Genomic DNA, 57,671 nt, shown 5'->3' on the forward strand with positions numbered 1-57,671 from the left:
CTTTTACCAGTTAAAAATTTGGTAGTGTTGTTACTGTATTATTATACATGAAAGTTATAAGAAAAAGGGGGAATCAACCTCAATAGAGGATATTGAAATTTAATTCAATGGCATTTTGTATAATGAAATTGAAGAGTAAGAGAAATATTAATATTAGATTGATTTTGTGAAAAACATTTTAATAAACGAAAAAAAATATATATAAGTAATAAAGATAAGATAATATATTTTTTGGTATTTTTATTTTAATGTTAAAATATAATAATTTAAAGAAAATAGGAGATAAAAAGAGAAAATGCTAATAATTATCCTGAAAAAAAACAAAAAAGGTGTAATATTAGGTTTTTCTTTCAAGATTTTCTCCTATATAATGATTTATGAATACGACATTAAAGGCTAATAATATTTGATATAATTTGCCTTTCCCTAACTTGGGTATACACTCTTTTCAACCTCCGTGTCAGTGATAATACATATTGAAAAGAGTGTATACATTTTTTTATTTGGGAGAGTAATTTTGAACTCCTTTTTTATAATGACAAATGAGATTTAAAATGGGATAATGATAGTATAACTTCAGGTGGTATGACCAATCTTGTTTAAGGAGAGAAGTGTATGCTAGATATTCAACAAATTAAAGAAATAATTCCTCATCGCTATCCATTTCTACTAGTGGATAAAGTTTTAGAAGTAGAAGAAGGAAAGCGTGCTATTGGGATAAAGAATGTTACAGCTAATGAAGAATTTTTTAATGGGCATTTTCCAGATTATCCTGTAATGCCGGGCGTTTTAATTGTAGAGGCTTTAGCACAGGTTGGTGCCGTTGCTATGTTGAAGAAAGAAGAGAATCGTGGTCGTTTAGCATTCTTCGCAGGCATCGATAATTGCCGTTTTAAACGACAAGTCCGTCCAGGTGACCAACTTCGTTTAGAAGTTGAGATGACGCGTGTACGTGGAGCAATCGGAAAAGGAAAAGCAATTGCTACTGTAGATGGTGAAATTGCTTGTGAGACAGAAATAACGTTCGCTCTTGGAGAGAAAAAAGAATAGTAAACGTAAAATGTTTTTTTATACAGATAGGTGGATACCAGGCTATGTTTACAGCCTTGTGTCCACCTATTTTATTTGTGTAGTAATATGTGATTTGTTTAGCAAAGAAGTTTAATAATAGGACTACTTTAGAGTGCTAGCAAGAGTTTTGATTAAATAATTCGGAGGGGATTTTGGGGTAATGAGCAGGGAATTCATATGAATTTGAAGGTATTTCTAGCATAATGAAAGAATAAAGTAAAGGTAGGAAATTTATACATTAAATTGTTAAGTATATAGAGGGCGGAACTTTTAAAAGATGATAAAAGTTCACGGCAATTTCATAAGAAAAACACAACTTTTTAGTGCAAGAAATATAAAATGAGTTTATCAAAATAGAGAAAAGAGATGATAAATGTGAAGCTATACGAGGTTTTACATGATTATGAGAATGGAAAGTTTAAAGATGGCGATATGTTTTTATATCAAAATAATCCAAGGATGATTGCAATTTTTAAATCAGGTAATTTTGTTTGGAGCGATGACAATGTAGCTGTTAATTGCAAAGATATTTCAAAAGATATTTGGTATATCAGAGAAAAGTAGTGAAGGGTTAAAAGTACCATGCATATAAGGGTTTATTCATAATAATTATCTGAATGTTAAGTTATTTTCGTTTGATATGTGTGGAACAAGGAATTTCTATAAATATAGAAGAAATCCATCTTAATGCGAGAAGATGGCCAAACTCAAAAATCATTAGAAATAAGAAGTGTAAATCGTATTGTTTTATGGGGAAATTACACTTATATGAATATAGAAGATAATAAAAAACTTCATCATTTAATTGATGGAGTTTTTCTTGTTTTGATGGCAAATACTAATTGCTCTTTTTAATTTATCTTTTATTTTTAATCAAGAATAATGTAATATAGTGAGGAGTATAAAAATAGATGTATTGTTTTAAAATTTTGATAAAGAGGGTAAAGGTATGAAAAAGAAAATTTTATTTTGGGTACTCGGTATCCTTGGGGTACTAATCATAGGTGGAGGAATTTATGCTTATAATGTATATTCTTCTGTATCTAATACATTAAAGGAAGTTCATCAACCTTTAAAACGTGATCAAAACAACAGTAATGTTGGAGAAAAAGTTAGTAAGAGTGAACCAGTGTCAATTTTATTACTAGGAGCAGATGAGCGCGGTGATGATAAAGGGCGTTCAGATTCTTTAATGGTGATTACATTAAATCCTAAAAATAACTCTATGAAAACAGTAAGTATTCCTCGTGATACGTATACAGAAATTGTTGGAAAAGGTAAAAGCGATAAAATCAATCATGCTTATGCATTCGGCGGAGTAGATATGTCTGTAGCGACAGTAGAAAATTTCTTGAACGTTCCTATTAATTACTATATTGAAGTGAACATGGAAGGCTTTAAAGATATTGTTGATGCAGTCGGTGGAGTAGATGTAAAGAATGATTTAGAATTTACGCAGGATGGACATCATTTTGCGAAAGGAAATATTCATTTAACAGGTGATCAAGCTTTAGCATTCACACGTATGCGTAAACAAGATCCACGTGGTGACTTTGGTCGTCAGATGCGCCAACGTCAAGTGATGCAAGGCGTTATCAAAAAAGGCGCAAGCTTCTCTTCTTTAACAGGTTATGGAGATGTATTAGCAGCAATTCAAAAGAATGTGAAGACAAACTTAACGCAAGATCAAATGTTTGATATGCAAAAAAACTATAAAGATTGCTTGAAAAATAGTGAGGATATCCAAATCCCAGGTGACGGTCATAAGGCTGCTGATGGCATTTGGTATTATTATGTTCCAGATGCAGCAAAACAAGATTTAACGAATAAATTAAGAACGCATCTTGAAGTGACTAAGTAATGATTCAACTTCTTTAGACAAAGTGCTAAAGGCCACGAAGTTTGGGCACAATATGTAACGGATTATTTCGTTGCTAAGTAATAAAGGTACACAAAAGGTATACGAGCAATCGTATACCTTTTATAATAAGAGAGTGAATAAGAAATCCTAATATATGTAGGAGGAAGACAATGAATTCAATTCTAATCTGCGGCGGAGCTGGTTATATCGGTTCTCACGCTGTGAAAAAATTAGTAGACGAAGGTTTATCTGTAGTAGTAGTAGATAACTTACAAACGGGTCATGAGGATGCAATTACGGAAGGTGCGAAGTTTTATAATGGCGACCTTCGTGATAAAGCATTTTTAAGAGATGTGTTTACACAAGAAAATATTGAGGCGGTTATGCATTTCGCGGCTGATTCTTTAGTTGGAGTTAGTATGGAGAAGCCTCTTCAATATTATAATAACAATGTGTATGGTGCACTTTGCTTATTAGAGGTAATGGATGAGTTTAAGGTAGATAAGTTTATTTTCTCTTCTACTGCAGCGACGTATGGTGAGGTAGATGTAGACCTTATTACTGAGGAAACGATGACAAATCCAACGAATACGTATGGAGAAACGAAGTTAGCAATCGAGAAGATGCTTCATTGGTATAGCCAAGCTTCTAATTTACGTTATAAGATTTTCAGATACTTTAACGTGGCTGGTGCAACTCCAAATGGTATTATTGGGGAAGATCACCGTCCAGAGACGCATTTAATTCCTCTTGTATTGCAAGTGGCGTTAGGTCAACGTGAGAAGATTATGATGTTTGGTGATGATTATAATACACCAGATGGTACTTGTATCCGTGATTATATTCATGTTGAAGATTTAGTAGCGGCTCACTTCTTAGGTCTTAAAGATCTACAGAACGGCGGAGAGAGTGATTTCTATAACTTAGGAAATGGTAATGGTTTCAGCGTAAAAGAAATCGTTGATGCAGTTCGTGAAGTTACAAATCATGAAATTCCTGCTGAAATAGCACCGCGCCGTGCGGGAGATCCAGCACGTTTAGTTGCTTCTTCTCAGAAAGCGAAAGAGAAGTTAGGTTGGGATCCTCAGTATGTAAATGTGAAGACAATCATAGAGCATGCTTGGAATTGGCATCAGAAGAAACCTAATGGGTATGAGAAATAAAATATAATAAGTGAAAGAGGGGTATTGTCGTTCAATATATGTTCGACAATACCCTCTCTTTTTTTATAAGATTTTTGCTATACTAAACTGTACTATAATACGGGATGGAAGGAGGAGAATAATGAAAATACTTGTAGTGGATGATGAGTCGAGTATTCGCAATTTGATTCGGATGCAGCTTGAGATGGAAGGATATGAAGTGCTCACGGCGGCTGATGGGAGAGAAGCTTTAGAGAGATGGAATGAAGGACCGGATGTTTTGATTTTGGATGTTATGCTTCCAGATACAGATGGGTATGAGTTGCTTCGTTTGTTCAGGGAGAAGGATAGAGATATTCCAGTACTCATGTTAACTGCGAAGAGTCAGATGAATGATAAATTGCTTGGTTTGCAGCTGGGCGCTGATGATTACGTGACAAAGCCATTTAATTATGCGGAGCTTATTCTTCGGGTCAAGAATATGACGCGGCGTGTGAAGAAGAAAGAGGTAACGGTAAGTCATGAAGTAATCGAGGCAGGAGAGATAACGATCTGTCCTAAGGAAAGAAAAGTGCATGTCAGTGGGCAAGAGATTCAGTTAACGTACAGAGAGTTTAATTTATGTCAGTTGTTTGTTTCTAATCCACAGCGTGTATTTATGAGAGATGAGTTACTTGAGAAAGTATGGGGATTTGAGTATATCGGAAATACGAGAGCGGTTGATATTATGGTGCAAAGATTGCGGAAGAAGCTAGGGAATAGCGGGGAATATATTAAGACCATTTATGGCGTTGGCTATAAACTAGATTGTTAAGTGGTGATGGTATGTCTTTAAAAAGAAATATGGTGTTTGGAATTGTTGGACTGTTAATCCCGATATTCGTTCTTTTGTACGCAGTTGTTTATATTACGTTAGAAAAGAATATGTATCATAATGCAGCAAATTCTTTAGAAAAGTTAAGTGTAGAAGCACAAATTTACACGATGAATTATTTAGAGAAGGAAGCAGAGGTAGAGACGCTCGGTCCGAATTCACTTTTAATTGCTTCGTATTTAGCGAAACGCATGGATGTCCGTGTACAGATGATTGGGAAGAATGGAGATGTTGTTGCGGATACGCAAAAGGGAGCACTTCTTCATCGGAATATTGATATTGAGAGTTCTTTGAAAGGGAAGAAATCTTATGTTTTTGAAGAGGGAGATCCAGCTCCAATCCTTCTGTTTTCAAGCCCAGTATATTATGGAAACGATGTCATTGGAAGTGTTCGTTTTATAAATGAGTTAACGGGTGAGAAGGAAGTTTTAACAAATGTCGGTTGGACGTTCTTAATGACGTCTCTTTGTCTCGTAGCTGCGGGTATTTTCTTTGCAATTCGTTTGGCAAAATCTCTCCATAAGCCGATTGATCAGTTAAGACAAATGGCGCACCGGCTTGCGAATGGTGATTATAAAAGTAAGATTGAGCTAAATGAATATGTGGAAATTGCTCAGCTTTCCGCATCTTTTAATGCAATGGCCGATGGAATTGAACTGCATATTAAGCAATTGAAAGAGGAGAAAGAGAAGCAGAAAGATTTCCTAGACCGCATTACGCATGAGCTGAAAACACCGCTAACGGCGATTATTGGCTATGTGGATTTAATTCCGAAGTTAAAAGCGAAGGAAGATGTAAAGGAGAGCTTGCGTTATGTGGCTGTAGAAAGTGAGCGTTTATTGTCACTTGTAGAGGAATTACTTAAGTCTTCAAAGTACGGAACGAGTACGTTTGAAATATCACCTACAGTTGTGAATATAAAGGAATTAGCCGAAGAAGCAGTTTCAATTGTGAAACCTCGCCTGCAAAAATTTGAGATTGAAGTTATCAATGAGTTAACAGATGTACATGTTGTTGCAGATTTCGATAAGACGAAACAGATCTTCTTAAATGTGCTTGATAATGCGATAAAATATAGCGATGCTACGCAAATTCGTATGAATGTCATTGTAAATGAACGTGAGGCAAAGGTTTTTGTTCATGATGATGGCATCGGTATCGATGAAGGTGTGCTGGCAGAGTGGAATGAATCGCCAGAAGGGAAGATTCTTCCTTCTAGTTACGGGAATGGTTACGGTTTGTATATTTGTCAGGAGATTATGGATAAGCAGGGCGGAAGTATGCGGATTGAGAGTAGTGAAGAAATAGGCACTACCATATTTATTACATTCTTGCTTCCGAGACGAATGGAAGATATAAAAAATCTGAAAGCGGTTAAATGATACATTTATGAAACAATTATGCGGTATTTTCGAAACAACGTTTTTTTATCTTGGAGGTAGGCAGAAATGAAAAGGCTATCATTTCAAATTCTTATGTTTGTCCTTTGTATAATTGTTTCTCTTATTTTATTTTATGTGATGGAGAAGCAAATATATAATCGGATCACAATCGTGAATGACAAACAAACTGTTTTACAAAGAGTGAATGAATCCCTGCCTACTGAAATGAAGGTTAGGCATGAAAAGTGGGGAGAAATTGTTATAACGGATGAAGTTCGTTTGCATACGATTGTTTCATTCTTTGACCAAATTCAAATCAATCCGAGTGAAGCTAAGAATCAAGAACAAGTATTTACTGGAGAAGTAACGTACTTGAATGGACAGAAACGTACTTTTGCAGTAGGTGACTTGTTCCAGTACGGGGCTGATATGTACGGAAAGAATGGTACGGATCCAATGATTTCAGCATTTCAAACGTATTTGTTAAGCCTGTATTACACACCAGAACGTATTGGTGATTTTTTTGCGTCAGCACAAGATGTCATAGTACGCCAAGGTGATGTAGAACGTGCGATGAATCTTACGCACATACTTGATTCGATTCGGTATGCAAAGCAAATTACAGATTACGGAGAAATCCAGAAATTATTACAATCACAGAATGAACCGATCGCTTATATTACCGCTTATAAAACAGGTAAGCGTATAAAGAATGAGCGTGAAGACATTCTTACTATTTCTGTGTATCCATCGTATTTTGTTGTGCAATATCTCGGTGATAATAATGGGAATGTCATGTATATGAAAAGCTCCCTCGCAAATTTATTTGTAAAGGAGAATGTGTCATGAGAAAGATAGCCTTTTTCTTCTTTTTGCTAGTAATTGGAGGAGCGATGTCTAGTTGCTCTCGAGATACGACCTCTATTAAATATAATAAAAGTGGTCTCCCTATTTTGGATGATCGTCATCTTGTTGCGTATGTAGCGGCTCGCGAGGAAGTGGGGGAAGCGTTGCTTTCATCATTTTGTAAACCACGCGGCTGTACGTATGAGTTTATTCGTCTTTCGACAGAAGAGCTTCTTCGGAGGGTAGAAGAGGAAGCTGGAAATCCGAAAGCGGATATTATTATTGGCGGTACGGTAGATGCGCATCAAATGATGAAGCAAAAAAACCTATCTATTCCTGTTACGAGCCAGCATGCGAACCGTATTTCAAAAACTGTTAAAGATAAAGATGGTTATTGGTACGGTTATGAAGTAGAGAAGCTGGCAATTGCGATCAATAAAGAGCGGTGGAACGAAGAAATAGCACCGCTCGGACTTCCTTATCCATCAAGGTGGCAAGATTTATTAAATCCAGTATATAAGGAAAAGATTGTCATGCCAGATCCAAATGTTTCAGGAACAGCATATACGTTTTTTCAATCACTTATTGATACTGTAGGTGAAGAGGAAGCGAAAGAATATGTTAAGAGTTTTGCAGGGCAAGTTGGTGAAGTAACGGTAAATGGTTACATGCCTGTAGAGCTTGTTGCGAGCGGTGAGTATATGATCGGCATCAATTTCATGGGAGATCAAAGAATGCTTCAAAAACAAGGCTTTCCAGTTGTAAGTATCGTACCTGAGCAAACAGGGTTATCTGTTAATGCGATTTCGAAACTAAAACGTGCGCCCAATGGTATTATTGCGGATTTATTTATTGATTATTGTTTATCAGAAGAAGCGGGTCACATTTTAGAAAAGGTTTCGTTTGGCGTGCCAACGATGTTTGCGAAGAACGAGAAAGAAATAGAAGGACAGCCGGTTAGAAGAACAAACCAAAATATATCAAATAGCGGAATAATCGAGATATGGAATAGACAACGTCTCTCTCAGAAGTGAGAAAAGGAGACGAAAGAATATGTTTAAATGGCTCAAGCCAGCACCTGCAATTGAACGTTTACCAGCGGATATGATCGACCGTGTGTATCGATTACTACGTATTCGCGTGTTAATCGGAATTTCAGTTGGATATGCTGCTTATTATTTAGTTCGTAGTAACTTTACGTTATCAAGTACGTACTTAGTACAAGAATATGGTTTTAGTACAGCTGAAATTGGTCTACTAGGTTCAGTAATGGCAATTGTTTATGGTTTTAGTAAGTTCTTTATGGGGAATTTATCAGATAAAGCTTTCGCCCAGCGCTTTATCGCAGTCGGTTTATTTTTATCAGGGCTTGTTAATATTTGCTTCGGTTTTGCATCTTCATTTGGGATGATTGTTACATTACTTGTTGTTAACGGTATTGTACAAGGTATGGGAGCACCACCTTGTAGTATTGTTATGACGAAATGGTTCTCGAAGAAAGAGCGCGGTACGAAAACAGGTATTTGGAATATTTCACATAACGTTGGTGGAATGCTTGTGCCACCACTTGTTGGGATTGGTGTAGGTATTTTTGGTGAAAATCATTGGCAAGGCGGCGTGTTTATTTTCCCGGCGATTATCGCAATGATAATTTCAGTCCTTGTTTGGATTAATGCGAAGGATACACCGGAATCAGAAGGTCTTCCTCCAATTGATGAGTATCGTAATGACTATGAAAACCTTGAAAAAGCAGATCATGCTAACAAGATGTCACCAAAAGAAATTTTAATGAAGTATGTAGTGAAAAATAAATTTGTATGGTTCTTATGTATTGCAAATGCATTTGTTTATTTAATTCGCTTCGGTGTTATTAACTGGGTTCCACTTTATTTAACGACAGTTAAAGGGTTCTCAAAAAATGAAGCACACGCGGCGTACGCAATCTTTGAAGGTATGGCAATTCCAAGTTCATTAATCGTTGGTCTTTTAAGTGATAAATTATTTAAAGGAAAACGTATGCCATTATGTATCATTAGTATGGTCGGAGTTGTTATTGGTACGTTTGTATATTGGCAAGCAACTAGCATACTTGTTGTAAGTATTGCAGTTTCTATTATCGGTTGTTTAATTTATGTACCACAGTTCTTAATCGGTTTAAGTGCGATGGAATTAGTACCGAAATTTGCAGTAGGTACGACAGTTGGTATGTGTGGTCTGTTCGGTTATGTAGGCGGAAGTCTTGTAGCAAACGCAGCAATCGGTGTTATTGTTGATCGTTCTGGCTGGGATGGTTGTTTCATCTTACTATTAACAGGTGCCATTTTATCAACAATCTTCTTGTTCATCGTTCAACGTGGACATGAGAGCAAAGCTCCTAAAGCGGCGTAATATTTTGTTTGAAAAGCTATCCAATTATCATTTTGGATGGCTTTTCTTATATTACTATAATCTTTCCTTAAATCTATCTTAAAAGACATAATGTCATATTTCTAATCATTGGAATTTTTGTTACAATATAAATGGATGTGTAAAACTTTGTAAAAAGAATGTAATAATATGTAATTCGTTTTCTGAAAGTTTTATACAATTGAATGTCTGTTAAACTACTAATTTATAAAAGGAGAGTTAAATAGTAGAAGACTAAATAATTAATGTGCCTGTTAAAGCATTGAAAGGTTGGGACAATCAAGTTGTTTTAGATATCTACAGAAATCAAAAGGGAAAATAAAAACATTATCTCCACAAAGAAGAACTTGTTCAAATTTTGATATCTATCATTCATGTAGTTGCAGGATATATGGAATGAGAAAGTAACAAAAGAAAAAGTCGGAGGTTAAAGAGGTATGAGAAGAGCCTATTTGATAGAGATAAAACCGACAAAAGAACAAATAGCCAAGATAAATCAAACGATTGGGGTATGTAGATATGTTTACAATCTTTATATCTTTAAAAACAAAGAGATGTATGAATCCAAGGGAAAGTTTCTAAGTGGCTATGATTTTTCTAAATGGCTAAACAATGTCTATACAAAAGAATGTGATCAATGGATTAAAGAGGTATCTAGTAAGGCAGTAAAACAGGCAATTATGAATGGAGATAAGGCTTTTAAAAGATTTTTTCAAGGTTTATCTGGATTTCCACGTTATAAGAAAAAGAAGAAGCAAGATGTCAAATGCTATTTTCCTAAAAATAACAAAACAGATTGGGCAGTAGAAAGACATAGAGTAAAAGTCCCAACGATTGGTTGGATGAGGTTAAAAGAATATGGGTATATCCCTCAAGATGTGATTGTAAAAAGTGGAACGATAGGTAAAAGAGCAGGAAGATATTTTTTATCTGTGCTTTGCGAATTGGAAGAAATAGAAACGAAGCTAACTCTCAAGCAAACGGGTTTAGGTATTGATTTAGGGGTGAAGGATTTCGTAATACGTAGCGACGGCATCATTCATGAAAACATCAACAAAACAATGCAAGTAAAAAAGTTAGAAAAACGGTTAAAACGTGAGCAACGTTCTTTATCGCGTAAATTTGAAAATATAAAAAAGAGAGGTGAACAATCTGTTACTAAAAAAAGAGCGAATATAGATAAAAATGTTCTTAGAGTGCAAAAGTTATGTGCTCGATTAACGAATATTCGACTAGAGTATGTAAAGTCTATTGTAATCAATGTGGTGAAAACCAAGCCGACATTTATTACAGTGGAAGATTTGAATGTGAAAGGTATGATGAAGAATAAACATCTATCTAAAACAATTGCAGCACAATGTTTCTATACATTTAAAACATGGTTATTGCTTAAATGCGAGGAGTATGGGATTGAACTACGTCAAGTAGGTCGGTTTTATCCTTCGTCAAAGTTATGCTCATGTTGTGGTCACAAGAAAGTAGACTTGAGGCTGTGCAACCGAGTATATGAATGTGACTGTGGAAATGTAATGGATAGGGATTTGAACGCGTCAATCAACCTGTTACAAGCAAAAGAATATACAATACTAACGTAAATAGATTGTATATATGTACGGTGGGCTACATCGGAATTTACGCCTGTGGAGTGTTGTATCAAACTGTAGTAGCGAGTTAATGGCGAGACAGGACACATAGAAGCAGGAATACTCTAAGAATGTATATTTTTCTATATTTTTAGTAGCAGAGAGAATATGGTACCAAATACGGTTCGTACTCCAAACAAGAAGAAGAAATGGATTATTATCGGAGTTATTGCACTAATTGTTATTGTAGCAGCAGTTAATATTTTTGTAATGCAAGGGAAGAAGAAGGGTGCATCAACATCTGCTGAAGCTGTAAGTTTTGAGAAGGTAACGGAGCGAAAGCTGAATAATACGAAGTTAATTTCTGGTCAGGTAAAGCCTGGGAATATCGAAAGTTTCTATGCGGATCCGACTAAAGGAAAAGTGAAAGATATTGAAGTAAAAGAAGGACAAGAGGTAGAGAAAGGTACAAAGTTATTCTCTTATGATAATGAAGAGATTAATCTTCAAATGAAGCAAGCTGATCTTGATCAGAAGATGGCTGATATGCGTTATGATCAGGGGAAGAAGAAGATTGATTCGTTGAAGAAAGAAATTAAGAAGGCAAAAGATAGCGGAGCTGGGAAAGAAGTAACAGATCCGATGGAAGAGCAAGTAAGCGAGTTGGAGATAGCGCAAAAGACAACGGATCTTGAGAAAGAAAAAGGGAAGTTGCAGAAAGAAGAGTTAAGTAAAAAGCAGAAAGAGCTTACGATTTATAGTAATTTTGCTGGTGTTGTTCAAAAGTTAGATAAAGATGCGGCGCAAAGTTCATCTCAAGCGTTAGGTGGTCAAGGGAAAGCCTTTTTACAAGTGGCTTCTAAAGATCCATTCCAAATTCAAGGAACGTTAACTGAGCTTCAAAAGTCACAAATTCAAAAGGATCAAACATTTACTGTAACTGCGAAAGCAAATAATAAGAAGAAGTGGACAGGTAAGATTACAGAAGTAAGTGAATTCCCAACGAGTGCAGAGATGGCGCAAGCCGGCGGTATGGGTGAAGCGACTCAAAATATGTCTCAATATACATATAAAGCAAGCCTTGATAGTCAAGATGGTTTATCTCCAGGTTATCACGTTTCTCTGCAAGTAAATTTAGAGAATAAGACGATGGTTGCTGTTCCGACTAAGAGCATTGTAGAAAAAGACGGTGATACATTTGTTTATGTTGAGGATAAAGGAAAGCTTCGTAAACAAAATGTGAAAAAAGGTTCTACTGATGGAGACTGGACAGAGATTACTGAAGGCGTAACAGTGGGGCAAAAGGTGGTTAAAAATCCTTCCGACGATGTGTATGACGGAATGGAAGTGAAAGAGAAATGATTACGCTAAATCATATTGCTAAAACGTATTATCAAGGAAAATTGGCAGTGCCGATTTTGCACGGTATTAGTTTAACGATTCAGAGCGGCGAGTTCGTTTCGATTATGGGACCGTCTGGTTCTGGTAAATCAACGCTTATGAATATTATCGGTTGTTTAGATCGTCCAACAGAAGGCGAATATATGCTGAACGATGTGAATATCTTAACAGCAGACGAGTCAAAGCTTGCTTTAATTCGTAATGAATATATCGGTTTTGTGTTTCAGCACTTTAATTTGCTTCCTCGTCTTTCGGCAGTCGAAAATGTTGAGCTTCCGCTCGTATATGGCGGCATAAAGAAGGCAGAGCGTCGCAAGCGTGCTTTAGAGGCGCTTGGTAAAGTCGGATTAGCAGACCGCGTGCATCATTTACCGAACGAATTGTCAGGTGGACAGAAGCAGCGTGTCGCAATTGCAAGAGCGATTGCGAATAATCCAACGTTCATTATGGCCGATGAGCCGACTGGTGCGCTTGATACGAAGTCTGGTGAGCAAGTTATGGATATTTTCACGAAGTTAAATGCAGAAGGCACGACGATTGTTATGGTTACGCATGAAGAGGAAGTAGCAGCGTATTCTTCCCGCCGCATCGTACTGCGAGACGGGAAAATTACAGAAGATAGAAGGTGTGCGGTATGAGTTTACTAGATAGTATAAAAATTGCCCTCTCTTCTATTTTAGCTCATAAACTGCGTTCAGCTCTTACGATGCTCGGTATTATTATCGGCGTTGGTTCGATTATTACTGTCGTTGCAATTGGGCAAGGCGGGGAAGCGATGCTGAAGTCAAAAATCGCAGGTTCTGGTAATAATCTTATGCCAATTCAGTTTAAACCAGATATGAATGATGAGTTTGCTATAGGTGGATTTGAAATACCGAAGTTAACGGAAGAAGATATTATGGAAGTAAAACAAGTGAAAGATGTTTCACATGTTATTACGACAAACCAGACGACAGAGGTGCTTGATGTAAATGATAAAAAAGCAAATCTGAATGTTATTGGTCTTGATAATGAATATTTTGCAGTTAATAAAGTAAAGGTCGTAAAGGGACGTACTTTAAACGAATCAGATATTTCTCATGCAAATAACGTTGTGATGATTAGTACAAAGACAGAGGAAACGTTATTTAAGGACGTGAATCCAGTCGGACAAATTATTGAGATGAAAGGACAACCGATGCAAATTATCGGTGTGTATACATCTGATAATGAGTTTATGGGATTTGAAATGGAAGAAGGGTTAATTCCGATTACGTTATGGCCTGTTTTATACGGAACAGATGAAATTCAAAGTATCGCAATTCAATCTAAAAATGTAGACGATTTAGAATCAGCAGGGAAACAAGCTGTTGATGTACTAAATAGTCGTAAGCCAAGTGAAATTCCAGGTAAATATGAATTAGTAAACTTGAAAGAATTCCAAGAAGGAGTTTCTAAAGTTACTAACATTATGACGATGATCATTGGTGGTATCGCGGGTATTTCATTAGTCGTTGGTGGTATTGGTGTTATGAACATTATGCTCGTATCTGTAACGGAGCGTACGCGCGAAATTGGGATACGTAAAGCACTTGGAGCAACGCGTAGTAAAATTTTATTACAGTTTTTAATTGAAGCAGTTATGTTAACGCTTCTAGGTGGTTTGATCGGAATTGGTCTTGGATATGGCGGAGCATATATCGTTTCCACATTCGCAAAATGGCCACCACTCGTTTCATGGGAAGTTGTCGTTGGAGGCGTACTGTTCTCTATGACACTCGGTATTATCTTTGGATTAATTCCAGCAAACAAAGCTGCGAAATTAGATCCAATTGAAGCACTTCGTTATGAGTAAGTAATCGTGTAGTAGAACTACACACTACCGTTCTAGTGGGCGGTTCGTAGCCTCTATATGAGGAAGTGAACCGCCCGTTAGAACGGGTTATATAAATGGAAGGAGGCGTTATAATGGAGGCAAATGTAAATACACAAAAAGCTGGCGGCGAGAAGCCATCATTGTTTGGAATGATTACTTCCCCTGGTTTACAGTTTGAGAGAATGAAGACGAGCGAGAAAGTTTGGGGTATGTTCTTCTTAATGGCGCTATTACAAGGGCTTTTAAGTGGTCTTACTACGTACGTTACGAATACGTCACCTGAGATGGTTAAAATGAAAAAAGAATTAGGTGAATTTGCAGTACAGAGTTCACTGACATCCGACGTTATTTCTGGTATGGTGTCGGGTGCTGTAGGTGGTATGTTTGCAATCATTGTTGTAGCAGCTATCTATAAAGTATTTATGATGTTCTATGGGAATGATACCTCTTATAAAAAACTAGTAACGATTATTGTATATGCGAACATTGTTGCTATTATTGGTGGATTTATTAATGGAATTATAGCTTTAATTTTAGGTGAAGCACCAAATGCATATACAAGTTTAGGACCACTATTTGAGCAAGGTTCACTAGCTTATGGAATCGGTAATACAATTGAAGTGTTCTATTTATGGAATATCGTTTTAATTTGGTTAGGACTGCAAATTACAGCAGGAGTAAGTAAAGTGAAAGCAGCAATTCCAATTATCGTTTTATTCATCCTTAAAGCGTTATTCTTAGCGGCGATTGTTATGTTAATTGCGGCATTTTTACCAAATATGCCAGTATAAATAAGGAGGCGTTATAATGGAAGCAAATATTAATACGCAAGATGCAGGTGGAAAGAAGCCGTCATTGTTTGGGATGATTACTTCTCCAGGTGAACAGTTTGAGAGAATGAAGACGAAAAGTCCGGTCTGGGGCGCATTTGTCTTATTTATTTTATTGGGAACGATTATGGCAACAGGTGCAGCATACTTAACATTAATTAATACGCCAGAATTGGCAAAAGAATTGAATGGTGAAGCAGGGGCAATGGTAAAAGGATTTACCCTTGGTGGAGGAGCACTTGTTGGTGTGTTAGGTACGCCTATAGGTCTATTTATTGCAGCTGGTTTTTATAAAATTATTATGATGTTTATGAGCAATGATACTCCGTACATGAAGATATTATCTATTTACTTATATGCTAACCTTGTTTATTATCTCGGCGGATTGTTAAATGTAGCATTAGGTTTTGTATTTGATGGAAATGGTGTTGATGTTTATACAAGTTTAGCTCCTTTATTTGAAAAAGGAACAGTGTTACATGGAATTGGCTCTTCAATTGAAATTTTCAATATTTGGAGTTTAGTTCTAACGGGACTAGGGTTACATATTGTAGCTGGCTTAAGTAAGAAACAAGCTACAACATTAATTGTAATCTTCTTCGTTCTAACAGTTGCATTAGGTGTTGTAAAAGGTTTAGCTGGCATTGGTGCATAATATATTTGTTAAAAAAGGTGGCTCTTCGGAGTCACCTTTTTTATTTTTACCCCTATTTCAAATATCACTAACAGAATTTCAAATTCTACTTCATGTAATTTGAAATTCAGTCGGTAGCATTTGAAATTACCCACAGTGAAATCCTTTCTTTATTTTTATATTGTGAAGGTACCGCGGAATACTAGAAAGGTATACCTTTTAGAAACGGGTACTGTGTGAACCCAGCGACTTTTACAGAGGCAGTTGTGTTGTATGAAGGTATGATTGTGAATCAAATAAAGAAGTTAGGGATTTATCAAGATTATGAAGAGTATTATCAATGTGGGTTAATCGGTCTTTGGCATGCGTATGAAAGATATGATGCGAAGAAGGGAAGTTTTCCTGCATATGCAGTTGTAACGGTACGTGGTTATATATTAGAAAGATTGAAAAAAGAGTTTGCAGTGCAAGAAAAGTGTGTATGTGTAGGAGAGTATAAGAATCACTTTTATTTTGAAGATATTGAAATGAAAGTGAAGGATTTTATGAGTGTATTAGATGAGAAGGAGAAGTATATTATTTTTGAACGTTTTTTTGTAGGAAAGACGATGGGGGAAATCGCTTTAGAGACAGAGATGACCTATTATCAAGTGAGGTGGATATATCGGCAAGCGCTTGAGAAAATGCGAAATAGCTTAAGAGGATAAATAGTATCATAAGAATGGAAGGCAAAGGATATTGCTTTCCATTCTACTTATTTTGTTAAGGTAGTAAATGTAATAAGAGGTTTTTAAATTGTAGTGAATCTTGCATGTTCATACGTGATAATACATATCCAGCTTTTAATAATTGTTGTTTTAACTTATGGGGACTGATATGTATAGTTGTAGTTGTGCCATTTGAAAAATGAATGGTAGCTTTTTTACTTTTTTTGAAAAACTCTATGTCATCTATATGGTTATAAAATAGCCATATACAGTTTGGAGAAGAAGGAGACTCTGTTGGGAAAGCACAAATATATTCTCTATGATTAATTGGAATCGGGACATTTTGTTTGAAATGAAAGTTTGTTTGAACTGCTTTCCGTCTGCCTTGATAAGTAGAGTGAACATTGGTTAAACAAGATTTTTTTATGAGCTGGAGAGCGGTTTGACAGGAGTAAAGATGGTTCCCACTACTGTCGATCATTTTTGTGCAATAAGAAGGGTGCTTGTAAGGCTCTAACATCATTGTAGAATTAGAAATAATAATAGCATTTTCGTCATTCATAAATTTAATTCCCCCTTTATAAATGATAATAATTCTCAATATAATTATATACGAATTAAGTAAATTAATTGTTAATCTTTTATTTCATATTGTAAATTTTAGCTATTCGTTTACAATCAATAGATGTTAGTCTTTCTAATTTGCATCGCTTGTACATATATATGAAAATAGAAAAGAGTAGGCGGTGAGATAGTATGAAGAAAAGGTATATTATTATGGCTCTAGTTGTTGTTCTTTTAGTATATTTAGCAAATAGTAATCCAAGTAAAGGTGAATATACGGATTGGGCAGCGAAGCAGTTTATGAAACGTAATGATGTAAGTAAGAAGCTAGACGAAGTGCAAAAGGAAAATGAAGAGGGGCTCCTTGGTGATTTAGCATCGGCTGGTAAGAAGTTGGCGAAAAAATATGTTGAGCCGCAAGTTGGATTGTTAATCGATCATTATACGAAGCGAGATGATTATATATTCTTCTCAACATATAAGACGGAATTTGATATCGGCGGAGAACATTATAAATATGTATGCGTCGGTTTTTCAAAAATCTTTATTCCAATTGAAATGCCGAAGAAAAAAGACGAATCTGCAAAATGATGCAGATTCGTCTTCTTGTTTATAAAGTAATGGGAACTTCAGATACATTTCTTTCTACGAGACGAGCTCCCTTTTTTCGGGTATTTTCGTTAATTGATGAAAATACAGATGAGGCAAGGATCGTATCCATTACTTGATTTACGACTTGTGCATCGACGGGTGTGATTGGTTTCTCGATAGAAAAAACAACCGTTTTCCCGTCTTCTTTCGCGAAAATCAATTCTAGTACTTGCATATGTTATTTCCTCCTTTTTATTGGTCGAGCTGTGAGTGTTGATTAAAGTTTCACCTTATAGGCTAGAAAGATCTGATGTGCTAACAAGTTGTACAGCGTGAAGTGGTGATGCTTGTAAAGAAGCTAGAGCACGAGCTACGGTTTGTACTTGCTCTAAGTTTGCGTTTGTTTTTACGCGCTTAAATTGTTTGTTCTTAAAAACTGTTTTTCCGTTCTTATCTAATCCATTGTTTAAGACAAGACGTAAAGTTAAATCCATTACGATTGTTTCGACTGCCATGTTTATCACCCCCTTTCATTATATAAATAGGGCGTGAATGTCATGTTTTGGCGTGAAATTTATTCTTTTTTTTGGTACTCTTAAAAGAATAAGAGAGGGGTTTCGGAAGAATGAATCGTAAATGGTTATTTTGGATTCCTGTTTTACTATGGATGGGGCTGATTTTTTATTCCTCGGCACAACCATATAAAAAGCAGGATATGCGTTCAGATATTGAACAATATGTAAATGTTGAGTTTGTGAAAGAGCATTTTTCATGGGTATCTATCGATTACGGCGGTGGTACACCTGTTAGCATTGCAAATAAAGGTGTAGGCGGATTTATTGAGTTTTTCCTTCGTAAAGGTGCTCATTTTATGGTGTTCTTTATGCTCGGTTCATTGACGTATTATGCTTTTCATCGATCGGGTTATTCGAGAAAAAGGTGTTTCCTATACGCTCTTCTTTTCGTTGCAGGATATGCAACATTTGATGAAATTCATCAATGGACTACGGGAGATCGTACACCGATGTGGCAAGATTCATTACTGGATACGTGCGGCGGATTAACAGGAATTATAATAAGTAATTGGTTTTGGAATAGAAAAAGGAGCTAATCTTTTGAGATTAGCTCCTTTTGTTTATACACCGAGCAATTCTTTTAGTTCATCTGTAGATAGTTCGGTCATCCAACTATCGCTTGTAATGACGGCGTTGTTTAATGATTGTTTTCTTTCTAACATTTCATCGATTTTCTCTTCAAGTGTCCCGGTTGTAATAAGTTTATGAACGTGAACGAAGCGTTTTTGACCAATACGATATGCGCGGTCTGTTGCTTGGTTTTCTACAGCTGGATTCCACCAACGATCGTAGTGAATGACATGGTTGGCAGCTGTTAAGTTTAAGCCAGTTCCACCTGCTTTTAAAGATAAGATAAAAATGTCATACGTTCCGTTTTGGAATTGCTCGATCATTTTGTCACGTTCTTTCTTCGGTACACTACCGTTTAAGAAGAGGACGCGCTGACCGAAATGTTCTTCTAACACATTTTTTAGCATGTTCCCCATACCAATATATTGTGTGAAGATTAAGCAACTTTCATTTTGATCTTTTATATTTTCAATGAGTTCCATTAGCGTGCTCGTTTTCATGGAGCGTTCTATAATATCTTTTGGTTCTGTTTCTTTTAAGTAAAGAGCAGGGTGATTACAAATTTGCTTGAGCTTGTTCAGCATGAGTAATATAAACCCGCGTCTTTCAATTCCGCTTAATCCTTCTACATTTTGCAATGTATCTTGAACAAGTTGTTCATATAAGGAAGCTTGTTCACCAGTAAGTGGACAGTAAGCTTTTTGTTCTTGTTTATCTGGTAAGTTTAATGCGACTGTTTGATCTTTCTTCGTACGACGCAGTAAAAACGGCGAGATAAAACGTTGAACTTGTTGGATTTTTCCTTCGTCACGGTCTTTTTCAATTGGTGAGACGAAGCGGCGCTGGAATTGTCCTAAGCTGCCAAGATATCCATGATTAATAAAGTCGAAAATAGACCAAAGCTCGGCAAGGCGGTTTTCCATCGGTGTACCGGTTAAAGCAATTTTGTGATTTGCTTGCAAGTTTCGCACTGCTTTTGACTGTTTCGTATGTGGATTTTTAATATTTTGTGCTTCATCCAAAATAACAGCATCCCAGCATAGCGTACTAAGTTCTTCCTCATCAAGCTGAGCTAATGCATAAGATGTTAATACAACATCTGCTGATTGAAGGAAGTCTTTAAATGATTCACCTTTCGCCCTATTACTTCCATAATGTAACTGAACACGTAAATTCGGTGCGAAACGCTCAAATTCTTTTTGCCAATTTCCAAGAACAGATGTCGGTGCCACGATTAAGGCAGGACCTGTTTGGAGATTATTCTCTATTATATATAGTAAGTAAGTAATCGTTTGAATACTCTTTCCAAGTCCCATGTCGTCAGCTAACAATGCGCCGAATCCAAGCTTTCTTAAATATAATAACCACTCAATGCCATGTTGTTGATACGGACGGAGTGTGGCGTTTAGTGAAGAAGGGACATCTACTTTTGGAATATCTCCAATGTGCAATAGTTTTTGGAATAGATCCTCATAATATCCATCTAGTTCAATTTCAATATCGGTAAACGGACTATCCTCTTCTACAATTTCTGTTTCAGCGGTATTTGATAAATGTTGCTGAAGGACATCTTTCATCTCAAGTCCATATTTATCAGCACGGTTCATGAGCTTTCTTACTTCTTCAATAAAGGCTGGATCTAGTCGCATCCATTGACCATTTATATTGAATAACCGTTTGTTTTGTTCAACGAGTTCAAAAAATTCGCTTTCAGATAAATCAATACCGTTTGTTGAAATGCGCCAGTCAAAATTAACGAGTGTATTCATGCCGAAGAAAGATTGCGTTTGCGTAGCATTTTGCTTCAGCTGCACACGTAATTTTGGTTTTGTCGCTTTTAAATTTTGCCACCACGATGGTAATAAGATTGTAATACCTGCGGCAAGTAATTCGTTACTTGCTTCTGTTAAGAAGTTCCAAGCTTCTGTTTCAAAGAGTTCACTTCGGAATGTATCCCCGTCTTTTAACCACGGTACGAGCTTACTGAAGCCTTCTTGTGTTTCAAGAATACGTTCTTCATAATCGTGCCATCGTTTTGGTAAAGAATCGATACTCTCATATACATATATGCGATGTGCCCCGCGCTTTGGTGTAATAATTGTTTCAAGCTTCCACATTTCAAATTCTTCTTGCGGCTCTTGTAGTCGTAGTCCGATTGTAAAGGGAAGGTCATCTTCAATGTAACCAATTTTTCGAAGCCAATCTTCTTCATGTAGTGCTGCGTCTAATTGTCTTTTCGTAAAGTCATAATGTTCATAAAGTCTCTTTGCATCTTCCCATCCGTCGTTTGAACGGTTATCTTGTAATATGCTTTCATTTACAGCCGCCGAGAAAAGAGATGCTAATGTGTCATCTTCAATCGGTGTATGTTGTACTTTCCAAGATGGTTGTTTGGGCCAATGCTCCATATCAGGTACGAAGCTACCGTTTGTGAAGGCGTCCCATAATTCGTTCGCATCTTCTGTAAGTGCTGTAATAGGGCCGTTCATTTGAATACGGGCAAAGGAGTTCATCGGTTTATTAGCGATGTATTCAAATGCTTGTGCGTTTGTTAGCATAACACCTTGTTTTCCTTCAAAGGTTGCTTCTTTTAGAAACGTGCCGTAGAAGGAAGTGGAGTGCCATGTAAATGCATTTCGTTTCCAACTTGTTACGGATAATGGAGTACCGCTGTCATCTTCTCCCCAAAGGAACCAACCTTGACTAACATGCTGGAGCCTAATCGTTACTTCAGTTTGATTGATCATCGATTAATTTTCCTTTCCGTAATTCCTCTTGTAGTGCACGCAGACGTGAATGTAAGTTTGCGATGTGAATAATGAAAGCATCCCATTCATCGGTACGCTTTAATCGTTTATACAATGTACGTAATTTCTTTAAGTAACGAACTGCACGTCTATATGATTTGCGATTTCGCTCTTCAATGGCCTCGGTAGCAGCAAGGTGATACAGAGGAAGTGCGGCTTCTGGTGCTTCCTTTTCAATATCTTTCAGCGGCTCTTTCAAAAGTTCAATCGCTTCAAAACCGTGTAAGAGCTGAAGTTCCGTCCATGTGCGATACTGCTTTTTCGCGAGTACGTATTGTTCATAGTTTGCGAAACTATATGGTAATAGCTCTTGCAAAATCATTTCGAGTCCAGCTTGTTCATTTGTATGGGTTGCATACGTTTCATACATGATAACAAATAAGCGAACGATATCTTTTATGAAAATCGTATTTTCTTGCTCCTGTATCGTTGTTTTTACTTGTTTATACGTAAAGGAAAGCCAGTTTTTCGCGCGATCCCACTTCATTGTATTTAATAACTCTTCTAACCAGTAAAAGTACAGACTTACAACAGAAGCAGGCTGTTTTTTTAATAAGTCCATCGCTAATAGATCTTTATCATTTAAAAAGAGTAGATGAGAAGATGCTAACGCTTTGGAGAGTGGATTCATTTTCGTATCGATTCGTTTTTCTTCTTCACGAATTTGCTCTTTATTGTGTAAAAGTTCACTCCATATGTGACGATAAATAAAAAATCTCTCTTGCGTATAGGCATCGGTCGAGAAGAATACTTCATGAACGAGACGAGCTGTTTCTTGCAAAATTGCTTCAGACTCTGAAGAAGTCGCTTCTGATTGTAAGTCCCGAACGATGGATTCCACTTTATCTACAAAGAGACGAACGACGTTAACAGGCTGGTGATAAGAATACGTTTTATTTGTTTCAAATTCCTGAATTTCTTCTAATAATTTTTGAAAGCAATAAAGTGCTGCATGTAGCCTGAACAACTCATGTATCACAACGATACGTGGAGCTTTCCGCTCGAGTTTTGTATAGAAGTCCGTAAAAATACTCATAAGAAAATACATTTGTTTATAAGTAAGCCGAGCTTGTTCTTTTTTAAATGATTCATATTCGTTATCAAAATACGATTGCCAACTTTTATAATCCGTTTCTTCAAAAGCTGATGATTGCAATACTTGTCTTGCAGTTCGAATAGGAGGAAGGGAAGGTTTCGTATTATTTTTAAATAAAGTTAATACATCTCCTACTTGCCCGAAACTAGATGCTGCCGATAGTAACACAGCGAGCATATGCTCACATTGCGTTGGTGCGAAGCAATCGCAATAGCTTTCAGCGACGTTGCGAATCGGGATATGGACGCTATATACGCTGCCTTCAGCATCTACAGTTCCTGATAGCGTATAGCCATCAAAGTCAACGTTGTAGACAACACCACTACGATATAGGTGCCGAGCTGCAGCGACATGTTCCTGATCAGCTGTTTGCTGTGGATCTAGTCCTTGAACGAACTCATTCGCAATCATCATAATTTCATCTTTCGTAATTGAGTGTTGCAGCATAATATTCCTCCGTACACATATTTCTTTCCTTTACCATTATAAACAAAAAATGCTCAAAACAGAAAAAATGAAATTTAGATTACATTACTTGAAAATCATGGTAATATATAAAATGTTAATTTTATATATTACTATATATTTATAGGAGGAGAATAGGTTTGTCAGATTTACAGACGAAGTTAGGCAGTGGAATGAATAAGTTACAAGAAGGAATTGAGCAAGGGAAGATGAAGTTACAAGTTGCACAAGAGATTGCTCAATTAAAAAAGGGAATGCAAGTGCAAATGCAGAAAAAGGCAGAGGTTCTATTAGAGGTTGGACAACAAGTATATGTTCAATTAAGAGGGAACGGAGTAAAAGAAGAAAGTTTGAAAGAGATGATTGCTCCAGTTCAAGAATTTGATGTGGCTATTTATCAAGCGAGAAAACGCATTGTTGAATTGCAAAAACAACAAGGCGAGAAAGCTACATGTGAATGTGGTGGACCTTTATCGATGAATGATAAGTTTTGTGGTTCATGCGGAAATCCTAACCCAATGTTAGCGGTAGAAAATGACGGTGAAACGGCAAATTGTATTTCATGTGATGAGCATATCGATAAAAACTCTACTTACTGTCCGGTTTGTGGAATTAAGCAAAGTGGGGAGTGAATAAGATGTATTGTCGCACGTGCGGAAAGCAACATGGTGAAGAAGTAAATTATTGCCCAAATGAAGGTAGTATGGAGATGGCTGGAGCTACTGATGTAGTAACGTTAGAACAAGATAATGCGAAATATTGTAAAGGCTGTGGTACCGAAAATGCTCAGCAGAATTTATATTGTCAAAAGTGTGGGCACTCGTTATTTGTTGTAAAGAAAAAAGAACAGGCTATAAAATTACCTACGATGGACGGTGCTCCTAATGTTGAATTCAAAGCAGATAAAGCCGTGTTAAAAACAGGTTTTATTGGTGGGGCTGTTGCAAGTATTCTCATGTTAATTGCAGGATGGATTGGTAGTGTATTATTTGCGTCTATATTAAGTGAGATGATGAGTAAATTTGCGAAAGAGTTAGAAATGTTGCCGAGCTTTTATGCAAGTACAACTGCTACGTTGTTAAATTACCATTTACTTGGTTTTACAGCTAGTGATGATAGTGGATTGATATTATCTTTATCTTGGCATACTCCATTTACATTATTATTAATCATTCCATTTATTATTTTAGCTGGAACAGGAATATGGTTAGGAAAACAGCATGTTGCAAAAACGATTAAAGATCAAATTTTTATAGCGGCAACAGTTGGTATTATTTACGGCGTCTTTTTATTCATTATAAGCTTTATAGCATCACAATCTGTTACAATTCCATTCTCGGATGCAGGTAAGATTACAGTTGGGTATTCAGCAATTAAGAGCTTCCTAAGCGGTTTTGTATGCGGAACGTTATTTACTTTAGTAGGATTTATTGCTCATACAAGCAAAAACAATATGGCAGCAGCATTTCAAGAGTTAATGCCATATGGAGCGTCTATTTATTATGGAATTTCATCTATGATAAAAGGTTTTTTAGTGACAGCGGTAGTAATGTGCATCTTAGCTGTAGCGTTAGTAAGTAATGTAGAAGACGGTGCTACACCGTTAAAAGAAATGAAAGAATCTAAAACACAAGGTGTATTATTAGCGCTAGAATTAACACCTCAATTATGGAGTATGGCTCATTTTTCTCCATTAGAAGTAGAAAGTCCAGCATTGGATCATGAATTTAAAAAGTTTAGTAAGAAAGCATCTGATAACAAATTAGTATTTTCATTTGTGTCAGGTATTTCTGTAAATGGTATCGGAATGAAGGATATTGTAGTTGCACAAGGCGGAAATCAAGAGGATCTCGCTGAAGTAGAAGAAGTAAATGGTACATTCCATTACGGTTTATTGCTACTTATTATTCCGGTATTCTTTATGTTCATGACTGGGAGGAAATTAGTGAAATTACCAACTGCGAACATGTATATCACACTAGCTGTTTGTAGTGCTTCTTACACAATTATGATGATTGTAATGAACATCATTTCTAAGTTCCAAATTGATGTATCTGGAAATGTAATGGATTTATTTGGAGCGGGCGGTACTGTATTATCTATGCAAAATTCATTTATATATTTAACTATGTTTAGTTTTATTGTGACATATGTGGCGGCATTTGCTGGAATGAAATTAGCTAAAAAATAGGGGGAGAGCATGTTGAAGTTTTGTGGAACATGTAAAAAGAACGTTGCAGACCATTTGAACTTTTGTCCTGAATGCGGAAGCAAAGTTGAAGTAATTGTTGATAACAATGCTGCTTCATACACAGAAGTACAAAATGAGATAAAACCAGCGAAAAGTAAGAAAAATTTATTTTTCCTCATCGGTTTCCTCATCGTTGCCGCTGTATTATTGGGGGCTTATAAATTTGGAGCAAATAAGTTTTCAAAAGAAAAGCAAGTGAATGTGATGATTGAAGCATTCCAAAAGAAAGATGTAAATGCAATTGATGAAATTGTGAAAGCAGATGATCCAAGCTTAAAGATTAAGATAGAAGATATTAAGGCGTACATGCGTTATTTAAAAGAGAATCCTTCGTATAATAAAGAACTACTATCTTATTTACAGAAAGAGACTATAAATCAAAAGTTAGTAAAAGATAAAGCGTCCTTTAAAGATGGACAAATTGTCGAAGACGGAAAAGAGTGGTTTTTATATCCGAAGTATAAGTTCAGTATGAAATCTTATTACATGAGAGTTAGCACAACTGCAAAAAATGCTGAAATATATGTGAATGACAAAAAAGAAACCGAACTTTCTAGTGATAAAACTTCGAAAGAATTGGGGCCATACTTCCCAGGTACGTATGTTGTAAAGGCGACTGCGAAGACTGAACTGACTGAATTAGAAACAGAAGAAGTAGTAGATTTAGCAGATGAACAGAGTGGGAAAGTAGAAGTCGAGTTATCACTTGAAGGAAAGTATGTAACAATTTCTTCTGATGAAAATGATGCAACTGTATTTGTGAACGGTAAAAAACGTGGGAAATTAAATTACGGAAGTTATAATCTTGGTCCTGTATCGACAGACGAAACAGTGGAGGTACACTTAGAGAAAGCTACTGATTTTGGTGTAGTGAAATCTGAAAGTATTAAAATTGGAGATCAAAGTACATATTACTTAAAATTCCCGAAAGAAACATCAAGTTCGGCTGTCGGTGACTTTGTACGAAATCATCTTTATGATAATGTGCGTGCGATTTCATTAAATGATTTTAGCCTAATTGAAAATAATTATGATAAGAGCGGGAAATCGTACAAGGAAGACCGTGATTATATACAATATTTACACAAAAAAGGAATTACAGAAGATTTATTAACAATGGAAATTCGTAATGTAGAGCGTCAAAGTGCTACGAAATATAAAGTAACAACATATGAAGAATATCATATTCGTTACGGTGATGGCTCTGTGAAGTTCAAAAGCTTTAATAATGACCATATCGTTACTGTGAATGGAAATGGAAAGATATTGTACCATTCTCTTGGAGCGAATAATACGCTTAAGTCAGAGGAAATATCTGGTCCAACTCGTTAATATGAGAGAGGTTGTTCAATATTTGAACAGCCTCTTTATTTTGTAGCTACTCAATATTTCGTGTCAAACCGTTGATATATTGTAAGTTATGATAGATATAAGTGAAAAATCGTTGATATATTGCGATTTATGATAGATATATTCGGAAAATCGTTGATATATTTTTTTTACAATTATGAGCGCGTCTCTTTTAATATCGCTTGTACATATGGATCATGTAATATTTGTTCTATAATTGGTACCATATTGTGTTCAAATGGAATATCGATAGGGAACGGCTTTTGTGAGCCGGGTTTGATTCCATATTGGACAAATTTGTAATGTGTATTTTCTTCAAAGCTGAGCACAATTAATTTATAGCGGTTGTCATCACCGGCGAGTGAAAAGTCAATGGAAGTAGCATCATATGTTACTTCATCTTTATATATATACGGTTTTGGTGTACCGATCCAGTCTACTTTTGCTTGTACATTCATGAGTATAGCCTCCTTATAGCTATTATAAAAAAATAAAAGCCAGCTCTCAACAAAGAGAACCGGCTTTAGCAGTCATTGGTTATTTTAAAATTTTCACTTTAACAGTTTTGCGTCCCCATTTTTTAGCGGCGCTGTCTGAGCCAAGTAAGATGTCGATACGGTTACCTTTAATTGCACCGCCAGTATCTCCAGCGATAGCTTCTCCGTAACCTTCTACCCATACTTTAGAACCTAATGGGATTACTTTCGGGTCAACAGCGATCATTTTCATGTTTGGGTTCGCTGTTAAGTCATGACCCATTGCAGTTAATACACGGCCGCCGTATGTGCCACCGTTTTCGCTCGGATGAGCTGTATATGCTGTAGCTACAACTGTTAACTCACGACCACCAGCAGGTGCGCTAGTGTTAGCAGCTTTTACAGCAGGCTTAGCAGCTTGTTTTGCTTGTGCTGCAGGTGCTTTAGCTGGCGCTACAGCTTTAGCAGGAGCAGGTTGTTCTTGTTTCTCAATAACAGGTGCTGTACCTGTTAAGAAAGGAACGTGAACGTAAGCTGTTTTCCCGTTATATTCAAATTGTAACCACTCATTTTGTACTTGGTTCGTTGTTTCGATCATATCATCTTTCTTCAACGTTCCAAGAATTTCTGAGTCTGTGTTCGCTTCAGCACGTACGTTTAATACGTTAGCTGTTACGTAGTAGATGCTTTTTGTGAACTCTGCACTTACGAATGCGTCTTTACCATCTAAAGTGATTTTTGACCATCCGTTCTCTGTATTTTGAACATCTATTTTATTACCGTTTAGTAATTTACCGACAACTTTTGATTCAGTAGTAGGGTTTTCGCGTACATTTAGTACGTCTGTTGTTACAACAGTTTCTGCATTAGCAGATGATGTGAAAATCCCAAGACCAAAAACTGCTGCTGTTGCTATTCCAATTAATTTTTTCATGATAGCCTCCATTGCGTTTGTTTTCGTGTCCTCATTATAGCAACAGATTTTTTCGGATTTCGGGAAAACACACAATTACAAACCATTCGTAATAAGTCGTTAACATGCTGTAATATAACAAAAAATATAGGAAAGCGTTTTTCACTCTATATGATTAGTAGGTTTCTACTTATATTCAAAATATTTAATACAACATATTGTTTTCGGCGTAAATAAAAACATTACAGGAGTGTTACATGATGTTTACTAAACGATTACATTCCTTGAGTATTTTACCGTTTTATGGGTAATATAGTTATATAAACATAAACATTTCATTTGTGAAACTATAAACACGTGCTATATACTAGCAAAAAAACCGCATAATTGTTACAAAAAGAAAGGGTTGCAAGGAAGAAAAATGCCCTTTTTTACATCTGTAACACACCTTTTTTGGGGGAAATACATTCCCATCCGCATTTTTCTCGCACAATTTGACAGCAGTATTTCGATCTTATAGCTCTTGCAGAGTGAAAAGGTTATACGGAAGGTAAGGCTGTCCATAAGAATTCGAATTGGTGAAGGTGAAAGTAAGAAAATCACCACAAAAATCATAGTTTTCTATCCGATTTTACATATCGGAATTTATGTTATTTACAAAAGTGAAACCTACGAAGGGGGATTTGATGAGGAAACTGACAAAAACATTCATCGTTTCATTAACATTATGTATTGCATTTACACTTTGGGGGATTATTCCCGAATCTATTATTGGAAAAGGTAGCCTGGGAAATGTAACAACCGCAATTCAAACTGCATTAGTTAGTAAGTTTGGATGGTTCTATATTATTTCTGTTTCTATTATTTTAGGTGTGTCTATCTTTTTAATTGTTTCGAAATACGGTTCTATTCGTTTAGGTAAAGATGATGACGAGCCTGATTATAGTTATATGACATGGTTTGCTATGTTATTTAGTGCTGGTATGGGTATCGGCTTAGTCTTCTGGGGCGTTGCGGAACCATTAAACCATTTGTATGCACCTCCGTTTGGAGAGAGTGCAACTGAGGAAAGTGCACGTCTTGCACTTCGTTTTTCATTTTTCCATTGGGGATTACATCCTTGGGGACTATATGCATTTGTAGCGCTTTGTATTGCTTACTTTACTTTTAGAAAAGGAAAAGCAAGTACAATTAGTGCGACAGTAGGACCGTTATTTAAAGGCGGGGACCATGGACGTATTGCTCATTTATTTGATGTGTTAGCTGTTTTCGCGACTGTGTTTGGTGTGGCAACATCATTAGGTCTTGGTGCGAAACAAATTGCAGGTGGTGTTAGTTATTTAACATCTATTCCGAATTCATTAACGACTCAGTTAGTTATTATTGCAATCGTAACAGTGTTATTTATGTTATCTGCGCAAACAGGTCTTGATAAAGGAATTAAATATTTAAGTAATACGAATATTATTTTGGCATTTGCACTTATGATTATTGTATTATTTGCGGGTCCAACAAACTTTATCATGAATTACTTCACCTCAACGATTGGTGCTTACATTCAGGAATTGCCAAGCATGAGCTTCCGTTTAAGTCCATTAGATGAAGGTGGAAACCAATGGATTCAATCGTGGACAATTTTCTATTGGGCATGGTGGATTGCATGGTCACCATTCGTAGGTACATTTATTGCTCGTGTTTCACGAGGACGTACCATTCGTGAGTTTGTTATCGGTGTGTTACTCGTACCGACCGTAATTGGTGCCCTCTGGTTCTCTGTTTTCGGCGGAACTGGTATTCATATGGAGCTGTTCGGTGATGCACATATTTTTGAAAAAGTGAAAGAGATGGGAACAGAAGTCGGGTTATTCGCTATGTTTGACCAGATGGGAAGCTTTGGATCAGCTTTATCTGTACTAGCTATTCTTCTTATTTCTACATTCTTTATTACATCTGCAGATTCAGCGACATTCGTTTTAGGGATGTTAACGACACATGGTAGTTTAAATCCGCCAAACCGCATTAAAATGATCTGGGGTATCGTTTTAGCAGCCCTAGCTTCTATCTTATTATATGTAGGTGGCTTAGAGGCCTTACAAACGGCAGCTATCATTGCAGCATTCCCATTCGTCTTCGTTATTTTCTTTATGATGGCAGCCTTATTTAAAGAGTTACAAAAAGAAGGACGTATGAAGCGTCATAAATAATAGAAGGAAAAAGAGCTGATTATGTATCAGCTCTTTTTTATATAGAAGGGACTTGAACTGCAAGTAAGGGAAATAAAATACTTTACTATATTAGTAGTATGCCTTTTATACGAATGAAAATCGATATATTTCGACAATGTTCGATGTTTTGCAAATTCTATTCGTATTTTTGACAAAAAATTGTCGGAAATGTGTTGTCACGTTTATATATATGTGCTATATTATTTCCTGTAAGCGATTTCAAATAGTTTTAAAGCGTATTCAAGGGGGACATCTAGAATAATGAAACGTTACGAAAGAAAGTGGAAGCATATTTGTTTGAAACGTGTGGCACATCGTAGTGTCCAAGAAAGCACGGAACCTAAGACTGAAACGCGTAAAGAGCAACAAGAGAAGCAATTGGTTCTACAAAAATAGCAATCACTTTTTCGTATATAAATGAAGGTCGATCGTTCGTTGGGGGATGGACGTGAAATTACTTTCAGCTAAGGGGTATTGTCTGATATATATTTTATACGGCAATAAATAAGCACAGAGCATACGGCGCTCTGTGCTTATTTTTATTATTTATCTTTTTTGAATCGAACAGTTTTGTCCCAGCCAATGACTTGTTTCTTGCTCTTTGCACGTAAGTATAAAATTAAGCTACGAATGAATAAGTACGTAAAGAGCTGTGCGTACGTAAAGTACATGATAACACTAATAAAAATATTAGTTGGTGTAAAGGTTCGTTCCACACTCTGGGCACTAAATAATTGAGAAACATATGTAATATATGCGACATACCACATGAATAGTAGCGGAATGCTATATTGAATTTGGAATATCCCGAGTAACCCAATTACAAACCAAACGTTCGAAATGATTAAGAATAACCAAAATACAACATACACTAAAACTTGTTGTAAAGAATGGACGAGAAGTTTTCCTTTAAAGAAACTTAATGAAGAAAACATTTTTTCTAAAATGTACAAGTTCCCTTGGAGCCAACGTGTACGCTGCTTAATAAGGATTTTTAAATGTTCAGGTTCTTGTTCCCATGTAACCGATTCTGGAACGATTGGTAAAAGATAGCCTTTTTGTGTAATTCGTAATGTTAATTCAGCGTCCTCTGCAATTGCATAAGGATCATAGCCGCCAAGTTCCTCTAATGCAGCGCGGCGAAGAAGCATGTTTGTTCCTGTTAATGAACCTGTTTGGAATAGTAACCAGCGTCCGGATTGCATAAGGAGCTGGAAGATTTGAAATTCTAACGAAATCATTCGTGTTAGCCAGTTTCTGTTTTCATTTACAGTACGAACATGTCCAACAGCTCCAACAGCATCCTCGGTTGTTTCAGCGTGTTCTACGAGCATTCGTAGTGCATGTGGTTCAGGCTGGTTATCTGCATCATAAACACAGAAGTATTCACCATCTGAAATACTAAGGCCATAGTTTAATACACGTGATTTTCCTTTTGGTTCACCAGGTGGAACGCGAATGTGACGAATATGAGCATAAGCTTTATCAAAATCATCGCCAATTTCAGGTGTCTCATCTTGCGAGTTATCGTTCAATAAATAAACAGTTAGTTTGCCTGGATATTCAATCTTCGCCATCGCCTCTAAAGTATCTTTAATAACAACCCCTTCATTGTGAGCTGGTATTAAAATGTCGACGCTTGGGTAATGTTCTAGCGTACGATCTTTTCGTTTACTATTTCGGTGAACTAGACCTGCAAGTGTTAAGAAAGAATAGTAAACAAGTAAGCCAGAGAATAGAAAGGCTGTAAAAATAAGTACATACTTAATCGAAAATGTGATGCTAATCCAAAAAACAAGTACGCAAAACAGGAGGAATAAAAGAAGTATAACGAGTGTCATCATAATAACGTCTGTCCTTTGTTTCCAATTTGCTCGCGTGAAATTTTTATATCTTGGATTGCTTCAGCAGCAAGCCATTGCTCCATTTTTGGCTTTAGGCGGTTCATTACAATGTCAGCACCGGCTTCATTTGTATTTTGTAATAAAATAACGAGCGTATTATTATCATATTTAGCAGCAAGGTCAAAGTCAGCTCTTATCGTTCCAACTAATAATGAAGCTACGCGATCCATAACACTTTCCTTCGTATATTTACTAAAGGAAGTGAAGTCAAAATAAATCATAACGCCTGTTTCATTACGACGATTCATTGCATTGATTAATAATGCTTGTCGTCTTTCGAATTCTTGTCTTGTTAATAATTTCGATTCTCCAATGTATTGTTCTAACGTTCTCACACGTTCGGTTAATTCTTTATTTTCATGAATAACCTTCTTTAATAGATGAGTGGAGATATATACAATGAAGAAGTTTGCTGCCATTAGGAAGTGAGTAATAATGTATTGCCATTGATCTGATGTGCTCCATAAGTAAAGCCATGCTTGGTAGAATAGGTAGAATACCGAAATAATGGTTCCTAATATGAAGAGAACAAATGCAGTTTTATCAGGCAAAAATAGAAATAGTACATTAACAATTACATATATGATTGTAAAAATGAGAGCATGCTCATATTGAGTTACATGTACAGTTGTAAAATAAAATAAAATTTGTAAAATCCACATAGAGAGGACTTTATAGTAGTTATCTTTCACAAAACTTTCCTCCTTAAAGGTAATTCATGCAAGGATACTTGTAGTATGCGCAATTATTAAGAAATAGACCGGATGACTAGGTTATTTTGTAGAGCAACAACAAGTAGTATCTCTCTTTTGTAAGAAAAAATAAACAGACTTACTAATTATTGTATCATAATGTCTTTATATTTCTACATAAAGTATTTAATATATATCGAGAAAATATAAAGCAAAGTCCCCTCTTTAGAAAGAGGGGACTTTGCTTTATTTTATAGGAACATCATACCTGCAACTGCTGCATTTAAGAAGTTTGCTAATGTACCAGCGATAACTGCTTTAATCCCTAATTGTGCAATTTGTTTACGGCGAGTAGGAGCCAATGTTCCTGTTACACCTAATTGAATTGCGATAGAAGAGAAGTTTGCGAATCCACAGATTGCGAATGTTAAAATTAAATTTGTTTTGTCAGAGAACTCTGCCATGTGTGGTCCTAAGTTTGCGTATGCAACGAATTCGTTGATTGCAAGTTTTTGACCGATAAAGCTTGCTGCTTGTACAGCTTCACCAGGAGAAACCCCGATTAAAATTGCAAATGGTGATAGTAAGTAACCGAAGATTAAATCAAGGCTAAGTTTAATATCAAACAGAGAGCCAATTAATCCTAATAAACCGTTTAATAAAGCGATTAATGCGATGAAAGCCATTAACATTGCTGCTACGTTAATAACAAGTTGCATACCTTCAGATGCACCACGTGCCGCAGCGTCAATAACGTTTGCATCTTCACGTTCTGTAGAAAGTTCAACGTTATTATCTACTTTTTCTGTTTCTGGCATAATTAGTTTCGCAATTAATAAACTTGATGGAGCTGCCATAATTGCTGCTGCTAATAAGTGTTCTAACGGAATACCCATTGCTGCATAACCGACAAGAACTGATCCAGCAACAGCTGTCATACCGCTTACCATAATAGCGAAGAATTCACTATTTGTTAAACGTGCTAAGTAAGGTTTGATTAAGATTGGAGCTTCAGTTTGTCCTAAAAATACAGTTGTTACTGAGTTTAAACTTTCTGCTTTAGAAGTTCCAAGAAGTTTACTTAATGCGCCACCAACGACACTAACAAATCTTTGCATAATACCGAAATGATATAAGATTGCTACTAATGAACTAATAAATACGATTGGAAGTAGTGCTTGAATGAAGAAAACAAATCCCCAAGGGCCTTTTGCGTTGACTAAATCCCCAGCAACGAACTTAATTCCCTCGTAAGAAAAATTAATTAATCCTTGAACGCCATCTGCAGCGTGTTTTAAACCTGCTTTTCCAGCATCCCAGCGTAATACGATAAATGAAAATGACATTTGTAATGCTAGCGCGATTAAAATTGTGCGCCAATTAATAGCTTTGCGGTTGGAAGATAGTAAAAAAGCGATTGCTAATACTCCAATCACGCCGCCAATTCCCCATAAAAGATTCATGCAGTGTATGCTCCTTCCTCATAGTAAAAAAATGTATAAAACAGTTGTCTATACTTCTGCAAATATAACATCTTAAGTAACTTATCATAATGGACATCGGAGGTCAAACGTCTAACGAAAAGTTTAAATAAAAAGAAAATTCTTTAAAAAAACACATATAAAATGAATAGGCATGAAATAGGTTATGTTTTTTATGTGAAAATATACATTATGATAACGTTATGGATCATTATTGTAGAATATAGTGTATGAAATAGGAAAATAGATACATTATTTTTTTGAGGGATAGGTGACACACATTAAAAAAAGCCTTCTAGTAATCTAGAAGGCTTTGAAACTATTAATTAAGGTGCTTTCGTGTATCCTAAGAAATGGCTCTTCCAATAAGAGTTACTTAACGAAGCGATTGCTACACCTTTATCTCCAGCTTGAATAAATGATCCGCCCCCAAGGTAAATACCCATGTGAGAAGGACCCGATTTATAAGTGTTTTGGAAATAAATTAAGTCGCCTGGTTGTGGATTTGAAGTTTGTGGTAGGCTACCCCAATATCCCGCAACACTTTGACGGCTAATGTTATGACCAAATTTCTTAAATACGTGGTAGATGTAGCCACTGCAGTCCACACCGTTAGCAGAAGTTCCGCCCCAAACGTATGGTACGCCTTGCATTCCTTTTGCATATGCAAGTATGGAAGAACTGTTGCCGCTATTATTACCTGTATTGTTGTTATTGTTTTGATTGTTATTTTGGTTGTTGTTAGGCTTATTATTATCTACAGCGCCTCCAACTGGTGTTTTAGAAAGGTAACGTGTTCCGATATAACCAGTTTGACCGTTGTAATTAATTTTGCTCCATCCAGAGTTTTCAGAGATTACTTGAACCTTCTGTCCTTGTGGAAGTGCGCCTATGATTCTATAATTTGTACCTTCACCACTACGTACATTTAAGGCAGAAGCATTAATGTAGTAGTCACCAATTGCACCTTGATTAGGTTGTTCAGGTTGTTTTGGTTGCTCAGGAGTAGTAGTGCCACCTTTAACGAATTTCATGAATTCGCTACTAACGTAGCCTGTTTTTCCTTGATAGTTAACTTTAAACCAGCTACCTTCAGAGCCAATTACGTTTAATGTCGTACCATTTAATACGCCACCAATTACGCTATGGTAAGTAGCAGGACCTGTACGAACGCGTAGAGATGTTGCGTTAACAACGTAAGTACCACCAGTTTGAACAGTTACATTATTGTTTTGGTTATTATTTTGGTTGTTTCCTTGTGTAACGTTATCGCTAGAACCGCCTTTTGTTACGTAGTCTTTACTTACGTAAGCCGTTTGACCTGCATAATTGATTTTGAACCAATCTTGCACTTCGCCAACAACTTGTACTACTTGTCCTTTTGTAACAGAACCTACAGTTGTGTGAGAAGTGCTAGGGCCTGTACGAACACGAAGGGAAGATACATTTACTGTATAGTTTCCGCTTGCTGGTTTTACAGACTCTTGGTTGTTATTATTCGTATTGCTGTTTGAAGAACCTGCATTAGAAGAAACACCAGATACGAATTCGCCACTTACATAGCCAACTTGTCCATTATGATTGATTTTTACCCAACCATTTTCTTGACCAATTACGTTTAATGTTTGTCCTTCATATACACGTCCTGAAACAGAACTAGAAGTGTTAGGAGCGGTACGTACACGTAATACATCAGCAGTAACTTTATTGTTTCCACCTGTTGTACTTACATTTGAATTGCTCGCACCATTTTTTGATACAAATTCACCACTAACAAAGCCTGTTTTTCCATTAATGTTAATTTTGTACCAACCATTTTCTTCGCCAATCACGTTTAGTGATTGACCGTTATAAACGCGAGAGATGATGTCGTGAGAAGTACTTGATCCTGCACGAACATGTAATACGCTAGCGTTTACCGTATAAGATGAGCTGTTTGATGCAGAAGCTTGGACAGTTGTAGCAGTTTTTTGTGTATTTTGTTCAGGGGCAGCTTGAACACTATCAAGTGTAGGTGCTGCTCCTCCTGCTACAGACACTGCCGCAAGACCGGCAAGGTATTTTTTCATAATTTGTCGATTCCTTTCTGTCTGTAATGTAGTGAAGAAATATTTACCAACTGTTAAAAATTCTAAAGAGCATGTCGATTACTGTCAAGACTTATGCGGGAATCTGAATATGACAAAACGATTACAAGAAAAAATCAAGGCATAAATCTATACCTTGATTTCCATTTAAATACATATATTGAATGTAGAAAGGATAGAAATTATTCGTGTTTAAGAGGATGACATGTTGGATTGTAACAGACTTTGAGAAAATGATCTTTGCAGCATTTTAGTGATAGGGCCAACTTGACCATCTTGGATTGCGGTTCCATCAAGGTGAGTCATCGGCAAAATTTCAATCGTCGTTCCTGTAACGAAACATTCATCCGCTTGATAAACATCACGAATGCTGAAAAGCTCTTCTTGTACTGGAATACGAAGGGTTTTCGCTAAAGAAAGGACATATTGACGAATAATGCCATTTAAAATAAGGTGATTAGCTGGATGTGTGTAAAGAGTTCCGTTTTTAATGAGAAAGAAGTTAGAGTGACTTCCCTCAGTTACAGTACCATTTCGTACGAAAAGGGCTTCTTTACAACCTTTTCGTTCCGCTTTCGTAGCAGCTAATATATTTGGTAATAAATTTAATGATTTGATATCACAGCGTAGCCAGCGCGTATCCGGTTCTGATATAGCACGTACACCATATTCAATCCATAACGCTGGTCTTTCTTTCTTTGTAATATAAGCATAGATTGTCGGAGGGACGTCATATGAGAACGTATGGGTACGAGCTTGTACACCACGAGATACTTGCAAATAAATCGTTCCATCTTCGTGGAAATTATTATTTTCGATTAGTTTATAAAGTAGGGTAATCAGTTCTGCTTTTGAGAAAGGGAGTGTTAATTCTATTTCTTCCATGGAGCGATATAATCTTGTGATATGCGGATCTAATAAGTGAAAGTTCCCTTTATATAGACGAATAACTTCGTAGACACCATCTCCAAACTGCAAGCCTCTTTCTTCAAGTTCTATGTACGTTTTTTGTTTCGTTGTATCAATAACTGCATCATTCCAAAGTACAAATCTTTCATATGCCAATTTCGATCCCATCCTTTCGTAAGTAAAGAAGTCACAATACTAATTTTTATGTAAGCAATTCTCTACATATGACGTATATGTTTTGGTAAATGGTAGAGAAGTAGTAGTGATTTACAACATTTCGTATATACAAATTCGAAAATAAGAAATAAGAATCCTGCTTTTAAATAAAAAAAAGCAACATTCTTATGGAATGCTGCACAAGGAGGGTAGCTATCTTTCATAGGGACATCGTCTTATTGAATGTTTTGTGTATGGAAACAAAACATATTGAAAGACAATTATAAGAAAGTAGAAATAAACGATTCACATATTTCTTTAAGGGATCTTATTACAGATGAGAGATAAGAAATATATAGAACCTTGTTTACATATTTTATTATAGAGATGTTTCATTAACTCTATGTGAATATTTGGTAAAGATTATGTAATGTTAAAGTTAATGAATATAAGTGATTGTATGGTGAAATATAAAAAAAAGAGGCTGAGATTACTCAGCGCTCTTCTTTTCTTCTTTAATAGCTGTCTTTACTTCACCAGTTTTTGTCTTGTTGCTTTCAGAGAAGCGAAGTAAGTCACCTTCAATGATTTTGTCAGACATGTTCAATTCATTTTGAGCACGATCAATGAGTGGTTGAGATTCTTCTTTTGGTAATTGTACAACTTCGCCAGTAGCACGGTCGTAGAATGTACTGTTCGTATACATGTACTTATCTGTAACGAAGCTACCATCACGAAGAACAACAAATCCTTTATTTTCTGGTGAGAATACATCATGACCAAATTGAATTTGATTCGTAGAATCTATACCAAGTAAGTTTAGAATTGTTGGTTTAATGTCAATTTCACCAGTTGGTTTTGAAATTGTTTTACCTTCTTTTTGACCTGGAACGTGAATAAACATCGGTGTTTTTTGTAAGTTCATATGGTCAAATGCAGTAATTTCTTCTTTTCCTAAGAACTGTGCCATTGCACGGTTATGGTTTTCAGAAATACCGTAGTGATCACCGTAGAATACGATAATTGAGTTGTCGTAAATCCCCTCTGCTTTTAGACGCTCAATAAAGTGTTTCATTGCTTCGTCTAAATAGCGAGCAGTTACCATGTAACGGTCAAATACGCCATCACCAGAATTGTATTCATCGATTAATTTTGTGCTTTCATCATAAGTGAATGGGTAATGGTTTGTTAACGTAAGGAAGCGAGTGTAGAATGGTTGCTTCACTTCTTTTAACATATCGATAGATTGATCGAAGTATTCGATATCTTTTAATCCCCAATTTAATTTTGTTTCTGGCGTAATCTTGTAGTCAAGCTCGTTGTAGTAACGGTCATAACCAAGTGCCGGATACATAATGTTACGGTTCCAGAACGTTGCGTTGTTCGCGTGGAATACAGATGTGTGATATCCTTGCTCACGTAAAATTTCTGGAGTTGCTGTGTATTCGTTGTTACCGTGTGTGAAGAATACAGCACCACGGTCTAGTGGATACATGGAAGTATCTACTAAGAATTCAGCGTCAGATGTTTTTCCTTGCCCAGTTTGATGGAAGAAGTTATCGAAGTAATAACTTTCTTTCGTAAATTGGTTTAAGAATGGTGTAACTTCTTGTCCGTTAACTGTTGCACCAATTAAGAATGTTTGTAATGACTCAAGAGAGACAACAATTACGTTTTTCCCTTTTGCAGTACCAAACATATTTGGATCTGGTTTGCTTTGCGTTGTTTTTACGTAGTTCTCTGTTTCCTGTAACTTACTACCGTCAGCAAATGCTTTTTGTGAACTTGATTTTGCTTGTAAGCCAAGATCATACACTTGGTGTACATATAAACCTAAGTTTTTAACAAGCATAACGCGGTCGAATGAACGTGTTAATAGTTCAGGACGCTCAGCTTCTGCCAGTCCTAAGTTTGCGAAGAAAATAGCAATTGTTGACACGAAGTATAGGGAACGCATTGGGCGTGCTACACGTTCTGTCGGTGCAAAATTCTTCATCTTCTTCAATAAAATGAAGAATACGATAATATCAGCAAATGCAAGGATGATTTTGTAGTTAAACAATTCTTTTACACTAGAACCTAAACTTCCGAAGTTAGATGTTTGTCCTAGTACTGGTAAAGTAACGAAGTCATTATAGAATCCGTAGAACATTACGTTACCAACAAGAATAATTGTTAAAACAAAATTAATTCCAAGTGCTATATAGTTACGTTTTTTCCCTTTTGCAAATAATGCAAGACCAACAAGCAGTAATGATGCTGCTAATGGGCTAAGGAATAAAATGAATTCTTGCATGAAAGATTCAAGTTTTAAATCAAAGCTTGTGCGTGTAATAAGATATGTCTTTAACCATACGGCTAAAGCTACGAATACAGTGAAACGCACATTTTGAAATTGTGATTTCAAGGTTTCTTTCATTCATTTCCACCCTTTCTCTATCAGGCTTGGTCGATTTTGGAGCGAAAAATGCTAAAATAAAAAATACATAGTTTTCTTGGCCATAATTAGAGGTTCTATATTCACCCATATACGACTATAACTATGCATACCCTTTTAGTTTCTTGTGTTGCTCATAAGCATAACGTCATTTCTGTATTATACAACAAAATTCATTTCTGAGAAACACTATAACATTTTACATTTTTTGTATGATATTTGTCACTACCAGAGAAAACTTTAACATTCGTTTATATGTCCGTCAACTAGAAAATATAACAAAGGTAGAGCAGAATGTTAAGTGAAAGTGAAAATTTTCTTTGTTGAGAAATAAGAAATGACAACGGGGAAGTGGTTATCTAGAAACCTATTATATGAAGGGAAGTATGTAAAAATTAACGAACACTTGTTCTTTTTTAGTTTGTTTGTTACAATGAAAGTTCATTGATAGATTATGTGTAAATTTGATGAACTTTTACTGAAAACATATTGTAGCTTATTTCTTTTAAAAAATAGGGGGGCTTTTACATGGAACAAAAATTTTCAGTTGAATCGTTTTGGAAGAAAGTAAAACATGTTGCAAAGCAGGCAGGACAGTCGGTCATTTATGCAAGTTTACTATTGTTTTACGTTTTGCAGAAACCGGATGTTCCAAAACGAGTGAAAATTATTGTAATTGGGGCACTTGCTTATTTTATTGCACCGATTGATGCGATTCCAGATTTCGTTGCTGGAATTGGTTATACGGATGATTTAGGGGCGTTAATGGCTGCTCTATTACAAGCTTCGTTATACGTCAATGATGATGTGAAAGATAAGGCACGAGTAAAGTTGGCAGAATGGTTTGGTTCTGATATAGACACATCCTTTATCGATCAGAAATTAGATCAATAGGTGAGAGCTGTCACATGGTGACAGGGCGAACGTAAGCGAGGAAGTGCATTATGCCATCAGGAAGAACGCATACGAAAATAAACTTAATATCCCTTCCGGTTGTTTTGTTTCTGCTCTTTTCGTATGGATTAACAAATTTTGATTTTTTATTAACTTTTGCAATTGGCTTTTTAGTAGGTACTACATTTTTAACACCGGACTTAGATACGTATAGTAATGCGTATAATAAATGGGGATTCCTGCGTATATTTTGGTATCCGTATAAGAAAGTGATGCCGCATCGCTCTTTCTTTACACACACAATTATACTTGGTGATGTGATTCGTATTGCATACATGTTAATTGTGTTTTCTCCGTTTTTATTCCTATTAAATGTAATCGCGCTTGACGGGAATTTAATAGGAATTGCGAAGGAACATGAGGTTGAAATTGTAACGTTCGTAATGGGGATTGTTGTAGCAAGCACGCTTCACATTATAGCGGATAAAGTAAATACGCGACGCAAGAAAATGATGAGAAAAAAGAAGAAACGCAGAAGATAAAAAAACCGTCCCAAAAAGTATTTTGGGACGGTTTTTTCTTATTAATCAAACGTTTGTTTAAAATTAAGCTTTCAGTACTTTAATACCTTTCACGATGTTCCAAATGAAGTAGTATAAGCTAATGATTCCGCAAATACATAAGACAATCATTGTACCGATGCCCAGTGTTACATCCGGTTGATCAGATCCAAGACCCATAATTCCTAAAATAGTTACGCCAATGAATGTAGCGATACTTGGGATAATGTGTGTCCATAGAGCACGTTTTGCATGTGGTTTCGTTTCCGCATTGCCCACAATCCACACAATAATAGGGAATAAGATAGGGGCAAATAATACACTAAAGTATGATAAAGCTGCTAATATTTTGTTTCCGTTCATATATATCACCTCATAAATAATGTCCGTTGTTATACTATTATTATGCAATAGTTTTGGCAAGCTTTCTATCGATGAACATTACAAGAACATGACGATTTTGTAAGATTTTTTCGTTAAATAATAAAATTTTCAAAAAAATCTTTTTAAATAGAAATTGTTATGGTACATTATAAATGAAAGTTATTGAAAACGTTTTCTTGAACGTTTTTTATTTTTAGGCTTAAAGGTATGATGACCTGATAGTCTATTGATGAGGTTATTCTATTTAAAAGGGGATTCTTTAGGGGGAGAGAATAATGAACACATGGACACAAGTTTATGATCCGTTCGGAAACATTTGGATTTCGGCAGCGGTCGCACTTATTCCGATTATCTTTTTTTTCTTAGCTTTAGCAGTTTTCCGCATGAAGGGGTATGTGGCAGGGTTTATTACAGTTGTACTGACAATTTTAGTGGCGTTATTCGCTTATAAGATGCCGTTCACGATGGCAATGGCAGCGACCGGATATGGTTTCTTATACGGACTATGGCCAATTGCTTGGATTATCATTATGTCGGTATTTTTATATAAAATTTCTGTGAAAACAGGTCAATTCGATGTGATTCGTGCATCTGTATTATCCATTACGAATGACCATCGTTTACTCGTTATTTTAATCGGCTTTTCATTCGGAGCATTTTTAGAAGGAGCAGCAGGATTTGGTGCACCAGTAGCGATTACGGCAGCACTTCTTGCAGGTCTTGGGTTAAATCCTTTATATGCAGCGGGTCTTTGTTTAATTGCAAATACAGCACCAGTAGCATTCGGAGCGATGGGAATTCCAATTACAGTTGCTGGACAAGTAACAGGTATTGATCCACATAAAATTGGACAAATGGCTGGACATCAATTACCGTTCTTATCATTATTTGTTCCGTTCTTTATCGTATTTTTAATGGACGGGTTAAAAGGGGTAAGACAAACATGGCCTGCTTTACTTGTAGCGGGTAGTTCGTTTGCAATTACGCAGTTCATTACAGCGACATTCTTAGGGCCAGAACTTCCGGATATTACGTCAGCACTTGTAAGTTTAGTTAGTTTAGCGCTGTTCTTAAAAGTATGGCAACCGAAAGAAATCTATCAATCAGGGCAAGCGAATAGTGAAGCAGCTGCGACAACAGCGGCATCGATGCCGAAATTAACGATAGGAAAAGTTGTAAAGGCATGGTCTCCATTTATCGTGTTAACGGTTATGGTAGTCATTTGGAGTCAAAGTTTCTTTAAAGCATTATTTGCTCCAGGAGGCGCGTTAGAAAGTCTTGTGTTTAAGTTTGAAATTCCAGGTTTGCACAATTTAGTAATGAAAGCAGAGCCTATTGTAAATAAACCGACGCCTTACGAGGCAATTTTGAAGTTCGATGTATTATCAGCAACTGGAACAGCAATTTTAATTGCTTGTCTCATTTCCATGCTGATTTTGAAAATGAGTGTAAAAGATGCAGCAGTAACATTTAAAGAAACTTTAAGTGAATTGAAAATGCCAATCCTATCTATTGGATTTGTATTAGGATTTGCATTTATCGCAAACTATTCTGGACTATCTTCTACACTAGCATTAGCGTTAGCAGGAACTGGCGGGTTATTCCCGTTCTTCTCACCATTCTTAGGCTGGATTGGCGTATTCTTAACAGGGTCTGATACGTCAGCGAATGCATTATTCTCAAATTTACAAGCAATTACAGCACAACAAGTTGGTGTATCTGAAGTACTTCTCGTTGCAGCAAATACAACGGGCGGTGTAACAGGAAAAATGATTTCTCCGCAATCGATTGCGATTGCTTGTGCAGCAGTTGGACTTGCTGGAAAAGAATCAGATTTATTCCGCTTTACAGTAAAGCATAGTTTATTCTTCGTAATTATTGTTGGTATTATGACGTATGTACAGGCATATTATTTAACGTGGATGATTCCATAAAGAGCAAAAGAAATAAACTTTGCATTTTTCAGATTATCGTGTATGATGAGAAAGTATTGAAAATTAAATCAGTGATAAACTAGGGGTGCCTAACGTATGCGTAGGCTGAGAGAGAAGCGCGTGAACTTCTTAACCCTTTGGACCTGATCTGGCTCGTACCAGCGTAGGGAAGTTAACGGCTTTACATAATGATGTCTTTATGAGCCAGGTCCTTATTTTTTTATGGACCTGGCTCTTTTTATTTTGGCATACGCTGGCCATATCTCGTCCTTGTCACGTACAGGGGGGCAACAAAGGTTATGAAACAGTCTGTTTCAGCTGAGCAAATTGAATTGAAATCGAGTTTACCAGGAAGTAAGAAAGTGTATGTGGATGGACCACGAGAAGGTATGAAAGTGCCGATGCGTGAGATTGAACAAAGCGATACAAACGGCGTTCCGAATCCGCCAATTCGTGTATATGATACGAGCGGACCTTATACAGATCCTGCGTATAAAGTGGAGCTGGAAAAGGGGTTGCAGGCGCCACGCCACTCTTGGATACTGGAGCGTAATGATGTAGAAGCATACGAAGGGCGCGAAGTAAAACCAGAGGATGATGGTGTGAAAGTAGCTTCGAAACATACACCTATTTTTCCGCAGATGGATCGTAAACCGCTTAGAGCGAAGAAAGGTGCAAATGTTACGCAAATGCATTATGCGCGTAATGGCATCATTACGTCTGAGATGGAATATGTTGCGATTCGTGAAGGAGTAGACCCGGAATTTGTTCGTAAGGAAATCGCGGAAGGTCGCGCTATTTTACCAGCGAATATTAACCATCCGGAAGCAGAACCGATGATTATTGGGCGTAATTTCCATGTGAAGGTTAATGCGAATATCGGAAACTCTGCTGTATCTTCTTCTATTGCAGAAGAAGTAGAGAAGATGACGTGGGCAACTCGCTGGGGTGCAGATACGATTATGGATTTATCTACAGGTAAAAACATTCATACGACGCGCGAGTGGATTATTCGTAACGCACCTGTACCAGTTGGAACTGTACCAATCTATCAAGCGCTGGAAAAAGTAAACGGAATTGCAGAAGATTTAACGTGGGAAGTGTATCGTGATACGTTAATTGAGCAAGCGGAGCAAGGCGTAGATTACTTTACGATTCACGCTGGCGTATTACTTCGTTATATTCCAATTACGGCGAAACGTACGACAGGTATCGTTTCACGCGGTGGTTCGATTATGGCACAGTGGTGTTTATTCCATCATAAAGAAAACTTCCTATACACTCATTTTGAAGAGATTTGTGAAATTATGAAGCAGTATGATGTTTCGTTTTCTCTTGGAGATGGATTACGTCCAGGTTCAATTGCAGATGCAAATGACGAAGCACAGTTCTCTGAGCTTGAAACACTTGGTGAATTAACGAAAATTGCTTGGAAACATGATGTGCAAGTGATGATTGAAGGGCCTGGGCATGTACCGATGCATTTAATTAAAGAAAATATGGAGAAAGAGCTTGATATTTGTCAGGGCGCGCCGTTCTATACACTGGGGCCGTTAACGACAGATATTGCACCAGGTTATGACCATATTACATCTGCGATTGGAGCTGCGATGATTGGGTGGTTTGGAACGGCGATGCTTTGTTATGTAACGCCGAAAGAACATTTAGGTTTACCAAATAAAGATGATGTTCGAGAAGGTGTTATTACGTACAAAATCGCTGCACATGCGGCTGATCTAGCGAAAGGTCACAAAACGGCTCATCAGCGTGATGATGCCCTTTCAAAAGCACGCTTTGAATTCCGTTGGCGCGATCAATTTAATTTATCTTTAGATCCTGAACGCGCGATGGAGTATCACGATGAAACATTGCCAGCAGAAGGCGCGAAAACAGCTCATTTCTGTTCCATGTGTGGACCGAAGTTTTGTAGTATGAGAATTTCACATGATATTCGTGAATACGCAAAAGAAAATGATTTAGAAACGACAGAAGCAATTGAAAAAGGAATGAAAGAGAAAGCGAAAGAATTTAAAGAAACTGGTAGTCATTTATACCAATAATACGTTACACCTCTTTACTTGATTGATCACACTGTAGTACCTAACTTAAATATAGAAGAAGCCCGCTTTGCTAAGACGGTAGCAAAGTGGGCTTCTGTCGTTTATCCCGCTATTTGTGGGCAATAAGACCCCCATCTCAAAATTCAGCGGAAGCAAAGAAGTTAGGTCGGGGGTCGGGCTGCCCATAAAAGCCCGATTGGTTAGGGCTGATTAAAGTTTCACTTTATAAGGCGAAGAAGAGATGTACCCAATAGAATAAGAGAAATAATGTGACGACTGTTGTGAGCGGAATGACGATAAGGGATACACTTAAATAGTCTTTCCATTTCACTTTAATTTTGTTTTGTCTCAGGATATACATCCAAATGAGGGAAGCTAGCGTACCGATTGGTAATAATAGTGAACCGATGTCACTACCAATAATGTTTGCGAGATAGATCGTTTTTAATGTAATCGGGTCTAGTCCCATTTCAGTTAATGTAATAGTACCAATCATAAGTGCAGGGTGATTATTGAAGATGTTGGAGAGGAGGGAAACGAGTCCGCCCATTGCAAAGCTAGCATAAAGTAGATGCTGACTTACAACTGGTTCGAGCCAATTTACAAGTGCTGTTGTTAATCCTGCGTTGTGGAGCCCGTAAATAATGACGTACATAGAGAAAGCAAAAATTAAAATGTGCCACGGTGTTTTTTTCAAAATGTCGACAGGATTTGTTCGTAAGTAGTACCATCTCCAGATGAGAAGAACGAGTGAGCCGAGTACGGCAACAATTTCAATTGGGATAGATAAGAAGGATGCGACGAATAGAAGACAGCGCATAAGGAAGACGAAGCCTAATACTTTCAACATAAATCTTGTCCGTTTTTGTTTCGTATCAACAGAATTTTTTCCTTTTAATGGATGGAAGTTTTTCGTGAAGAATATTTCTTCGATATCATATGAAGAAACAGGCAATTTTTTCGGAAGTTTTTTCTTCAAAACCGTATACATAAGCCATGACATAAACAACAGCCCTAATGTTGCAGGTACAAACATCATAGCAGTATGCATATAAAGAGTCATATTCACGATATTTAATGCGATTAAGTTTACGATATTACTTACACCAATTGGCGCACTGGATGCAGTAGCGATTAAAGCACCGCTTAATAAATAAGGGATTTGTTGATGTGGTTTTAATTGAAGATTTTTTAGAAGAAGAATTAAAATGGGAGTTGTAATTAAAATACTACCGTCGTTATTAAATAAAAGAGTCATAAGAAAACATAATAATTGAATATACCAGTATAAACGGCGACCGGAACCTTTTGCTAAGTTTGCAAGTTTCGCCGCAGACCAGTGGAAGAAGCCGAAGCTTTCTAATATAACTGCCATAACGATGGTCGCTAATATTGTTATAGAGGCACCGCCAATTTTACTAATAATGTCCATGACGTCTGGTTTTGATACAAGTCCAGTAATCAGGATAATGCCAGCACCAATTGCTGCCGGCCACGCCTCATTTAAACCACGAGGTCGCCAAAAGATAACAATCATCGTTAAGAAGAATACAATAATAGTAATCCATATTTCAACGCTCATATTTTGCCTACCTTTCTATTTTCCCTTGAACAGATGTAGCTTGTCTCAAGTTTATAATGGTAGTATATTCAGCAAAAAGTAATAGGAACTAGACGTATAATGGGATGAAGCGAATATGTGTTTTTCGTGCTAGAGGACAAGTGTCACTACTAGTGAAATAACTATTATGAGATGAGTCTATAAATTACTGGGGCAGTAAGATAGTAAATGAAATTTATATGGGCGATTATGGAGATATATCGGCGCAACTCAAAATATATCAGCGATTATTGAAATATATCGGCGCAACTCAAAATATATCAGCGATTTTTAAAATATATCGATTTACCGACAAAACATGACAAAGGGAGCCCATCCCGAAATACCTTTTGGAACAGGCCCCCCACAATATTATTTTCCCTTCAAAAAAGTTCGATCCTTCAAGAATAAGTTCCAGAAGAAAATAAATCCTGGTAATAAAATTGCGATCCCAATTGCATATAAAATAAGCAATGCATAGAATGTTTCGACCGTTGTAAAGCTTGTAAATACAGTTACATCAGGGTAAATAATATACGGTAAATGCGCAACGCCGTAAGCGTAACTTGCAAATGCATATTGAGCGACGACAGCTAAAACAGCAATGCGAGGGAATCCTAGTGTACTATACTTCTTGTTTGTCCACCAAAGGGAAGAGTACCCGATAACGAATAAAACGATAGAAACTGTAAACCACGGGAATTGTTTTATTAGTCCTTGCATAAGCCAGTGTGTTTCTGGATCCATTACAACGAGGGCGATAATCGCCGTAACGAGCGTTGCAGGACCAAGGATGATCGCGTTTCTTCTATAAATTTTATATGCATCTTCTGAACCTTGTTCTCTCGCAAAATCAGCAAGAAAGAGAGAAGATAGAAAGAGTTCCGAAGTTAGTCCGAAGAGCATATAACAATAAATAACAGGACTAGAAAGAAGTTTTCCATACAGGAGTACTTCTTTTCCTTCAGACATTGTAATATAGGCGCCTTCTGTAACGGGTAAAACGGTAATTAATAGAGCTGGAATTAAGAGCCCTGTAATACCTGAAATGATACGAAGAAGGTGTTGGTACTTCGGCAGAGAATAAGCAAATACCATAAATGTACTGCGAATTGCCACGAGTACTAAAATTAACATAACGGGTACGAACATTACTGTCGCAAGAGTAAAGGCTGCTTTCGGAAAGAAGCCAAGAAATGCGACAACGACAAAGACGAGAAACGTATTTGTTACTTCCCAAGTCGGTGATAAGTATCGGTTGGCAAGCTTGGCAGCGAGCGTTGGATGTTTTGCGTATACCATGCCCCAGAAACCTGCCCCAAAATCGATGGATCCTAATATACTGTATACGAAAATAAGGGCCCATAAGATGATGATTGCAATACTTTCCTCATGCACGAGAATCGCCTCCTTCGTGATGTAAATCATTTGTAAGCGGATGTTTCTTAAAGAATGTCCGTAGCACAAAGACTGTTAAAATACCGAGTCCAATATATAAAATGATGAATAGAATAAATAAAGGACCGACAAAATCAGCGCGTGTAGAAGCGTCGACTGTACGTTGCATACCGTAAATGGTCCACGGTTGACGACCGCTACAGCTGAAAATCCATCCGAATTCAATGCCAAGCATCATAACTGGTCCACATGCGGCAGCTCCCCAAAGAAGCCACTTCGGTAGTTCGGCCCCTTTTTTTCGGTAAACAAAGTACCAATATAAGAGGGCAATTGCTGCAACTGCAAAGGTAAAGGCAGCAGTGCCAACCATTAAATTGAACAGTGTATGTGTGTAAAATGGTGGCCATGTTTCTTGTGGAAATTCATTTAGACCTTTTACGACGGTGCTAGGGTCTAGTCCCACTAGTAGGCTAAGCATGTTTGGAATTTCTAGTGCATAGTTTAGTTCAAGTGTGTTAGGATCTACAACGCCGCCGATGGATAACGGTGCATGTGATGTCGTTTCAAATAAAGCTTCAGCAGATGCCAGTTTTTCAGGGGAATGCTTATGTAAGGCAATTGCCGATTCGTGTCCCGAAAGCCACATCGTAGCGCCTGTAATAAATGTTACAACGAGTCCTAATAGTAACCCTTTTTTATGATACGCCACTTCACGTTCACTTAAATTCTTCTTTAATAATTTAAATCCAGCGATAGAGGCAATGACGGCAGCTCCAGTTGCGTAGGCTGTAATCACAACGTGGAATGCGCTTGTGCCAAAACTCGGATTAAAGAAAGCTTTCCACGGATCAACGTTAAAAACTGATCCATCTGGTCCCATTGAAAAGCCCGCAGGTGTATTCATCCATGTATTTGCTGATGTAATAAGCACGGCGGATGCCGTGGCACCAATCATGACGAAGAATAACGAGATTAATCTCATGAATGGAGGTAGTTTGTCAGCTGCATATACATAAATGGACATGAACAAAGCCTCTAAAAAGAAGGCGAAAATCTCAATTTGAAAGGGCACAGAAATAACCTGCCCAACAATTTTGGCAAAACCAGGCCAAAGAAGTGAGATTTGCACACCAACGATTGTTCCAGTTGGAATGGCTACACCGAGAAGGATGGCAAAAGCCTTTGTCCACCTTTTCGCCATAATGGCGTAGTCGGAATCTTTCTTCCAGTGATAGAGTATTTCACTTATAAAAATCATCAATGAAAGTCCGACACCAAGTGTTGCGAAGATAATGTGGAATGCTAGTGAAGAACCGAAAAATGCTCTTGCTAATGTTACCGTATCCATATGTAAACTCCTCTTCTTTTTTGCCATTATTTTCTGATTGAATTGGAAGATTTATTCAAAAAAACTACCAAAAATATATATGTATTTAAAAAGTGGATATGTTAATATGATGATTGAATATTATGAATAGAAAGAAGTTAATGTTTAATAATATTTTGTTTGTTTTTTAGGCAGGAATATTTTATAATCTTTTATGCGAACATAAGTTCTGTTTTTAGAGTGAAGAAGTTTATGTGAAATGGAGAGGATGTTTTATGTATCCTGAAGTCATTAAAAAGATGGCATTTTCAAAAGAGCATAGAGATTTATTACTGAAGCTATATAATAAAGAGATTACGCGTAGTGAGTATGATCGACTCGTAGAATCGCTATATAGACCTTCTAAAGAGGCTTGTGAGGGATAGAGGAACGGGAGACAATCTAATAGATTGTCTTTTTTACATTTACGTATGTTCTGGTAAAATTAAGGATAGCCTTACTAGGGAGGTGAAAAGTTTGCGGAAACGTATATATATAGTGATTGGAGTTATTCTTTTAATCGCTTTAGGTGGAATTGTATTTTGGTCAGCTTTGCAAGGAAACCGTACGGAGCATTTTATTTTAAGACATATGATGAATGAGAATGGGACGCTTGCTACATATCGTTTAGAAGATACAAAAGCAGGTACCGATGAAGCGAAAGGCCGTGAAGCTTTATCGGAATCAGCAGGACTTTGGCTACAATATACATTGGATAAAGATGATCAAGCGTTATTCGATGAACAAGTTAAGGTTATTCAAAATAACTTTGTACATAAGGACCAAATTGTTTTATGGAAAATCTCTGAAAAGGGAGAAATGCAATCAGCTACAAATGCACTTATTGACGATCTTCGTATTATAGAACAGTTATATCGCGCTTATGAAATGTACAAGGAAGAGCGTTATAAAAACTTGGCAGATCAATTGAGTGATGCTGTAATTCGTTATAATAAGAAAGATAATTATTATGTTGATTATTATGATGCAGATGTAAGGAAACAAAATGATTTTGCAACAACGTCATATATAAATCCGCACGCATTCTCTTATATGAAAAAGTATGGGAAAGTTTCTGCTCAGCAATATCAGGAAGTCGTTCAATTTTTAGCAGATTACCCAAGGCATGGATGGACATTCCCGAAAGAGTATAAAGAAGATGGTACATTTACGTACGATAAAGAAGTGAATCTTATTGACCAATCATACGTTGCATATCATCGTAGTTTAGGTGGCCTTTCATCAGATGCTTATTTGGAATTTATAAAGAAGAAGTTCCAGGAGGATGGAAAGTTATACGGTCGTTACAATTTAGAAACGGGAAAACAAACCGTGAAGTATGAATCACCAGCCGCTTACGGATTAACAATTTTGTACGTACTACAAACAGGTGATACAAAGTTTGCAAAGGAATTGTATGACCATATGTCCACATTCCGAAATGACAACGTATTTAGTAGATATTACGGTGGATACGTAACAGGTGAAAATAATAATACGCATATTTTCGATAACGTACTACCGCTTTTAGCTGAAATAGAATTAGAGAAAAGTGAACAATAGAAGGTGCCACCCTATCGGGATGGCATCTTTTATTTATTGATATCATTTTACGCCTTAATATTGGAGAAGTAATCAATCACGAATTCACGGAATTGCTGGGCGGTTTTCGATAAGTAACGTTTTTTGGACCAGCTTAAGCCAATCGTTCGCTTACAAACGGGTTCCATAATACGTAACTTATTTAATGCTAAAGTAGAGTTTTTTAATAAAGTTAAACTTGGGACAAAGGCGATGCCGAGTCCTTGCTTAATAAGATCGCTAATCACGGTTGGTTCATCTACTTCAAAAGCGATATGTGGAGTGAAGCCAGCTTCTTTACAAAATTCATCCGTTAAGTGTCGAAATCCGTAACCAGTGTTCATACTAATGAACGGTTCATCTTTTACTTCATGCAGATAGATACTTTCACGTCCTGATAAACGATGGCCTGAAGGGACGACTAAGAAAATTTCTTCTGTAATAAGTGGTTCCCAAACAATCTCCTCGCCTTCAATTGGCACAGAAGAAATGCAAAAATCGATTTCTATATTATCTAGTTGTCGTTTCATAGAAGGAGTAGATGCGAGAAACTGTTGGAATCGAACGTTAGGATGTTCTAGTAAAAAAGAACCGATTAGTTCTGGTAATATTCTTGGAATAGAAACAGCCAGCGTAATAGAGCTTTGTTGTAAGCCAGCTAAATCTTTAATTTCTCGTTCGCCTTCACTTAATTCATGAAAAATGCGCTCTACTCGTTTTAAAAATACTCTCCCGAAAGCGTTTAATGTAATTTGTCGCCCTTGGCGGTCAAATAACGGAACGCCTAAGTCCTTTTCTAATCTAGCAATTGTTTTGCTGAGCGAAGGTTGTGCGATATGCAATTCTTCAGCGGCTTTTGTCATATGCTCTAATCTTGCGACTGTTTGAAAGTATTTTAGTTGAAGAAGTTCCATTTTGACTCTCCTTTCTATAGACCAAAAGGAATGAATTGATAATTAAAGATGTATTATACAGTATGGAAATGGACGTGTATAGTAAATCTGTTAAACCATTCTAATGGTGTTAAATTTGGAGAAGGAGTATGTTTCATGAAGGGTATTCAACTTATATTTAAAGATTGGAAAGCGATGTGGCACCATAAACATGGACGTATCGCTTTAATTTTTTTATTAATTGTTCCTTTAATTTATTCAGGATTCTTTTTAGCTGGATATTGGGATCCGTACGGACGATTAGATAAATTACCTGTTGCGATTGTAAATTTAGATAAAGGTGCTGCAATGGATGAGAAAACAATTCATGCAGGAGACGATTTTGTAAAAAATTTAAAAGAGAATAAGGAACTGGCTTTTCATTTCGTATCAGAAAAAAATGCTGATGAAGGACTAAAAGAAGATAAGTATTATATGGTTGTTACGATTCCAGAGGATTTCTCTAAAAAGGTAAGTACACTTATGGATGAGAAACCAGAACCAGCGCAGCTGCAGTACAAAGTGAATCCAGGTAAAAACTTTGTAGCAGCGCAAATTGGAACGACAGCTGTTGAAAATATGAAAACAAAAATTTCAAATAGTATTACGAAATCTTATACAGAAGGTGTCTTTTCAAAGTTTCAAGACTTAGCACAAGGATTGAGTGATGCAAGTAATGGTGCTGGAAAGTTACATGAAGGAACGACAGATGCAAGAAACGGGGCAAATCAGCTTGCAGATGGTATTCATCGTTTAAGTGACGGGACAGCAAAAGTGAAAGAGGGAAGTGACAAACTTGCTTCTAGCAAATCTGCCTTAACTGACGGAGTAAATGAGCTAAGTCAAGGAGCAACCTCACTTCATAGCGGGATGGAGTTATTGACGCAAGGTGAAAAAACTTTACAATCAGGGGTTAGTGAGTTAAGTGCTGGTACAAATGAATGGGTGAACGGAAGTGAGAAACTTGCTGAAGGGCAAGTGAAAGCGGACAATGCAGCAAATAGTGTAAAACAACAATTAGAAGAGTACGTGAAAAGTCATCCAGAAGTGCAGCAAGACCCTGCTTTTCAAAAGATTATTGCTACGTCTAATGGATTAGCTAAAGCAACAAACACCTTAAATAATAGTCAGCAACAATTGACGCAAGGTGCAAAGAAGCTTGCGGATGGTCAACATAAGATGGAAGAAGGTATGAATACATTCGGAGTTAAGTTAAATGAGGCTACTGCTGGAATGAAAAAGATAGCAGATGGTGCGGCGAATTTAGCTAGTGGATTTACGAAATGGGGAACTGGATTTACATCATTACAAGAAGGTGTCAATCAACTTGCGAGTGGCGGAACAGAGCTAAATCATGGTGCTGATCAGTTAACGAACGGACTTGTTAAACTTGATGATGGTGCGAAAGAACTTTCTACGAAATTAGGAGAGGGCGCAGCGAAGATAGCAGATGTTCGCAATGATGATGCACGCAATACGATGTTCTCAGAGCCGGTTCAATTAGTGAAGTCAACAGTTTCTGACGTACCTAATTACGGTTCAGGTATTGCACCATATTTCTTATCGCTTGCGTTTTATGTTGGCGGAATTATGGCGTCGAATATTTTACCGCTTGGCCGTAGACAAAATATGAAAGTAAGTGGAACAGTACATTTTATTAATAAATTAGGATTGGTATATTTAATTGGACTTATTCAAGCATTGCTTGTAGATGTAGTTGTGCTAGGAGTTATGAAATTAGAAGTTGCAAGTGTGCCACTCTTTGTTTTATCAAGTATCGTTATTTCCTTTACGTTTATGACGTTTATTCTTATGTTAGTAACAGTATTTGGTCTTGTTGGAAAGTTCTTAGCGGTAACGCTTCTTGTCCTGCAGTTAGCGACGAGCGGGGGTACTTTCCCAGGAGAATTAAATATAGCTGTTCTTAGCAAAATTGGACAATTTCTCCCAATGTCTCATTCTCTTAGAGGACTACAAGATGTGATTTCTTTAGGAGATTGGTCGCAATTACAAATGCAAATTTTAATATTGTTATGCTATCTTGTTGTTGCCGGTGGAATTGCTTGGATCACGAGCCATATACAACATAGGGAAACGAATGCAGAACAAGTTTCTTAAAATGAAGGAAGCTATCCGTTTTTTTCGGATAGCTTCTTTTTTATTTGCGTTCCATTACCGCAAAGTAATTGTTTTCATTATCAGCAAAGTTAAAAGCTCTGCCAGTAGGTAAATCTACAACTTGTCCAACAGTAACGTTTTTCTCAGAAAGATCTTTATATAGTTGATCTAAGTTGTTAGAGAAGAACATAAGTGAAGGAGTACCTAAGTTTAATTCAGGTTGCATCTTTGCAATTAACGCTTTATCGTGAAGGACGATGCTTGTTCCTGCTTCTTTTGCTGGCGCAATTTCAATCCAGCGAAATCCTTGTCCATTATTTTCTTCTGCAATAATTTGGAACCCTACTGTCTCAGTCCAAAATTGTACGGCTTTATCTTGATTATTTACATATAACATAATTTGTCCAATTTGATTAATCATAGGTGTATCCTACTTTCTTTTCTTGTATGGAATTCTATTATATCAAAGATATGGTTTGAACACTTTTTCATGATTTTTCCGAAGTACGATCTTTGCCCATCTCACATTTGCCCTAGGAGACGGTCCTGTAATCCATGTATGAAATGGTAGTGTACTGCAAATGACCATTGCTGAAATCGAGATTGTGGCCGTTATTGTAAATAATAATAGGCTATATAATATTGTGTTTTCTTGCATTGTGAATAAAGAAAGAAACTTTGTACATAGTTGCAAGAAGAAAAAGTGAGCTAAATAAGCACCATATGTGTAATTTCCGATAAACCGTAAAGCTTTATATAAGAAACCGCGTCTCTGTACGATTGTAATAGATAGCACGTAAAGTATAATAATTTCGCATACGATATATAAAAACATAGACGGTTTTAAATAAGTCGAAACGGTTAAATGAATAGAGTTTGCTCCGTAAAAACTAAATAACTCATAATTGATGAATAAAAATAAGATGAAAAATAAGATTGTGATAAGCGGGATATGTTTCATGACGAATAGCCGCCATGTTTTTAGTGCTACAGCAGCGATTCCTCCCATGACGAAATAGAACGAATAGAAGAAGAAGGAACGATCTGTATAATGTAAAATGGTTGAGCTAGTCAATTTCTCTCCATTAAAAATGTAGTGCGAAGAATACCACATTAAGAGGAAATATAGACAAGCAAAGATGGTCATATATTTATATATGTCTTTTTTATTTTCTGTTCGTTTTTGAAACCAATAAAATAGTGTGCACAGCAAAGGGAACAATAAGTGAATTTGGAACATCATAATTACGTACCAAAGGTGAGGTGCAGCCGTTCCGAGTAATACACTTTTTATTCCGCCTTGTAATGTGATCATATCGTTTGTTGTTAATAAGTAAAGAATAGACCAGAAGAAATAAGGAATGAGTAAATGTGCGGCTTTTTCAGAAATATATTCTTTGTATACTAATTGCTTTGTATAGTGACGAATTAAATGAAATCCAACGATAAATATGAATGCAGGTGCCGAAAACTTTGCAAGGTTAAATAGCATGCCCATAATGAGAGATTGCTCAAGTAAGACATTTCCTTGATTCATTGTATATAATAACGAACTTTGCAAAACGACAGCAAGGAATGCAATGCTTTGCAAAACTTTAAATTCTGGTGCGCTTTGAGTCATTATTTCCATCTCCTTTTCCATACATGATTATAGTACGGAGAATGGATAATGGATGTGGAATATTTGTGAAGATTTTAACAAATTTGTGGCGGAGTGGCTTAACATCAAAAAAAGAGGATGCTCGTTAGGAGCATCCTCTTTCTATCTATTAAGCAAATTTGTTTTTGATCCAGTTCTTACCTTCTACAAGGCGAGCTGTCATTACGGCACAAGCGTTATCTGCTGTTACGTTTAACATTGTTGCAGGAGGATCAATGATTGTACTAATTGCTGCAATAATTGGTAATGCTTCTGGCGGGAATCCGTATAGAGAAACGATTAACATTTCACCAATCATACCGCCGCCTGGAATAGCGCCCATTACTGTTCCTACTAATAGAGAAACAACAAGTGCGATTGCTAATGTTTTCGGTCCTTCGAATTCCATGTTGAAAATACCGAATAAGAAAGCAATTTTTAATACGCCGCCTAAAACAGATCCGTCTTTATGAAGTGTAGATCCAAGAAGGACAACTGTTTCACGAACATCAGAAGAGATACCCATTTTCTTCGTTGCTTCTAAGTTCGCTGGAATACTAGCAGCACTACTACAAGTTGCTAGTGATGTAACTGTAGGAGAGACCATGTTCTTCCAAAATACTTGTACACCTTGCTTGCGACCTGCAAGGTATGCATAGAACGTAAAGAATACAAAGAAGTAAATGAGAGACGCTGGATAGTATACCATTGCTGCTCGGAAGTAAGTTCCAAGAAGTTGTGGTCCGAATTCACCAACTAATGCTGCGAAGTAAGCAGCAAGTCCAATTGGAGCGTAGTACATAATGAAAGATACAACTTTCATTGAAATTTCTGCACCAGCTTGTAAGAATGTAGCGAATGGTTTTCCTTTTTCACCAACTGCTGAAGTTGCAATCCCCATTAAGATAGAGAAGAAAATAAGTGCTAACATATTTTCGCGAGATAGTAACTTTGAGAAGTCAGATACTGTTAGAATACCAACAATTTGATCTGCAACACTAACCGCTTTTTCAGCTTTGTCAGGTTGTGTTAATTCTAATACAACACCTTGTGCTGGCGGGAAT

52 protein-coding genes and 1 riboswitch (1 of these 53 running past the window's edge) are annotated in these 57,671 nt (G+C 36.7%); of the genes, 31 read left to right on the forward strand and 21 right to left on the reverse strand.

What is annotated here, in order from left to right; all coding sequences use genetic code 11:
- The first annotated feature begins 615 nt into the window (after positions 1-615).
- The 17 genes from fabZ (at position 616) to ACVWY7_RS25200 (ending at position 16,592) form a co-directional block, all read left to right on the forward strand.
- Positions 616-1,050, forward strand: coding sequence for a 3-hydroxyacyl-ACP dehydratase FabZ (fabZ, locus tag ACVWY7_RS25120; protein WP_000884319.1), 435 nt, complete (start codon positions 616-618; stop codon positions 1,048-1,050).
- A 387-nt stretch (positions 1,051-1,437) separates the two neighbouring features.
- Entirely contained in the window at positions 1,438-1,635 is a 198-nt protein-coding gene (locus ACVWY7_RS25125; RefSeq protein ID WP_033682576.1) for a hypothetical protein, read from the forward strand.
- A 123-nt stretch (positions 1,636-1,758) separates the two neighbouring features.
- Positions 1,759-1,926 carry a hypothetical protein gene (locus ACVWY7_RS25130; protein WP_326969255.1) on the forward strand — a complete coding sequence of 56 codons (168 nt, stop codon included), beginning with the start codon at positions 1,759-1,761 and terminating at the stop codon, positions 1,924-1,926.
- A gap of 94 nt (positions 1,927-2,020) precedes the next feature.
- Positions 2,021-2,932, forward strand: coding sequence for a polyisoprenyl-teichoic acid--peptidoglycan teichoic acid transferase TagU (gene tagU, locus ACVWY7_RS25135; protein WP_000727087.1), 912 nt, complete (start codon positions 2,021-2,023; stop codon positions 2,930-2,932).
- 170 nt (positions 2,933-3,102) lie between these two features.
- A complete protein-coding gene (gene galE / locus ACVWY7_RS25140; RefSeq protein WP_001084645.1) occupies positions 3,103-4,095 on the forward strand; it encodes a UDP-glucose 4-epimerase GalE in 993 nt (330 codons plus the stop codon).
- Positions 4,096-4,216: 121 nt separating this feature from the next.
- Positions 4,217-4,888, forward strand: coding sequence for a response regulator transcription factor (locus ACVWY7_RS25145; protein ID WP_000699575.1), 672 nt, complete (start codon positions 4,217-4,219; stop codon positions 4,886-4,888).
- A gap of 11 nt (positions 4,889-4,899) precedes the next feature.
- Complete coding sequence (locus ACVWY7_RS25150) at positions 4,900-6,330, forward strand: HAMP domain-containing sensor histidine kinase (protein ID WP_000054041.1); 1,431 nt, start codon at positions 4,900-4,902, stop codon at positions 6,328-6,330.
- Between the two features lie 66 nt (positions 6,331-6,396).
- Positions 6,397-7,179, forward strand: coding sequence for a DUF3919 family protein (locus ACVWY7_RS25155; RefSeq protein WP_073524427.1), 783 nt, complete (start codon positions 6,397-6,399; stop codon positions 7,177-7,179).
- The gene (locus ACVWY7_RS25160) at positions 7,176-8,210 is read left to right on the forward strand and encodes an ABC transporter substrate-binding protein (protein WP_073524425.1); all 1,035 of its coding nucleotides are present in this window, start codon (positions 7,176-7,178) and stop codon (positions 8,208-8,210) included. Before ACVWY7_RS25155 ends, ACVWY7_RS25160 begins: the two co-directional genes overlap by 4 nt.
- Before the next feature lie 19 nt (positions 8,211-8,229).
- Positions 8,230-9,564, forward strand: coding sequence for an MFS transporter (gene pgtP, locus ACVWY7_RS25165; protein ID WP_000477589.1), 1,335 nt, complete (start codon positions 8,230-8,232; stop codon positions 9,562-9,564).
- 455 nt (positions 9,565-10,019) lie between these two features.
- Positions 10,020-11,177 (forward strand): RNA-guided endonuclease InsQ/TnpB family protein, encoded by a 1,158-nt coding sequence (locus tag ACVWY7_RS25170; RefSeq protein WP_001250477.1) that lies wholly within the window; start codon positions 10,020-10,022, stop codon positions 11,175-11,177.
- 156 nt (positions 11,178-11,333) lie between these two features.
- Positions 11,334-12,527: an efflux RND transporter periplasmic adaptor subunit gene (locus tag ACVWY7_RS25175; protein ID WP_105989609.1), complete on the forward strand. Its 1,194-nt coding sequence runs from the start codon at positions 11,334-11,336 to the stop codon at positions 12,525-12,527.
- The gene (locus ACVWY7_RS25180; protein ID WP_000631600.1) at positions 12,524-13,204 is read left to right on the forward strand and encodes an ABC transporter ATP-binding protein; all 681 of its coding nucleotides are present in this window, start codon (positions 12,524-12,526) and stop codon (positions 13,202-13,204) included. Before ACVWY7_RS25175 ends, ACVWY7_RS25180 begins: the two co-directional genes overlap by 4 nt.
- Complete coding sequence (locus ACVWY7_RS25185; RefSeq protein WP_000054381.1) at positions 13,201-14,400, forward strand: ABC transporter permease; 1,200 nt, start codon at positions 13,201-13,203, stop codon at positions 14,398-14,400. Before ACVWY7_RS25180 ends, ACVWY7_RS25185 begins: the two co-directional genes overlap by 4 nt.
- Positions 14,401-14,513: 113 nt before the next feature.
- Positions 14,514-15,212 carry a Yip1 family protein gene (locus tag ACVWY7_RS25190; RefSeq protein ID WP_105989608.1) on the forward strand — a complete coding sequence of 233 codons (699 nt, stop codon included), beginning with the start codon at positions 14,514-14,516 and terminating at the stop codon, positions 15,210-15,212.
- Positions 15,213-15,228: 16 nt separating this feature from the next.
- Positions 15,229-15,906: a Yip1 family protein gene (locus ACVWY7_RS25195; RefSeq protein WP_105989607.1), complete on the forward strand. Its 678-nt coding sequence runs from the start codon at positions 15,229-15,231 to the stop codon at positions 15,904-15,906.
- Positions 15,907-16,121: 215 nt separating this feature from the next.
- A complete protein-coding gene (locus ACVWY7_RS25200; protein ID WP_105989606.1) occupies positions 16,122-16,592 on the forward strand; it encodes a sigma-70 family RNA polymerase sigma factor in 471 nt (156 codons plus the stop codon).
- A gap of 55 nt (positions 16,593-16,647) precedes the next feature.
- On the opposite strand, the gene ACVWY7_RS25205 is transcribed toward ACVWY7_RS25200, so the two are convergent.
- Positions 16,648-17,154, reverse strand: a complete 507-nt coding sequence (locus ACVWY7_RS25205) for a competence protein ComK (protein ID WP_105989605.1) — start codon at positions 17,152-17,154, stop codon at positions 16,648-16,650.
- A gap of 194 nt (positions 17,155-17,348) precedes the next feature.
- Here ACVWY7_RS25205 and ACVWY7_RS25210 point away from each other — a divergent pair, with 194 nt between their 5' ends.
- Positions 17,349-17,747, forward strand: a complete 399-nt coding sequence (locus ACVWY7_RS25210) for a DUF4359 domain-containing protein (RefSeq protein WP_000747726.1) — start codon at positions 17,349-17,351, stop codon at positions 17,745-17,747.
- Between the two features lie 19 nt (positions 17,748-17,766).
- Here ACVWY7_RS25210 and ACVWY7_RS25215 read toward each other — a convergent pair whose 3' ends face one another.
- Positions 17,767-17,982: a DUF2922 domain-containing protein gene (locus ACVWY7_RS25215; RefSeq protein WP_001197600.1), complete on the reverse strand. Its 216-nt coding sequence runs from the start codon at positions 17,980-17,982 to the stop codon at positions 17,767-17,769.
- Positions 17,983-18,037: 55 nt separating this feature from the next.
- On the reverse strand, positions 18,038-18,262 hold the full coding sequence (locus ACVWY7_RS25220; RefSeq protein ID WP_000257709.1) for a DUF1659 domain-containing protein: 225 nt from the start codon (positions 18,260-18,262) through the stop codon (positions 18,038-18,040).
- A gap of 110 nt (positions 18,263-18,372) precedes the next feature.
- Between ACVWY7_RS25220 and ACVWY7_RS25225 the strand changes: the two genes are divergently transcribed.
- Positions 18,373-18,858 (forward strand): VanZ family protein, encoded by a 486-nt coding sequence (locus ACVWY7_RS25225; RefSeq protein ID WP_001080718.1) that lies wholly within the window; start codon positions 18,373-18,375, stop codon positions 18,856-18,858.
- Between the two features lie 24 nt (positions 18,859-18,882).
- On the opposite strand, the gene ACVWY7_RS25230 is transcribed toward ACVWY7_RS25225, so the two are convergent.
- Positions 18,883-21,639 carry a DEAD/DEAH box helicase gene (locus ACVWY7_RS25230; protein ID WP_431175012.1) on the reverse strand — a complete coding sequence of 919 codons (2,757 nt, stop codon included), beginning with the start codon at positions 21,637-21,639 and terminating at the stop codon, positions 18,883-18,885.
- Entirely contained in the window at positions 21,623-23,242 is a 1,620-nt protein-coding gene (locus ACVWY7_RS25235) for an SWIM zinc finger family protein (protein ID WP_456524029.1), read from the reverse strand. Before ACVWY7_RS25235 ends, ACVWY7_RS25230 begins: the two co-directional genes overlap by 17 nt.
- Positions 23,243-23,400: 158 nt before the next feature.
- Between ACVWY7_RS25235 and ACVWY7_RS25240 the strand changes: the two genes are divergently transcribed.
- From ACVWY7_RS25240 to ACVWY7_RS25250, 3 genes are read left to right on the forward strand one after another with little or no spacing between them, the layout of a single operon-like run.
- A complete protein-coding gene (locus ACVWY7_RS25240) occupies positions 23,401-23,892 on the forward strand; it encodes a zinc ribbon domain-containing protein (RefSeq protein ID WP_001281748.1) in 492 nt (163 codons plus the stop codon).
- A gap of 5 nt (positions 23,893-23,897) precedes the next feature.
- The gene (locus ACVWY7_RS25245) at positions 23,898-25,451 is read left to right on the forward strand and encodes a zinc ribbon domain-containing protein (protein WP_456524030.1); all 1,554 of its coding nucleotides are present in this window, start codon (positions 23,898-23,900) and stop codon (positions 25,449-25,451) included.
- 12 nt (positions 25,452-25,463) lie between these two features.
- Positions 25,464-26,843 carry a zinc ribbon domain-containing protein gene (locus ACVWY7_RS25250; protein WP_456524038.1) on the forward strand — a complete coding sequence of 460 codons (1,380 nt, stop codon included), beginning with the start codon at positions 25,464-25,466 and terminating at the stop codon, positions 26,841-26,843.
- Positions 26,844-27,016: 173 nt separating this feature from the next.
- Here ACVWY7_RS25250 and ACVWY7_RS25255 read toward each other — a convergent pair whose 3' ends face one another.
- Together ACVWY7_RS25255 and ACVWY7_RS25260 are read right to left on the reverse strand one after the other, a co-directional pair.
- Positions 27,017-27,319 carry a DUF3910 family protein gene (locus ACVWY7_RS25255; protein WP_073524418.1) on the reverse strand — a complete coding sequence of 101 codons (303 nt, stop codon included), beginning with the start codon at positions 27,317-27,319 and terminating at the stop codon, positions 27,017-27,019.
- Positions 27,320-27,398: 79 nt separating this feature from the next.
- Positions 27,399-28,271 (reverse strand): cell wall-binding protein EntA, encoded by an 873-nt coding sequence (locus ACVWY7_RS25260; RefSeq protein ID WP_000733312.1) that lies wholly within the window; start codon positions 28,269-28,271, stop codon positions 27,399-27,401.
- 665 nt (positions 28,272-28,936) lie between these two features.
- Here ACVWY7_RS25260 and opuD point away from each other — a divergent pair.
- Together opuD and ACVWY7_RS25270 are read left to right on the forward strand one after the other, a co-directional pair.
- On the forward strand, positions 28,937-30,454 hold the full coding sequence (gene opuD / locus ACVWY7_RS25265; RefSeq protein ID WP_001230127.1) for a glycine betaine transporter OpuD: 1,518 nt from the start codon (positions 28,937-28,939) through the stop codon (positions 30,452-30,454).
- A gap of 282 nt (positions 30,455-30,736) precedes the next feature.
- Positions 30,737-30,871: a hypothetical protein gene (locus ACVWY7_RS25270; protein WP_000833067.1), complete on the forward strand. Its 135-nt coding sequence runs from the start codon at positions 30,737-30,739 to the stop codon at positions 30,869-30,871.
- 146 nt (positions 30,872-31,017) lie between these two features.
- On the opposite strand, the gene ACVWY7_RS25275 is transcribed toward ACVWY7_RS25270, so the two are convergent.
- From ACVWY7_RS25275 to ACVWY7_RS25300, 6 genes are all read right to left on the reverse strand, one after another.
- Positions 31,018-32,319 carry a glycosyltransferase family 2 protein gene (locus ACVWY7_RS25275; RefSeq protein ID WP_000988768.1) on the reverse strand — a complete coding sequence of 434 codons (1,302 nt, stop codon included), beginning with the start codon at positions 32,317-32,319 and terminating at the stop codon, positions 31,018-31,020.
- Entirely contained in the window at positions 32,316-33,071 is a 756-nt protein-coding gene (locus tag ACVWY7_RS25280; RefSeq protein WP_000654666.1) for a GGDEF domain-containing protein, read from the reverse strand. The genes ACVWY7_RS25275 and ACVWY7_RS25280 overlap by 4 nt, the downstream gene beginning before the upstream one ends.
- Before the next feature lie 251 nt (positions 33,072-33,322).
- Positions 33,323-34,534 carry a NupC/NupG family nucleoside CNT transporter gene (locus tag ACVWY7_RS25285; protein WP_001051021.1) on the reverse strand — a complete coding sequence of 404 codons (1,212 nt, stop codon included), beginning with the start codon at positions 34,532-34,534 and terminating at the stop codon, positions 33,323-33,325.
- Positions 34,535-34,878: 344 nt separating this feature from the next.
- Positions 34,879-36,621, reverse strand: coding sequence for a C40 family peptidase (locus ACVWY7_RS25290; protein ID WP_073524415.1), 1,743 nt, complete (start codon positions 36,619-36,621; stop codon positions 34,879-34,881).
- Positions 36,622-36,831: 210 nt separating this feature from the next.
- On the reverse strand, positions 36,832-37,716 hold the full coding sequence (locus ACVWY7_RS25295) for a D-amino-acid transaminase (RefSeq protein ID WP_456524031.1): 885 nt from the start codon (positions 37,714-37,716) through the stop codon (positions 36,832-36,834).
- Between the two features lie 478 nt (positions 37,717-38,194).
- Positions 38,195-40,123 (reverse strand): LTA synthase family protein, encoded by a 1,929-nt coding sequence (locus ACVWY7_RS25300; RefSeq protein WP_000665359.1) that lies wholly within the window; start codon positions 40,121-40,123, stop codon positions 38,195-38,197.
- Between the two features lie 546 nt (positions 40,124-40,669).
- Here ACVWY7_RS25300 and ACVWY7_RS25305 point away from each other — a divergent pair.
- Together ACVWY7_RS25305 and ACVWY7_RS25310 are read left to right on the forward strand one after the other, a co-directional pair.
- Positions 40,670-41,035 (forward strand): YkvA family protein, encoded by a 366-nt coding sequence (locus ACVWY7_RS25305; RefSeq protein WP_000435509.1) that lies wholly within the window; start codon positions 40,670-40,672, stop codon positions 41,033-41,035.
- A 50-nt stretch (positions 41,036-41,085) separates the two neighbouring features.
- Positions 41,086-41,577: a metal-binding protein gene (locus ACVWY7_RS25310; protein WP_001139075.1), complete on the forward strand. Its 492-nt coding sequence runs from the start codon at positions 41,086-41,088 to the stop codon at positions 41,575-41,577.
- Between the two features lie 63 nt (positions 41,578-41,640).
- Here the strand turns inward: ACVWY7_RS25310 and ACVWY7_RS25315 are convergent, their stop codons facing one another.
- Complete coding sequence (locus ACVWY7_RS25315; RefSeq protein WP_001014116.1) at positions 41,641-41,958, reverse strand: DUF4870 domain-containing protein; 318 nt, start codon at positions 41,956-41,958, stop codon at positions 41,641-41,643.
- Positions 41,959-42,254: 296 nt separating this feature from the next.
- Here ACVWY7_RS25315 and lldP point away from each other — a divergent pair, with 296 nt between their 5' ends.
- Complete coding sequence (gene lldP, locus ACVWY7_RS25320; RefSeq protein WP_001099323.1) at positions 42,255-43,913, forward strand: L-lactate permease; 1,659 nt, start codon at positions 42,255-42,257, stop codon at positions 43,911-43,913.
- A gap of 71 nt (positions 43,914-43,984) precedes the next feature.
- A riboswitch (TPP riboswitch) is annotated at positions 43,985-44,100 on the forward strand.
- A gap of 112 nt (positions 44,101-44,212) precedes the next feature.
- A complete protein-coding gene (gene thiC, locus ACVWY7_RS25325) occupies positions 44,213-45,973 on the forward strand; it encodes a phosphomethylpyrimidine synthase ThiC (protein WP_073524413.1) in 1,761 nt (586 codons plus the stop codon).
- 223 nt (positions 45,974-46,196) lie between these two features.
- Here the strand turns inward: thiC and ACVWY7_RS25330 are convergent, their stop codons facing one another.
- The 3 genes from ACVWY7_RS25330 to cydA all read right to left on the reverse strand — a co-directional run bounded on the left by ACVWY7_RS25330 (position 46,197) and on the right by cydA (position 50,319).
- Entirely contained in the window at positions 46,197-47,555 is a 1,359-nt protein-coding gene (locus ACVWY7_RS25330) for an arsenic transporter (protein WP_456524032.1), read from the reverse strand.
- A 390-nt stretch (positions 47,556-47,945) separates the two neighbouring features.
- Complete coding sequence (locus ACVWY7_RS25335; protein WP_000544175.1) at positions 47,946-48,971, reverse strand: cytochrome d ubiquinol oxidase subunit II; 1,026 nt, start codon at positions 48,969-48,971, stop codon at positions 47,946-47,948.
- Positions 48,964-50,319 (reverse strand): cytochrome ubiquinol oxidase subunit I, encoded by a 1,356-nt coding sequence (gene cydA / locus ACVWY7_RS25340; RefSeq protein WP_000381953.1) that lies wholly within the window; start codon positions 50,317-50,319, stop codon positions 48,964-48,966. The genes ACVWY7_RS25335 and cydA overlap by 8 nt, the downstream gene beginning before the upstream one ends.
- Positions 50,320-50,573: 254 nt before the next feature.
- Between cydA and ACVWY7_RS25345 the strand changes: the two genes are divergently transcribed.
- Together ACVWY7_RS25345 and ACVWY7_RS25350 are read left to right on the forward strand one after the other, a co-directional pair.
- Positions 50,574-50,723 carry a hypothetical protein gene (locus ACVWY7_RS25345; protein ID WP_000283184.1) on the forward strand — a complete coding sequence of 50 codons (150 nt, stop codon included), beginning with the start codon at positions 50,574-50,576 and terminating at the stop codon, positions 50,721-50,723.
- A gap of 91 nt (positions 50,724-50,814) precedes the next feature.
- Positions 50,815-51,900: a glycosyl hydrolase family 8 gene (locus ACVWY7_RS25350; protein WP_001231565.1), complete on the forward strand. Its 1,086-nt coding sequence runs from the start codon at positions 50,815-50,817 to the stop codon at positions 51,898-51,900.
- 47 nt (positions 51,901-51,947) lie between these two features.
- On the opposite strand, the gene ACVWY7_RS25355 is transcribed toward ACVWY7_RS25350, so the two are convergent.
- A complete protein-coding gene (locus tag ACVWY7_RS25355; RefSeq protein WP_105989601.1) occupies positions 51,948-52,832 on the reverse strand; it encodes a LysR family transcriptional regulator in 885 nt (294 codons plus the stop codon).
- Positions 52,833-52,967: 135 nt separating this feature from the next.
- On the opposite strand from ACVWY7_RS25355, the gene ACVWY7_RS25360 reads away from it, so the two are divergent.
- Positions 52,968-54,968: a YhgE/Pip family protein gene (locus tag ACVWY7_RS25360; RefSeq protein WP_456524033.1), complete on the forward strand. Its 2,001-nt coding sequence runs from the start codon at positions 52,968-52,970 to the stop codon at positions 54,966-54,968.
- A gap of 40 nt (positions 54,969-55,008) precedes the next feature.
- Here ACVWY7_RS25360 and ACVWY7_RS25365 read toward each other — a convergent pair whose 3' ends face one another.
- From ACVWY7_RS25365 to ACVWY7_RS25375, 3 genes are all read right to left on the reverse strand, one after another.
- Positions 55,009-55,389: a VOC family protein gene (locus tag ACVWY7_RS25365; RefSeq protein WP_000609857.1), complete on the reverse strand. Its 381-nt coding sequence runs from the start codon at positions 55,387-55,389 to the stop codon at positions 55,009-55,011.
- A 42-nt stretch (positions 55,390-55,431) separates the two neighbouring features.
- Positions 55,432-56,589 carry an acyltransferase gene (locus ACVWY7_RS25370; protein ID WP_456524034.1) on the reverse strand — a complete coding sequence of 386 codons (1,158 nt, stop codon included), beginning with the start codon at positions 56,587-56,589 and terminating at the stop codon, positions 55,432-55,434.
- Positions 56,590-56,737: 148 nt separating this feature from the next.
- Positions 56,738-57,671, reverse strand: partial view of a dicarboxylate/amino acid:cation symporter gene (locus ACVWY7_RS25375; protein WP_000649370.1) — the 3' portion only. 284 nt of this gene lie beyond the right edge of the window; the window shows 934 of its 1,218 coding nt (coding positions 285-1,218); its start codon lies beyond the right edge, outside the window — the gene reads right to left on this strand; the stop codon is at positions 56,738-56,740.

The sequence above is a fragment of the Bacillus sp. TE9106W genome (assembly GCF_054062215.1).

Coding starts and splice junctions, on each gene's coding strand:
- ACVWY7_RS25170 (WP_001250477.1), top strand. CDS start 10,020: ATGAGAAGAGCCTATTTGATAGAGATAAAACCGACAAAAGAACAAATA.
- ACVWY7_RS25370 (WP_456524034.1), bottom strand. CDS start 56,589: ATGACTCAAAGCGCACCAGAATTTAAAGTTTTGCAAAGCATTGCATTC.
- ACVWY7_RS25290 (WP_073524415.1), bottom strand. CDS start 36,621: ATGAAAAAATACCTTGCCGGTCTTGCGGCAGTGTCTGTAGCAGGAGGA.
- ACVWY7_RS25180 (WP_000631600.1), top strand. CDS start 12,524: ATGATTACGCTAAATCATATTGCTAAAACGTATTATCAAGGAAAATTG.
- ACVWY7_RS25245 (WP_456524030.1), top strand. CDS start 23,898: ATGTATTGTCGCACGTGCGGAAAGCAACATGGTGAAGAAGTAAATTAT.
- ACVWY7_RS25160 (WP_073524425.1), top strand. CDS start 7,176: ATGAGAAAGATAGCCTTTTTCTTCTTTTTGCTAGTAATTGGAGGAGCG.
- ACVWY7_RS25210 (WP_000747726.1), top strand. CDS start 17,349: ATGAAGAAAAGGTATATTATTATGGCTCTAGTTGTTGTTCTTTTAGTA.
- ACVWY7_RS25190 (WP_105989608.1), top strand. CDS start 14,514: ATGGAGGCAAATGTAAATACACAAAAAGCTGGCGGCGAGAAGCCATCA.
- lldP (WP_001099323.1), top strand. CDS start 42,255: ATGAACACATGGACACAAGTTTATGATCCGTTCGGAAACATTTGGATT.
- ACVWY7_RS25125 (WP_033682576.1), top strand. CDS start 1,438: ATGATAAATGTGAAGCTATACGAGGTTTTACATGATTATGAGAATGGA.
- ACVWY7_RS25205 (WP_105989605.1), bottom strand. CDS start 17,154: ATGAATGACGAAAATGCTATTATTATTTCTAATTCTACAATGATGTTA.
- ACVWY7_RS25260 (WP_000733312.1), bottom strand. CDS start 28,271: ATGAAAAAATTAATTGGAATAGCAACAGCAGCAGTTTTTGGTCTTGGG.
- ACVWY7_RS25345 (WP_000283184.1), top strand. CDS start 50,574: ATGTATCCTGAAGTCATTAAAAAGATGGCATTTTCAAAAGAGCATAGA.
- ACVWY7_RS25220 (WP_000257709.1), bottom strand. CDS start 18,262: ATGGCAGTCGAAACAATCGTAATGGATTTAACTTTACGTCTTGTCTTA.
- ACVWY7_RS25360 (WP_456524033.1), top strand. CDS start 52,968: ATGAAGGGTATTCAACTTATATTTAAAGATTGGAAAGCGATGTGGCAC.
- ACVWY7_RS25235 (WP_456524029.1), bottom strand. CDS start 23,242: ATGCTGCAACACTCAATTACGAAAGATGAAATTATGATGATTGCGAAT.
- ACVWY7_RS25365 (WP_000609857.1), bottom strand. CDS start 55,389: ATGATTAATCAAATTGGACAAATTATGTTATATGTAAATAATCAAGAT.
- ACVWY7_RS25185 (WP_000054381.1), top strand. CDS start 13,201: ATGAGTTTACTAGATAGTATAAAAATTGCCCTCTCTTCTATTTTAGCT.
- fabZ (WP_000884319.1), top strand. CDS start 616: ATGCTAGATATTCAACAAATTAAAGAAATAATTCCTCATCGCTATCCA.
- ACVWY7_RS25255 (WP_073524418.1), bottom strand. CDS start 27,319: ATGAATGTACAAGCAAAAGTAGACTGGATCGGTACACCAAAACCGTAT.
- ACVWY7_RS25215 (WP_001197600.1), bottom strand. CDS start 17,982: ATGCAAGTACTAGAATTGATTTTCGCGAAAGAAGACGGGAAAACGGTT.
- ACVWY7_RS25145 (WP_000699575.1), top strand. CDS start 4,217: ATGAAAATACTTGTAGTGGATGATGAGTCGAGTATTCGCAATTTGATT.
- ACVWY7_RS25315 (WP_001014116.1), bottom strand. CDS start 41,958: ATGAACGGAAACAAAATATTAGCAGCTTTATCATACTTTAGTGTATTA.
- ACVWY7_RS25330 (WP_456524032.1), bottom strand. CDS start 47,555: ATGAGCGTTGAAATATGGATTACTATTATTGTATTCTTCTTAACGATG.
- ACVWY7_RS25300 (WP_000665359.1), bottom strand. CDS start 40,123: ATGAAAGAAACCTTGAAATCACAATTTCAAAATGTGCGTTTCACTGTA.
- galE (WP_001084645.1), top strand. CDS start 3,103: ATGAATTCAATTCTAATCTGCGGCGGAGCTGGTTATATCGGTTCTCAC.
- ACVWY7_RS25150 (WP_000054041.1), top strand. CDS start 4,900: ATGTCTTTAAAAAGAAATATGGTGTTTGGAATTGTTGGACTGTTAATC.
- ACVWY7_RS25230 (WP_431175012.1), bottom strand. CDS start 21,639: ATGATCAATCAAACTGAAGTAACGATTAGGCTCCAGCATGTTAGTCAA.
- ACVWY7_RS25130 (WP_326969255.1), top strand. CDS start 1,759: ATGCGAGAAGATGGCCAAACTCAAAAATCATTAGAAATAAGAAGTGTA.
- ACVWY7_RS25155 (WP_073524427.1), top strand. CDS start 6,397: ATGAAAAGGCTATCATTTCAAATTCTTATGTTTGTCCTTTGTATAATT.
- ACVWY7_RS25285 (WP_001051021.1), bottom strand. CDS start 34,534: ATGAATCTTTTATGGGGAATTGGCGGCGTGATTGGAGTATTAGCAATC.
- ACVWY7_RS25225 (WP_001080718.1), top strand. CDS start 18,373: ATGAATCGTAAATGGTTATTTTGGATTCCTGTTTTACTATGGATGGGG.
- pgtP (WP_000477589.1), top strand. CDS start 8,230: ATGTTTAAATGGCTCAAGCCAGCACCTGCAATTGAACGTTTACCAGCG.
- thiC (WP_073524413.1), top strand. CDS start 44,213: ATGAAACAGTCTGTTTCAGCTGAGCAAATTGAATTGAAATCGAGTTTA.
- tagU (WP_000727087.1), top strand. CDS start 2,021: ATGAAAAAGAAAATTTTATTTTGGGTACTCGGTATCCTTGGGGTACTA.
- ACVWY7_RS25355 (WP_105989601.1), bottom strand. CDS start 52,832: ATGGAACTTCTTCAACTAAAATACTTTCAAACAGTCGCAAGATTAGAG.
- ACVWY7_RS25270 (WP_000833067.1), top strand. CDS start 30,737: ATGAAACGTTACGAAAGAAAGTGGAAGCATATTTGTTTGAAACGTGTG.
- opuD (WP_001230127.1), top strand. CDS start 28,937: ATGAGGAAACTGACAAAAACATTCATCGTTTCATTAACATTATGTATT.
- ACVWY7_RS25275 (WP_000988768.1), bottom strand. CDS start 32,319: ATGATGACACTCGTTATACTTCTTTTATTCCTCCTGTTTTGCGTACTT.
- ACVWY7_RS25305 (WP_000435509.1), top strand. CDS start 40,670: ATGGAACAAAAATTTTCAGTTGAATCGTTTTGGAAGAAAGTAAAACAT.
- ACVWY7_RS25175 (WP_105989609.1), top strand. CDS start 11,334: ATGGTACCAAATACGGTTCGTACTCCAAACAAGAAGAAGAAATGGATT.
- ACVWY7_RS25295 (WP_456524031.1), bottom strand. CDS start 37,716: ATGGGATCGAAATTGGCATATGAAAGATTTGTACTTTGGAATGATGCA.
- ACVWY7_RS25310 (WP_001139075.1), top strand. CDS start 41,086: ATGCCATCAGGAAGAACGCATACGAAAATAAACTTAATATCCCTTCCG.
- cydA (WP_000381953.1), bottom strand. CDS start 50,319: ATGGATACGGTAACATTAGCAAGAGCATTTTTCGGTTCTTCACTAGCA.
- ACVWY7_RS25195 (WP_105989607.1), top strand. CDS start 15,229: ATGGAAGCAAATATTAATACGCAAGATGCAGGTGGAAAGAAGCCGTCA.